Consider the following 52,974-nt stretch of genomic DNA (forward strand, 5'->3'; position numbering starts at 1 on the left):
GAGATCGAGCGCCGCCCGCGCGGCGCTTCGCAGCACAAGGCTGCTCCTACATCTGTTTCGGGCCAATTATTCCTGTGAGGTCTGTGCGCGAACGCTTTGGCGCATGGCTCGATATCGCGTTGTACGAACAAGGCGGTCGCGTGCACTGGCACAGGCGTGACTGGCCCGAAACAGATGTAGGAGCAGCCTTGTGCTGCGAAGCGCCGCGCGGGCGGCGCTCGATTTGCGCACCACCTCAAAAATCAGGACAGGCACTCAAACCTTGAAATGTTCGGCCACGGCGTCGGAAAAGTGCGTGCAATTGATGCGAGCAAGGCGTTGATAGTCACGGCTGACGGCGAAGGCCGAGCCTGGCATCAATAGCACCTTGTGCTGTTCCAGGCGACGCATGAAAGGCTGCAGGTCGGCCAGTTCGGGGTGGTAGACCCACAGGAACATGCCGCCTTGGGGCGTTATGTCGAACTGCCAGCCACGCGCCCGCAACAACTGCTGGGTCTGCGCCTGCTGCCGGATCAGGCGCTGCTGCAGGTCTTGCATGTGCCGGGCATAGGTGCCGTCGGACAAGATGGTGTTGACGAAGCGTTCGCAAAACGCCGGCACCGCCACGCAGGTCAGCAGCTTCAGGCGCGTCAGCGGCTCTATAAGCTCTGCCGAGCAGGCGATGTAGCCCACGCGCAATGAAGCGGACAGGCATTTCGAGAAGCTGCCGATGTAGATGACCCGCTCAAGGTTGTCCAGTTCGGCAAAGGTCTGGCGCACACCCGGGCTGAAGTCGCCGTAGACATCGTCCTCGACCACGAAGAAGTCGTGTTCCACCGCCAGGCGCAGGACGCTGAAGGCATTGTGCGGGCTGATGTTGCCGCCGGTCGGGTTGTGGAAGGTGCTGTTGCAGAAGAACGCCTTCACCTTGTGCCTGGCCAGGTGCTCCTGCATGTCTTCCACGCTTGGTCCGTCCTGGGTTCGGCGCACCCCGACCACGTGGCCGCCGGCCAACTGGATCAGTTTGATCAGGTTGCCGTTGCCGGGCTCGTCGACGAACACGTGATCGCCTGGCTTGATCAACAACCGCGCCACCAGGTCCAGCGCTTGTGTGGCGCCCAGCGTAGTCAGCAACTGGCTTGGCCGGGCATCGACACGGGTCAGGCGTTTCAGGTGCACGCACAGCTGTTTGCGCATGGGCAGGTAGCCCTGGATGTCGCCATATTCCGCCAACGAGCTCTGCTCCAGCCGCGCCGTGCGCCGAATCGCCTTGGCCAGCAGCTCGGTGTCACGCCAGGCGGGTGGCAGCCAGCCGCTGCCCAGTTTGATGTAGTGCTGGCCCCCCTGCAGCAGCTTGAACAGTGGGTCGCCGGCCATGCCTGCGGGCGCATCCACTGCGCCGGTTTGCCGTGTGTGGCTGGCGACGAAGTAGCCGCGGCCAGGAATGGCAGTCAACACACCTTCGCTGACCAGCCGGGCATAGCTGGAGACGACATCGTGGTAGCTGCAGCCAACCGCCGCCGTCAGCTTGCGGATGGACGGCATGCGCTGGCCGGGCAGCCATTCGCCGGCTTCGAGGCGCTGTTTCAACTGGTCATGAAGGCTGTGCGGGCGCATGGCGGGTCCAGCAGCTGTTAGAAAAAACAGCCTAACAGTTAACCGGAAAGCGCGTCGACTGTTCGAATTTCAGGGCACGGCAGATGCGACCATGCACCTGTCGGCAGCTTTCCCAATGCCGAATCGACCCGTCCACCAACCGTGAGCACACGCTATGTCGAGCACACTCCCGCGGCGCACGTACCTGTATTTCACCGCGCAATCGATCAACCTGACGACTGCGGTCATGTCCGTGACCATGGCGGCCATTGTCGGGGCGGCGCTGGCGCCTGCCGCCACGTGGTCCACCGTGCCCTATGGTTTCCAGTTCCTCTGCCTGATGCTGGCCACCTATCCGGTCTCCAGGCTGATGAGCCGTATTGGCCGCAAGCGCGCCTTCATGCTGGGCTCGATCCCTTTGGCGGTGTCTGGCATCAGTGGTTACCTGGCGGTGCAGTACCAGCAGTTCCCGATGCTGGTGATCAGCCATTCGGCATTGGGCATCTACATTGCGTTTGCCAACTTCAACCGCTTCGCGGCCACCGACAATCTGGCCCAGAACCTGAAGCCCAAGGCGCTTTCCCTGGTCGTGGCCGGTGGGGTGATCGCCGCCGTGGTCGGGCCGGCGCTCACCGAGTGGTTGAGGGACGTTGGTGGGTATCCGCTGTTTTCGCTGTGCTACGCCGCTTTTGTCGGCCTGGCGGTGATGTCGTTGCTGACAGCGGCCTGCCTGCCCGGCGATACCGGCACCGCCAGTAACGACCGTGCAGCGAAACCGGCTGGCACGACCGCCGAGCCGCTGAGCCCGGTGGTTGCCGTGGCCATGGCAGTGGCCGCGCTGGGCTACGGGATCATGAATTTGCTGATGATCCAGGCGTCCATGCACATGAAACACATGCATGAGGACTTTTCCGACGTTCGCCTGGCGATTCAATGGCATGTGATTGCCATGTTTGCGCCGTCGTTCTTCACCGGCGCCATCATCCACAAGCTCGGCATCCGGGCCACCATCTGTCTCGGCCTGGGCCTGCTGATCGGTTGCACGGCCATGAACATGTGGTCGCACAGCTACGCGATGATGACCTTGTCACTGATAGCCCTGGGCCTGGGTTGGAACCTGACCTACGTGGGCGGTGGGGCGCTGTTGGCGCAGACGCTGCAAAACAGCCCGGCAGCGATGCAGATGCAGGGGAAGAACGATCTGGCCATCGCGGTGTTCGCGACCATTGGCGCATTCAGCCCGTCGCTGTTGCTGGGCACGGTCGGTTGGGATGGCACCAATGCCATCTGCATGGCCCTGTGCATCGTGCTGCTCATGGCTACCGCAGGGGTGCTGCAGCGCAAGGTTTCAGGGCCTGCCAGGGCCAGCTAGGCCCCGGCTACCCACTGCGCGGCCCACGGCAGGGACGCGCAAGTGCTGTTCAGGTCAGGCGCCGTGGCACTTCTTGAACTTTTTCTGGCTACCGCACGGGCACGGGTCGTTACGGCCAACGTCCTTCAGGGCGTTGCGTACCGGCTCCTGGTGGCCGTGGTTGCAGTGCGGGCCGTGTACATGGCCATGATCGTGGTGGTGATCATGATCGTGGTTGCAGTCAGGGCCATGAACGTGGGGTTGCTGGGACATTGCAGGGTTACTCCGGTTTGTAATCACCGGGGATTATCTCACCACTGCGCGACAAGTGCAGGTCCCGATGGATGAGCAACCCGGTCGCCAGCTCGCCCTGCAGGCTGTAGTGCAGCGGTTGTTCGCTTTTCAGCAGCTTGGCCAGTGGTTTCAGGTGCTGCCACAGGTTGGTCCGCGCGGTGATCTTGAAAGTACGCCGGGCATGCCCGCCGACACTGCGCCACACGCTGGTTTCATCCTGCACCAGCAACAGGTCGTTGAGGCGTATGGCATACGACAGGTTGCGGATGAACAGGCGGCTGTCATTGGGGTTGTCGATTCGCAGATGCAGCACGAACTCCTGCTCCAGCAACCTGGCCTTGACCGTCTCCACCTCGACCAGGTGCACCTCGGGTTCGCGCCAGTCATCACTGCCCCAGCTGGCGCAGCCCGCCAGCAGTGCCAGGCATGCCATCAGGGTGGCGAGCAGCAGCGGGCGGGTGCGGGCGATCATGTTCAGCTACCCACGTAACTGGCGCAGCATTTCTTGAACTTCTGGCCGCTGGCGCAGGGGCAGGGGTCGTTGCGCCCGGCCTTGAGCCCGACCGTGGGGTCGATGAAGTACCAGCGCCCGGCATGCTGGACGAATGCCGAGCGTTCGCGGTGCTGATGGTCACCCTCCTGGTCGTGCCAGCGTGCAGTGAAGGTGACAAAACCGTGCTCCGGCTGGCCGCCCAGCACCTCTGCGCTTTCCACCTCCAGGCCCAGCCAGGTGCTCTGGGCGCTCCAGGCGGCCATGGCGGCACGGTCCAGGCCGGCTTGCTGGGCGGGCAGGGTGGTGGCCACCAGATAGTCGACCAGGCCCAGCACGTAAGCGCTGTAGCGTGAGCGCATCAGCGCCTGGGCATCAGGTGCCGGGGTGCCGGCATGGTAATGCCCGCAGCAGGCGTCGAGCAGGTTGCCACTGCCACAAGGGCAGACCGAGACACTCATCATCACCACCAGTACTTGCCGAAGTTTTCAGGGTTGGCCCAGAACTGAGTGGGGTATGGCGGCAGGCCAAGCGTAGCGGGCTTCATAGAGGACCTCAAGGAATTTGGTGACAAAGCTGGTGACAGTGTTGGTGACAGACAGCGAGACCGCAAGGGCGAATTAACTGGGGTCCTTAACGCGCCCACGGGCACCCATGCGAGGGCCCACGGGGGAGCCTGCGCGGGAAGTCTTGTAATGGTGACCTTTCAGATTTTTCTGTCAGATTCTCAAGGGGGCCTGTGAGACCACAACCAGAACCCCAGTTGAACGACCAGACAGACCCAGTAGAGGGCCTGTAGGTGGTCCATGGGGTTCTCCTATTGGTTGACGGTTAGATGGCCTCAGCGGGCCTTGAGGGCTGCTAAGCGCTGGTGCCTTCTGGCCATCTTCTTGATGTCCCCAAAGGGGCAGCGCTCACGTTCGATCAGGTGGACCACAGAGGCTTGCACCGAGACACGCTCAAAGCCAGACCCTTCCAGTTCGAGCCATCGCTTGACGATCATGTTGGACAGCTTGAAGGAATACCGGGAGAGCAGCGTAAAGGTCAGCTCTTTGTCGAGGATGGTCAGCGGACGGAGCTTCCCTTGAACATCTCGGTACTGGGTGCCTACGTGTTGAGGCGCGCCCAGATTTGGGCTTACGTCCACCCCCAGCTCACTGAGCATCTTGGAGATATCCCGAAGGACGTGACGGTGGTGTTTGCCGGTGATCTCAGCGATCTCCAAGGACGACATACCGGGTAAGCCGTTGAGTGTCGTTGGGGATACCGCTCCAGCCTTGGAGATGTTCTCGAAGATGGTTGCTGTATTGGTGCTCATGTTCATGCTCCCACCACTTGGTCAGCGTCTGTAAGGGCCGCTACGGTGTCATAGACACATTCCTCGAACTGCTCAAGGGTGATTCCCATGGCCTTTGCTTGGGCCAGTAGTCGGGCCTTTACGGAACCCTCAGGGGCCTTAGCCAGCTCAGTGTCGATATTCCGAACGGTGGTCAGTCGGGAAATGCTTTTGATTGATTTCATTGTCTGTTTTCCTTTTGTTTGCTCTCTGAGTTCGCTCCCACGGGCAGCCGAAAGACCCCAGACAAGGGTTCTGCCGGTGGCACAGAGAGCAAACAGAAAGACTTTCGATTAGATGGATGCCCAGCGACGGGCGATGATGCGGATAGGTGAAGCCGTGCCCCTGCCGGTCCCTCTTTAGGTCCGGCCTTACGAGGCTCTTTACGATCAGCTCAGGGCAATGCGAGTGACCAGCGGGAACGGCACTTGGACGGTCTGAAGACCATCGGTAGTGAGCTTCACCTTGACCATGCCATTGGCGATGATGTCCACCACAGCCATGATCTCAAGGTCCCAGCCTTGGGCGTTCGGATTGCGGGTCGCTTCGATGCGCCACACGCTGCCGTCTTGGCGCTCACGGTAGCTCAGCGAGGTGAACAGCTTGGGCAACATAAAGATGCCGTGGTCGGTCCCGGTGTACGGCTGTACGCCTGCGCCAATGAGTTCCTCAATAGAGTCCTGACCGGCACGTTGAGCAGCACGCTCAAGGACAGCCACCAGAGACACTGGGAGCAGGATCACGAAGTCACTCAGCGAGGTCCCTACAGTCTGGTTAACGTGGGTCGTGAGGATGTCGATGAGGTCCTCAGCGATCTCAGCAGGCTTACCCGTTGGCTTGGCCTCAGAGACGCTCTCGGTGCTTGGGGCGGTTGCCAAGATAGCAGCGACCTTACCGGCTGCGCTGTGCTCAATGTCACGGAGCATCTTGTCAGCGGTTTGCTCCATAGACTGGACGGTGAAGCCTGCCATCAGATTGTGGTCGAGGATGGTGGCGCGGTGGCTGATGACCAATGCTGTGTCGGTTGCCTCGGTGAAGATCACAGAACCGGCCAGGACTTCACCCTTGCTGATGGTCTCGTTATCCCAGTTCTTGCGAGGGTCGAAGGCTACAGAGCGGTCGGCCATGGTGATGATTTGTTGCCCAGTGGCTTCAGAGCCAGCCGGACGGAACTCACAAGGGGTTGCCTCCATGGCAGCCTCTCGCCACTCATCGCCGTTCAAGTAGTCCTCAGCGGCTTCCACAAGGGCCTCCACGTAGACGGACACATCGGTGGCCGCTTGGGTCCCTGAGCGGACATCGCTATTGTTGAATCGGATTGACCCGTTGTTTCCATCGACAATAGCGGTGGTGTAGGTGGATGGCTTGGTGTACTGGAATGGCTTAGTCATGATTTTTGTGTCCTGAAGTAATTGAATGAAGTAGGTGTGTCGAGGGCGGTACTGTTACCAGCCACCACTATTGGCCCGAGAGGCAGCCCGGATACGTTCACCGTGCTCACGAATGGCAGCGTTCCGGGCATCTCGATCAGCCTTCGCTTGGGCCATCTCTCGGTCTGTGGGCACACGGCAGCGCTCTTGATGCCAACGGGCCTCAGCCTCTCGCTGTGCCTTCTCTTGGGCCTCTTGATAGAGGTGCTGGCGGTACTCTCGGGCAACTACGGGAATCGCTTGGAGCGACAGACCGGCCTCATCGAACGCCTTAACGATCTCGAATTGCTGGCCCTTAACGGTCCCGCATTGGGCGACCAGCATGGGCAGCATGATGTTCTCGACGTACTCACGGTTCAGGGTCTGGCCCGACACGGTGACTTCGTTCTTCAGGACTTTCGTGATAGTGATTTTCATGGCTTGGGTTCTCCTATTGGGGACCCTTTGATTCGTCCTTGCGCCATAGACGCGCACGACCAGACGGCCAAGGAGAAAGCCTTCGCGGGCATCTTCAAGGACGATCAAAAGGTTCTGGGTTTCAAGTGGTGCCAGTTGGCTGGCGGTGTTGATGACGCTGATTCAGGACATGGCAAGCCTGAAGGGCATCGAAGGGATCAACCGTGGCGACGGCTGTTGTACAGGGTCGAGGAAATTATTTGTTGTTGGTCTTCCTGTCTTACCCATAGTGAGGGTTTTTAACGACAGTCTTGACGGACGCCTTTAAGTTGTGAGTGAAATTCCTTCAGGGCCGCTTAATGGAATCCTCAAGTGAGTCGAGGCGATGGCTTGCAGACACAACCCTTGTTCAAGTAGCTGGTTCAAACGGTCGAGGGTCTTTTGGGGACACTTAGCGAGGACCCGTTGGGCCAGACCATCCATGTCAAAGGTGACCTGTCCATCCTTGTAGGTCCTGAAGTTGAAACGGTGGTCACTGAGAGTTCTGCGTAGCTCAATGAGCTGGGTTCGAGCAGGTCGAGGGAATACAGTGGACAAGATAGACACGTCCTGATCGGTGAGGCGTGAGTTAGCTGGGCAGACAATGATGGTCATGGTGTGAGGTCTCCTTTGAGGTGTTCTTAAAGATGCCTTTTGAGATGAGGGGAGTTGTAATTAACAACCCCTCTCCCTCTGGGTCTGGTCGATGCTTTGACCTGAAGATGGTCGTTGAGATTTTCTTTATATTATCCGGCGTTAAGTCGCTAAGCCCCGGAATAGAGCCTCTGCGCCTACCTCAGCCACAATCTCAGCCTTGATGTCTGGGTGTCTCTCGACATACGAAGCGATCCCATGGGCAGCGTGTCGGGCAGCCTTGGCGATTCGTTGGGCGGTCCTCAAGGAATACTCATTGGTCTTACAGGCGTCCGCTGTGATCTCCGAAAGGAACAACGCACCGATGACCGCTCGGGCCTTGACGTTGATCTTCCCGTTGGTGACTCCGGCACTGGTGATGATCGACCCAGTAACGATGTCGTCTACCCATGGCAGCGGATCGGGAATCGCAAGCAGGTGCATGTAGACTGCGACAGGGTTAGCGAAGGTGGCCTTTGGGCGTCCACGGCCTCGCTTAGGCTCATCGTTTGGGGTCTCTTGGGGTTGCCCTTGGGCCTTGTTGGTCAGGCTCTTGGCGGCTTTCTGTTGGTCCTCAAAGAGGGACTCATCGGCAAGACGCTCAGCGGCCCATGACTGATACTGGGCTTCGAGGTTGGCAGGTCGGACCATATCCTTGCGGCTGATGACCTCGCCTGTGATCGGGTCAATATGAAGGATGGTGCCTGTTTCGTGATCTACGTGGCGGTGAAGTGGTCCGGGTTGAGTGAGCAGGGTCATGATAGTGGTCCTCATATGGCCGCTGCGAACGTGCAGCCATAGTGAGGGTTTTTGCGACACCAATTCCCATGGTGCCTATTAAGGTAGCGTTAACCGCGCTTACGTCGATTGAGCCTATGACGAGCATCCCACATCAGACGCTCGTTCTCTGCGCTTGGCTCTTTCATGTATCGCCGCTGGGCTCTTTTTAGTCCGTACTCTGGGAATACCCGGCTGGCAATCATTTGCAATACAGCCCATCCGAAAATCAAAGCTACTACGATCCCGATAAACTCAAACATGCTGCTTCCCCTGCTCAGAAACTTCGTACAAATACATTATTGAAATCCCATACTGAACGTAGACCGGTTCTCTCCGCATATCCGGACTATGGCCCACCAGATGGAGTCGAGCCTGTTTGACCACTGCCCTATCAGCCATCATCGCCCTGGCAAAATCATAAGGAACACCCCGTGACGCGGCATACTGAACAGAACGGCTAATGGTCGCCCTGAGAGTGCCTTTGAGGACGTTCCATAAGACAAAACAGAGGATCGCTATAAATATGGTCGCTAACATTGAATCACTTCCTTGAGATGCGATGGGCAAAGCCACTATTTTAGTATCAGGGAAAACGCTTTAACCAGAGCCTCATGGAGTGTCCCCACGGGAACCCTCTGAGACCCCGCGTAGAGGTCGTAAGTGATGTTCCCTGAGCTGTGCCCGGTGATGCTCTGAGCGATGACCTCAGGTGTCGCTGCGGCCTTCAGCAGACCCGACAGGGAATGCCTCAGTGAGTGGAACGACTGGTCACTGCCTGCCTTCAACCCCAGCGGCTCACGTAGGGCCTCATTGAGCGGCTTGTTGAAATAGTGAGCCTTCGCCTTGAATAACTTGCCCGGTTCCGATGCGACCCACTCAAGGAAGGTCTTGAGGGAGAACCCATAGGCCCCATCGACCAGAGGCACCTGTCGAACCGAGAAGTCATTCTTCAGGGTCTTCCCTTGCTCATCTTTGTTGATGTCGATAACAGTGATGCCATTCACTTGCTTCACATCGTCTTGAGTCAATTGGTACAGCTCGCCAATTCGGGCACCTGTGAGGACACCCAGAGACAGCGCCCAGCGCTTCCAGTCAGTTGCAGGCAAGGCGTTGGCATGGTCCATGATGGTTGCCACCTCATCACGAGAGAAGGGCCTACGCTCACTGTCAGCCCCTTTCTCGATCTTCAGGCCCTTGTCATAGGAGCGCTCAAGGAAGCCATTGTTTACGGCCCAATCCATGACAGTGGATAGCTGGGTCAATAGCTTGTTGACTGTCAGGACCTTGCGGCCATCCATCACACGCTCTTTGAGCGCCACCATATCAGCCCTTGTGTGGGTCTTGATGTCGAGGTCCCCAAGAAGCCCCGAGAGAGTCCTACAGTTCGATTGAATGGCCTTCAGGGTCGAACCTTCCACGTTGCCTTGGCGTTCCTTGATGAACAGTTCAGAGAGGCCCTCGAAGGTAATCGGGTCTGTCGAGGACGCATTTACAGATAGGGACACGGAAGGGGCTACAGACGTGCTACAAGACAGCTCCCCAATGATCTCCGTGAGTTCCTGAGGACGCCCCTCAAGACGCTCCTGAGCAGCCCTGAGAACCCGCTGGCCTATCCCGATGGCTCGCTGCTGGCTCCCAGTGAACCGACCAAGCGAGGCAGCCTCAGCGAGGTGGTTGCTCATCTGGTCATATATTTCCATGTAGAGGCCCCGTGAGTCCTCGCTATGGCCCTGTAGGGCGTCCTCAGCGATCTCTTTGAGGCGCTCCTTGAGGTCCTCCCACGAAGCCTCAGGGCTGTCGAGGTGGAAGACAGCCAGTGTCTTGAGGATGTCCTTGGAGAACTGCATAGCGGTTGGCCTATCGGTGGAACGGAGAGAGATGGCGAGACTACGGGTTGAGCATCCCCGAGGGCGAACCCTCAGGTAATAGATTCCTGACCGTCTGTAATGCCAGACCGAAAGGGCCTGAGATGGTCGTTGGTGACAAGGCTGGTTACAGGCTGGTGACAGTTGGCCCTGCTCTGGCATAGCTTCGATAGCGTTCATGGTGAGGTAAGCCCTTGATATTCATGGGTTTACCACCAGTACTTGCCAAACATTTCCGGGTTGGCCCAGAACTTGGCATTCAGCCAGTCCGGTACCTGCTTGTAGTCATGTAGATCATAGGTGAACAGGCTCAATACCTGCTGGTCACGGCGGAATTTCTCGCTGGCCGACAGGGCCAGGGCAAAGAAATCGGTGTCTTGCCAGCCACAGGCGGCCAGGTCGGCCAGCACCGCGACCCGGCTGGCATTGAGGTTGCGAATGCCGCCGAGCAATTCCAGGCCGGTGCGTTTGGGCAGGTGCTCCAGGCAGTCCACCAGTACCGCCAGGTCAAAGCGCTGGGCTGCCAGTTCGGCCGGCAGCGGGCCTGGGGCGGCCGTGGCGATGGTTACCTGTGGGTGCGCCTGGGCGAAGGCGTCCAGCGCCGGGAAGCGCGTGCCCACCAGCAGCAGGCGTTGCGGGGTGAAGCGCTCGAGCAGGGCCGCCAGGGCCTGCTGCGGGGTGCGCTGGGAAAAACCGTCGGTCATTGGCAATCCTCGTTGAAGTCGTCCAAGACTAGCGGGCCGCAGCGTGCGGGCAAAGAGGCATGTGACTGTGTCGTGGCTTATTGGTGGCAGGGATCAGATGCTCGGTCTTTACTCCCTGAAATCGGCCTTATGCCGATTCCCCCTAGGAGAAGCAATGAAATGAGCATAGTACGCACAGCGATACCCCTGGTTCTGCTCACCAGTGTGTTGACTGGTTGTGCAGGTTTGCAAAAGACCGACTGGCCGAAATGTGCCGCCGTCGGGGGTGTAAGCGGCGCTGCCCTGGGCGCCATCGAGAGCTCCAGCTGGGCTGGTTGGGGCGCGTTGCTGGGCGGTGGCCTGGCGGCGGGCTATTGCTGGGCCCATGGCGATGGCGACGAGGATGGCGACGGCGTGCCGGACAGCCGTGACAAGTGCCCAGGCACCCCGCGCGGTGTGCAGGTCGATGCCAACGGCTGCCCGCCAGAGCCGGCCGCGGTGGTCGAGGAAGTGGTGGTGCAGAAGGAAGAAGTCATCGTCATCCGCGATGTGCACTTCGAGTTCGACTCTGCGCGCCTGACCGCCAGCGACAAGGAGCGCCTCAACACCATTGCCACGCGCCTGAAACAGGAAGCGCCGTCCGCCCGCCTGAGCGTCAGCGGCCATACCGACAGCGTCGGCTCCGACAGCTACAACCAGAAACTGTCCGAGCGCCGTGCCCACTCGGTGACCGATTACCTGGTCGAGAGCGGTGTGCCGCGCAGCAGTTTCGTGTCGGTGGTCGGTGCCGGCGAAACCCAGCCGGTGGCAGACAACGCCACGGCCGATGGGCGCGCCATGAACCGCCGTACCGAGATCAAGATCCAGCGGTAGAACGGCGTGCGCCCGTGCCTTGAGCAGTGGCACGGGCGCGCCTTCACGGCGGTCAACCGTCCGTGGCCAATGACACAGGAGCATTCAGCATGAGTGTGACGTCGAAGGCGGCGCTGCCGCTGTGGGTGGCTGTCAGCCTGCTCGCGGGCTGCGCCACCCACAGCGATGGCGGCGCGCCGCTCAACCAGAGAACCTGGCCCATCTGCAGCCTGCTCGGCGGCCTGGTCGGTGGTGGCCTGGGCGCCATCGAAAGTTCGAGCTGGGCGGCTGGCGGCGGTGCCCTTGGCGCCATTGCCGGGGGCCTGATCTGTTACGCCCAGGATGGCGACGAAGATGGCGACGGTATTTTCGACCGCCGCGATCTTTGCCCCGATACCCCCGCCAACACTGCGGTCGACCACATGGGTTGCCCGTTGAAGGTGTACCCCGCATCGCCGCCCGCCACTGAACCTGAACCCTCGCCAGAGGTGATCATCCTGGATGACAACGGCGCGGTGATGTTCGCCTTCGATTCCGCCGAGCTGACCCCGGCGGCCCAGCAGCGCCTGCAAGGCCTGGTGGCGAAGCTCGATTCACCGACAGTGGCGAAAGTAAGCGTGATCGGGCATACCGACAACGTGGGCTCCGACAGCTACAACCAGGCACTTTCCGAACGCCGCGCCAGCAGCGTGGCCGTTTACCTGATCAGCCAGGGGCTGGAGGCGGGCAAGGTCACCAGCCAGGGGCGCGGCGAGAGTGAACCGCTCACCGACAACGAAAGCGAGGAGGGCCGCGCCCGCAACCGACGGGTGGAGCTGCACCTCAACTGAGTGGTGCTGGCGCCTGTCCTGACATTGCAGTTAATGTTGGTCGCACGGCCCGCTCGAACGGGCCGTCTCGACATAACAACAATCCATGGGGGCGGGATATGAAGTTCATCCTGGGCTTGGGCAAGGTCCTGACAGTCGCTTTCTGGGGTGTGGTGTTGTTCAATCAGTTGATGCCACAACCCTTGCCGTTCAACCTGCTGATCAACGCCGCCGGCATCACCTTGCTGGGCCTGCACCTGCTCGAAGTGCTGTTCTTCAATGGCAGCCTGCGCGGGCGCAGCCACCGCTGGTTCGATCGTCTGCAGATCCTGTTGACGGGTATCTTCCATGTCATGTCCATCCCCCGTGTGCAGGAGGCGCCGCGAAATGCGTAATCTGATGTTGCTGGCCATGTTGGCCGTTCCCCTGGCCCAGGCCGAAAGCCTGGAGGTCGCCGCCAATTCCATGCTGCGCTTGCCCGACAAGTCGGCAAGCGTGCACCTGGCACAGTTGCGAGTCGCCGATGCCGCAACCCTGCTGCTGCCTGCCACGCTCGCTGAGTTGAAGGTCGACCAGCTGGAGTTGGGGCGCGATGCGCGTATCGCCATTGCGCCGTCCGATAGCCCGTTGCTGATCGAGGCGCGCAGCGCGCGGTTGGGTGAGGGTAGCGAATTCAGTGCGCCGGGAGCGGCGGGTACTTACCAGCGGGGAGCCCGGTCGGGCCGCAGCCTGGACCTGAAACTGGCTGAAGTGGATGCCGAGCGCCTGGCCATCGATGCCCGTGGCGGTGCCGGTGCGCCGGGGTACGTGGGGCTCGATGGCGCCAACGGCCAGGCCGGTGGCTGCACCTGGGGCCAGGCCAGCCGCGGTGCCGATGGCGATGACGGCGGCAACGGGCACGATGGTGCGCCGGGTGGGCGCATCCGCTTGAGCGTGCCGCAGGGCTTCCCGCAAGAACGCATCGTGGTGCGCCTGGACGGCGGCGCACCGGGCAAGGCCGGGGCTGCAGGCAAGGCCGGCAAGGGCGGGGCTAGCAAGGGTTGCCTGGTGTACCGCACAGACGCCGGCGCCAACGGCCGGCCGGGGCAGCCGGGCCAGCCTGGGTTGGCCGGCGCTGCAGGTGAGCTGATTCTGCAGCGCTTGTGAAAACCTGTACTGGCCCTATCGCCGGCAAGCCATGTGCAGTACCTGTGGGAGCTGGCTTGCCGGCGATAGGGCCGGTGCAGGCAATATCAGAACATCAGCCGCGAACTGGCCACGGCTACCACCGCCAGGCCCAGCAGCAGATTGATTCCCACCATCCGCCGAATCCGCCCCAGCACTGCCGCACCTGCCGGCCAGTCTTCGGCCTGCACCGCCGCCCTCAACTCCGGCAGCAGCAACGCCTGGATGCGCATGAACAGGGCAAACATGGCGATGCCCCCACCGATCATCACCTGCACATACTTCGGTGCAGTCTCGAAGCCGCTGAAGCGCATGTGCAACATGCCGATACCACTTATCGCCAAAATCGCCACGGCCAGCCAGACCCAACCGAAGAAGCGTCGGAAAACTTCCACCCACAAGCGCAGCCGGGCAGGCCCTTCAAGGGCTGCAACCGTTGCCGGGCGCAGCACCAGCCAGGCGAAGAACATGCCGCCGACCCATACCAGGGCGGCCAGGACATGCAGTGTGTAGGGCAGGGCAAAGGCAAGCATCCGGATCTCCATGCGGCATAAAGGGCAATAGCGGGGTATGATAGCCGCCCCATGCGAAACACTGAAAATATATCCAGCCCGCCGGGCGCCTGCAGACCATGATCAGCAACGAACTCAAAGCCACCATCCAGGGCGCCTATACGCGTTTTCTCGAAGCCAAGAGCCTCAAGCCGCGCTATGGCCAGCGCCTGATGATCGCCGAAGTGGCCAAGGTGCTTGGCGACATCGCCTGCGACGAAGAAGGCCGCCGTGCCGGCGAGCCTGCCGTGGTGGCAGTGGAGGCGGGCACCGGTACCGGCAAGACGGTGGCCTACAGCCTGGCTGCCATTCCGGCCGCCAAGGCCGCCGGCAAGCGCCTGGTGATCGCCACCGCCACCGTGGCGCTGCAGGAGCAGATCGTCTTCAAGGACCTGCCCGACCTCATGCGCAGCAGCGGGCTGAACTTCAGCTTCGCCCTGGCCAAGGGCCGTGGCCGCTATCTGTGCCTGTCCAAGCTCGACATCCTGCTGCAGGAGGGCCACGCCCAATCGGCCACCGCCCAGCTGTTCGAGGAAGAAGGCTTCCACATCGAAGTCGACGAGCGCAGCCAGAAGCTGTTCAACAGCATGATCGAGAAGCTTGCCGGCAACCGCTGGGACGGTGACCGCGACAGCTGGCCCGAAGCCCTGGAAGACCAGGACTGGGCGCGCCTGACCACCGACCACAGCCAGTGCACCGGCCGTCATTGCCCGAACTTCCAGCAGTGCGTGTTCTACAAGGCCCGCGAAGGCATGGGCAAGGTCGACGTGATCGTCACCAACCACGACATGGTGCTGGCCGACCTGGCCTTGGGCGGCGGCGCGGTATTGCCCGACCCGCGCGACACCATGTACGTGTTCGACGAAGGCCACCACCTGCCGGACAAGGCCATCGGCCATTTCGCCCACTATTCGCGCCTGCGCTCCACTGCCGACTGGCTGGAACAGACCGCCAAGAACCTGACCAAGCTGCTGGCCCAGCACCCGCTGCCCGGTGACCTGGGCAAGTACATCGAACAGGTGCCGGAGCTTGCGCGGGAAGTGCGCACCCAGCAGCAGTTCATGTTCACCCTGTGCGAGCAGGTTGCCGACTTCCGCCCCAGCGAGGACAACGAAGGCCGTGAGCGCCCGCGCTACCGCTTCGAAGGTGGCGTGGTGCCGGAGCAGATTCGCGAAGTGGGCATCGAGCTGAAAAAGGGCTTTGCCCGCCTCAACGACCTGTTCACCCGCCTGGCCGACCTGCTCAAGGAGGGCATGGACGGTGAGGTCAACATCGGCATCGCCAGCCATCAGGCCGAGGAGTGGTACCCGCTGTTCGGTAGCCTGGTCACCCGTGCCCAGGGCAACTGGGAGCTGTGGACGGCCTTTACCGCCGAAGACCCGGAAGACAGCCCGCCCATGGCCCGCTGGCTGACCCTGGCCGAGAGCGGTGCGCTGTTCGATATCGAAGTCAACGCCAGCCCCATCCTGGCCGCCGAAATGCTTCGCCGCAGCCTGTGGAGCGTGGCCCATGGCGCGCTGGTGACCTCGGCGACGCTGACCGCGCTGGGCAAGTTCGACCGCTTCCGCATGCGCTCGGGGTTGCCGCGTGACGCGGTCACCTGCGTGGTGCCCAGCCCGTTCGTGCATGGCGATGCCGGCCTGCTGCGGGTCCCCGACCTCAAGGCCGACCCGCGCGATGCGGCGGCGCATACCGCAGCGATCATCCGCGAACTGCCGAACATCGTCGAAGATGCCCGCGGCGCGCTGGTGCTGTTCTCCTCGCGCAAGCAGATGCAGGACGTGTTCGATGGCCTGGACCGTGACTGGCGCAAGCTGGTGCTGATCCAGGGCAACCTGTCCAAGCAGGAAACCCTGAACAAGCACAAGGCGCGGGTTGACGATGGCCAGCACAGCGTGCTGTTCGGCCTGGCCAGCTTTGCCGAGGGTGTCGACCTGCCGGGTGCCTACTGCGAGCACGTGGTGATCGCCAAGATTCCCTTTGCCGTGCCCGACGACCCGGTCGAAGCGGCGTTGGCTGAGTGGATCGAAGCTCGCGGCGGCAACCCGTTCATGGAAATTGCCGTGCCCGACGCCTCGCTGCGGCTGATCCAGGCCTGCGGCCGCCTGCTGCGAACCGAACAGGACCGCGGTGTCATCACCTTGCTTGACCGGCGCCTGGTCACCCAGCGCTACGGCAAGGCTATTCTCAATGCGCTGCCGCCGTTCCGGCGGGAGATTTCCTGACCGCCGGAGCACACTTGCTCCGGCGCGATGTCCATTACTCAGTCGTGGGCCATGAGGGCCCTGAAGGAGAGCCCCAGCCTTATGGTCCGCCGTACCCTGCCCGCCATTTTTGCCCTGTTGTTCAGCTCGCCCTTGCTGGCTGGGCAGCAGACGCTGTTCAGCTTCGTGCGCCCGGCCTCGGTGGTCAACGTGGCGACCGAGGATGCCGGCATGCCGCAGTACAACGCGGAGCAGACGGCCGAAGGCGAAGTGTTGCGGCGCGTGGTGTTCAACCCGGCCCAGCGGCCGACCCTGCGCCTCAGCCCGCAAAGCGGTGTGTGGGATTGGTCCGGCGGTCAGTTCCTGACCTTGCGCCTGCAAAGCGCGATGGATTGGGCGCTGACCGTGGACGTCATGGTGCAGGGCAGTGATGGCCGCACGTTGACCAGCCGCATCGACCTTCCGGCCGGTCCTGCGCAAACCGTGATGGTACCGCTGACGGCCAGCTCGCCGCTGAGCCAGGGCATGCGCGCCGGCCCGCCCATGCCCTGGAACCATGGCGGCCAGCGCCTGCTGCTGACCAGCAGCGCCGGCGCGGTCGACCTCAAGCAGGTGGCGTCGGTCAGCCTGAGTATCCCCAACCCTAAGGTGGCGCAGAACCTGCTGATCGAGCGGGTCGGCATCCAGGATGACGACCAGGCCTACAAGGCGGCCTACCATGAGCTGATCGATGCCTATGGCCAGTCCACCCGCGGCCATTGGCCTGAAAAGGTTGCCAATGACGAGCAGCTCAAGGCGGCCGATGCACGTGAGCAGCAACAGCTCAAAGGCTGGCTGGCAGAGCGTGGCAAGCAGCAGCTGGATGCGTACGGTGGCCTGCTGGCCGGGCCGGCGTTCGAGGCCAAAGGCTTCTTCCGCACCGAAAAGCGTGACGGCCGCTGGTACCTGGTAACGCCCGAGGGGCATCCGTTCTATTCCCTGGGGGTGAATGCCGTGGCCGCGGATGGCGGGCGTACCTACGTCGCCGGGCGTGAAGGGATGTTCAAGGCGTTGCCGGGCGAGGGTGATGCACTGGCCGCATTCTATGGCGACGGCAACAACGACGACGGCAACCCCTCGTCGCAAGGGCGCAACTTCAAACAGGGGCGCTGGTTCGATTTCTATGCCGCCAACCTGCAGCGCACCTATGGCAAACCCTGCCCGCCCGCGGTAGAAGGGCAGCCGGCCAACTGCCCACCATTGGCGCTGGATACCGCCCGCTGGCAGGCGCATGCGCTCGACCGCCTGCAGGCCTGGGGTTTCAACACGGTCGGCAACTGGAGCGAGCCGGCCCTGGGCCAGTCCAGGCGCATGCCGTACACCTTGCCACTATCGATCGTGGGGGATTACGCCAGCATCAGCACCGGCATGGACTGGTGGGGTCGCATGCCCGACCCGTTCGACCCGCGTTTTGCCATGGCCACCGAGCGCGCCGTGGCCATTGCCGCCCGCGATCACCGTGACGACCCCTGGCTGATCGGCTATTTCGCCGACAACGAACTGGCCTGGGCCGCCCCCGGTAGCGACCCGAAGGCGCGTTATGGCCTGGCCTACGGTACCTTGCGCCTGACCACCGATGTACCGGCCAAGCGCGCCTTCCTCAAGCAGTTGCGTGACAAGTACCGCAACCAGGAAGGGCTGTCCAAGGCCTGGGGCATCGAGCTGACCGCCTGGGAACTGATGGAGGACCCGGGCTTCGAGGCACCGTTGCCCGACCCGGAGCACCCGGAAATCGAGCGTGATTACCAGCACTTCCAGCAGGTGTTCGCCGAAACCTACTTCAGGACCATTGCCGACTCCTTGAAATGGCATGCGCCCAATCACCTGCTGCTGGGTGGCCGCTATGCCGTCAGCACGCCGGAGGCGGTCAAGGCCTGCGCGGAGTTCTGCGATGTGCTCAGCTTCAACTTCTATACCCTCAAGCCGCAGGATGGCTACGACTTCGCCCGCCTGGCCGAGCTGGACAAGCCGGTGTTGGTGTCCGAGTTCCAGTTCGGCTCGCGCGATCGCGGGCCGTTCTGGCCGGGGCCGCTGGAAGTGGCGCGGGAAGAAGACCGTGGCCCGGCCTACGGCAACTTCCTCAAGGCGGCCCTGGCGCAGCCGATGATCGTTGGCGCGCACTGGTTCCAGTACCTCGACCAGCCGGCCAGCGGCCGCCTGCTCGACGGCGAGAACGGCCACCTTGGGTTGGTGGCGATCACCGATATGCCATACCCGGGGTTTGTCGATGCCGTGCGCAAGAGCAACTTGCAGGCAATGAGCCAGCTGCGCGCCCAACTGGAAAAACCGGCGCCCTAGCAACCGGCTGACGCGGTCTGGTGTAGGAGCGGCCTTGTGTCGCGATGGGCTGCGCAGCAGCCCCAGGATCTCCGCCGCAATGCACAAATTGCCGGGGCTGCTGCGCAGCCCATCGCGACACAAGGCCGCTCCCACAGTGACCACCCAGCCCAAGCCAGTTTGCAAAACGCCAAACTACTGAAACAATGCACACCATTTTCGGAATTGGTCGTACGGAGAACAGCGGGTGCAGATCCAGGGTCACTATGAGCTGAAGTTCGAAGCAGTGCGCGAAGCCTTTGCCGCGCTGTTCGATGATCCCCAGGAGCGTGGCGCCGCGCTGTGCATCCAGGTTGGTGGCGAAACCGTGGTCGACCTGTGGGCCGGCAGTGCCGACAAGGACGGCCAGCAGGCCTGGCACAGCGATACCATCGCCAACCTGTTCTCCTGCACCAAGACCTTCACCGCTGTCACCGCCCTGCAACTGGTCGGCGAGGGCAAGCTGGCCCTCGATGCGCCGGTGGCCAACTACTGGCCCGAGTTCGCCCAGGCAGGCAAACAGGCGATCACCCTGCGCCAGCTGCTCAGCCACCGTGCCGGCTTGCCGGCCATCCGTGAGCTGCTGCCGGCCGAAGCGCTGTATGACTGGCAGGCCATGGTCGATGCGCTGGCTGCCGAAACGCCCTGGTGGACACCCGGCACCGAGCACGGCTATGCCGCCATTACCTACGGCTGGCTGATCGGCGAGCTGATCCGCCGTGCCGACGGCCGTGGCCCCGGCGACTCGATCGTGGCCCGTACCGCTCGGCCGTTGGGGCTGGATTTTCATGTCGGCCTGGCTGACGATGAGTTTTATCGCGTGGCGCACATCGCCCGTGGCAAGGGCAACGCCGGGGACGCTGCGGCGCAGCGCCTGCTGCAGGTGACCATGCGCGAGCCCGAGGCCCTGTCGACCCGTGCCTTCACCAACCCACCGGCGATCCTGACCAGTACCAACAAGCCGGAGTGGCGGCGCATGCAGCAGCCAGCGGCCAATGGCCATGGCAATGCGCGCAGCCTGGCGGGCTTCTATGCCGGGTTGCTGGACGGTAGCCTGCTCGAATCCGAACTGCTCGACGAACTGACCCGTGAGCACAGCCTCGGGCAGGATCGCACCCTGCTCACCCAGACCCGTTTTGGCCTGGGCTGCATGCTCGACCAGCCCGACGTGGCCAATGCCACCTTCGGCCTCGGGGCCCGCGCCTTCGGCCACCCAGGCGCCGGCGGCTCGGTCGGTTTCGCTGACCCGGAACACGATGTGGCCTTCGGTTTCGTGGTCAATACCCTCGGCCCTTATGTGCTCATGGACCCGCGAGCCCAGAAACTGGTACGCGTCCTTGCCAGTTGCCTTTGATCGGGTAATGCGGGTGTTGCCCCACCCCTTTGACTATCCTCAATGCCAACGCCTGAAAGGCGTAGGCAAAATTTCTTTCTATTTCATGGTGTATCGCTGATGTCTTCACACAAAACCTTAGCACTCGCCCTGTGCCTGACCGCCGTTACCGGCTGCGCCAGTCACCCCCAGGACGGCTCGAAGGACAGCGCCTCGAGCTGGTGGCCCTTCGGTTCGGACAAGGTTGCCGAGCAGGAAGTGAAGCAAGCCGTCACGGAAAACGTGGCCAAGGCCGACGCCAAGTCCGACAACGCCAGCCGTTGGTGGTGGCCGTTCGGCGGTGAAGAGAAGCAGGCAAAGGGGCCGGTGGTACCGAAGATCGACCAGAAGGCCACCCAGGCCTGGCTGGACGAGTACGAGCCCAAGCTGCGTGAGGCGATCAAGGGCAGCAAGCTGGAACTGGAGCGCCGTGACAACGTGCTGGCCGTAACCATCCCGGTGGACAGCTCGTACAACCCTGATCGTCCGAACATGCTGCTGCCGATGACCCTGGGCCCGATCACTCGTGTGGCCAAGACTGTCGAGGGCGATGCCAAGACCGCCGTGCTGGTGCTCGGCCATGCCGACAGCAGCGGTGTCGCTGCCGCCAACCAGAAGCTCAGCCTGGAGCGCGCCGCTTCGGTGTCGGCCATTTTCCGCCTCAGCGGCCTGCAGCGTGATCGCCTGAACCTCAAGGGCATGGGCTCGGAAATGCCGCGCGCCGCCAACGACAGCGCCGAGGGCCGTGCCCTGAACCGCCGTGTGGAAATGCTGCTGACCCCGCAGAACACCATGGTCGCCCTGCTGGCCAAGTATCAGCAAGCCGCCCCGGCGCGGGCCCCGATGGTGGCGGTGCAGGACGTCAAGGCGCCTGCCGCCAAGCCTGCCGACAGCAAGCCGGCCACCAAGGCTGCGGCGAAGAAGCCTGTAACCAAAGCCAAGGCCAAGGCGCCAGCCAAGACCACGGCCAAGAAAAAAGCCGCGCCGGCCAAGCCCGTCGCCAAGAAAGCTACCACTGACAAGAAAGTAGCTGCCAACAGCCCTGCGAAGACCAACTGATCGTCAAGGAACGCAGCAATGACCCAATCCCTGGCCGATATGCGCCGCGACTACACCCGTGATGGCCTGGCCGAAGCCCAGGCCCCGGGGGAGCCGTTCGCCCTGTTCCATCAGTGGTTCGCCGATGCGGTGAAAACCGAGCAGGTACCGGTGGAAGCCAACGCCATGACCTTGGCCACTGTCGATGGTGAAGGCCGCCCTCACTGCCGTATCTTGCTGCTGAAGGGGCTCGATGAGCGTGGTTTCACCTTCTTCACCAACTACGATAGTGCCAAGGGCCAGCAACTGCTGGTCAACCCTTTCGCCGCCATGACCTTCTTCTGGCCGGCACTGGAGCGCCAGGTGCGCATTGAAGGGCGGGTGGAAAAGGTCACGCCCCAGGAGTCGGACGCCTACTACCAGGTGCGCCCGCTGGGCAGCCGCCTGGGAGCCTGGGCTTCGCCGCAGAGCCAGGTAATTGCCGGCCGTGAGGAGCTGGAGGGGCTGGTCAAGGCCACCGAGGCGCGCTTCTCCGACACCCAGCCGCATTGCCCGGAACATTGGGGTGGGTATCGTTTGCTGCCTGAACGCATCGAGTTCTGGCAGGGGCGGGCCAGCCGCCTGCATGACCGACTGAACTACCGGCTGGTGGATGGGCAGTGGCTGCGGGAGCGGTTGGCGCCCTGAGATTCCGGGGGCTGCTGCGCAGCCCATCGCGACGCAAGGCCGCTCCCACAGGTACAGCGCAGACCCAATCTGTGGGAGCGGCCTTGTGTCGCGAAAGGGCCGCAAAGCGGCCCCAGCAATCTCCAAGGCTACCCCGGATACCCCGCAGCCTCCCGCTCCAACCACCCCGCCAACTGCTTGCGCCCCACCTTCTCCACCCGCGCCTGCTCCAGCCTTTGCAGCATATACGTGCGTTTTGCAGGGTCCGCCCCAGCCAGCGACAACGCCAGGTCACGGTCCATCCAGCGGCGCATGCGCACATACAGCCACCAGTGGAAGTACAACCCCGCAACGGTGGTGACCACGACGATGAAGTAATCCATGGCTATCCTTGGTCTCACTTGAAAGGCCTCGACACAGCCACGCAGGCTGTCCCTTGGCTGAATGAAAACAATTTTATTACGTTTGTACCGTGACAGCCGTCAACGTGCAGCGTCTAATGAGCACCTGACTTATGGAGACTTTACCCATGCGTAAATCCGCTTTGCTGGTGGCGACCTTTACCACCATGTCGCTGTTGCTGGGTGGCTGTGCCTCGAGCCTGACCGGTGACAGCTACTCCCGTGATGAGGCCCGCCGCGTGCAAACCGTGCGCATGGGCACCATCGAGTCCCTGCGCCCGGTCAAGATCGAAGGCACCAAGACCCCGATCGGCGGTGGTGCTGGCGCCATCGTCGGTGGCGTGGCCGGCAGCGCCGTGGGTGGGGGCCGTGGCAGCATCGTCGCCGCCGTGATTGGTGCCGTTGCCGGTGGCCTGGCCGGTTCCGCAGCCGAAGAAGGCCTGACTCGTACCCAGGGTGTCGAAATCACCGTGCGTGAGGATGATGGCAGCATGCGTGCCTATGTGCAGGCCGTGCAGCAGAACGAGATCTTCCGCGTTGGCGACCGCGTGCGCATCATGACTGTCGATGGCACCAGCCGCGTCACGCACTGACCGTAGCCCAACAAGACAAAACCCCGACATGGCGCTCGCCAGTCGGGGTTTTTTCATGCTGCGGCCAGGTCAGCCGACGTTGGGCTTGCGGCTGGCCATGGCGGTTATCGCATAGCCGATCACGGCGGCGAAGAACGAGCCGGTGAGAATACCCATGCGGTCCATTCCGGCGTAATCACTGCTGCCAGGCACAAAGGCGAGCGAGCCAACGAACAGGCTCATGGTGAAGCCGATACCGCAAAGTATTGCCACACCCAGCAATTGCCCCCAACTGGCGCCTACAGGCAGCGCGGCCAGGCGCAGCTTGACCGCGACCCAGGTCAGGCCGAAGACACCCACGGTCTTGCCCAGCAGCAGCCCGACGGCGATGCCCAGTGGCACCGGGTGGGTGAAGCTTTCTACTGTCATGCCTGCCAGCGATACACCGGCATTGGCGAAAGCGAACAGCGGCAGGATGGCGTAGGCGACCCAAGGATGCAGGGCGTGCTCCAGGGCGAGCAGTGGCGAGCGTTCGGCATGGCGCGTGCGCAGCGGGATGCACAGGGCCAGGGCAACCCCGGCCAAGGTGGCATGCACACCGCTCTTGAGCACGCAGACCCACAGGATCAGGCCAACGACCATGTACGGCCCAAGCTTGACCACGCCAAGCCGGTTCATGGCCACCAGCACTACCAGGCAGGCGGCGGCCAGCAGCAGCGACACGCTCGACAGGGTGCCCGAGTAGAACAGGGCAATGACGATGATCGCACCCAGGTCGTCGATGATCGCCAGGGTCATCAGGAACAGTTTCAGCGACACCGGCACGCGCTTGCCCAGCAAGGCCAGTACGCCGAGGGCGAAGGCGATGTCGGTGGCGGTGGGGATCGCCCAGCCGGCCACGGCCGCCGGGTTGTCACGGTTGATGAACCAGTAGATCAGTGCCGGTATCACCATGCCGCCCACGGCGGCGGTGGCTGGCAGGATTACCTGGGAGGGCTTGGACAGGTGGCCGTCGACCACCTCGCGCTTGACCTCCAGGCCGATGAGCAGGAAGAACAGGGCCATCAGGCCGTCGTTGATCCACAGCAGCAGCGGTTTGGCGATGTGCAGCGCGCCGACCTGGACGGCGACGGGGACGTCGAGCAGGCCGCTGTACAGGTAGGACAATGGCGAGTTGTTGATGACCAGGGCCAGGATGGCCGCAGCGATCAGCAGCAGGCCGCTGGCGGCTTCGAGCTGGAAGAAGCGGGTGAACAGGCTACGCACGGGCTATAGGCTCTCCATGAGCAGTTGACGATGGAACGGGCGTACACCCTAGCCTGTGACGATATGCTTTCAAACAAAAACTATATTCGTTTTTGTTATATGTTGTTACTGGCTGGGCTGAGGGAAGCCTAGATGCAGATGGGGAAGGAAGGGGGAGGAAGAATCTGATATTTGGGTTGGATAATTCTGATTCCTGTCAGGGCCTATTCGCGGGCTCGCCCGCTCCCACAGGTATCGCGGGCGCTGCACCTGTGGGAGCGGGCGAGCCCGCGAAAGGGCCTTGGCAGGCGATAAAGGCTCAGAGGCCGAGCATATCCCGCGCCACCGCCTCGGCGATGCGAATGCCATCGACACCCGCCGACAGGATCCCGCCCGCATACCCAGCCCCTTCACCCGCCGGGAACAGCCCCTTCAGGTTCAGGCTCTGGAAGTCCTCACCGCGGGTAATGCGCAGCGGCGACGAGGTGCGGGTCTCGATCCCGGTCAACACTGCATCATGCAGGTTGTAGCCCTTGATCTGCCGGTCGAACGCCGGCAGTGCCTCGCGAATGGCCTCGATGGCGAAGTCCGGCAGGCTTGGCGCCAGGTCGCCCAGGGTCACGCCCGGTTTGTAGGACGGCTCGACACTGCCCAGTGCAGTCGACGGCCGGCCGGCGACGAAGTCACCCACCAGCTGCGCCGGGGCCTGGTAGTTGCTGCCGCCCATCACGTAGGCGTGGGCTTCCAGGCGCTCCTGCAGCTCGATGCCGGCCAGCGGGCCGCCCGGGTAATCGCGCTCGGGGTCGATGCCGACGACTATGCCGGAGTTGGCGTTGCGCTCGTTACGCGAGTACTGGCTCATGCCGTTGGTAACCACCCGGCCTGGCTCGCTGGTGGCGGCGACCACGGTGCCGCCCGGGCACATGCAGAAGCTGTACACCGAACGGCCGTTCTTGGCGTGGTACACCAGCTTGTAGTCGGCGGCACCAAGTTTCGGGTGACCGGCGTACTTGCCCAGGCGCGCCTTGTCGATCAGCGTTTGCGGGTGTTCGATGCGGAAGCCCACCGAGAACGGCTTGGCTTCCATGTACACGCCCTTGGCATGCAGCATGCGGAAGGTGTCGCGGGCACTGTGGCCCAGGGCCAGCACCACATGGCGCGATTGCAGCTGTTCGCCGCTCTCCAGCACCACGCCGGTCAGCTGCCCATCCTCGATCAGCAGGTCGGTGACCTTCTGCTGGAAGCGCACTTCGGCGCCGAGGGCGATCATGTCCTGACGCATCTGCTCGACCATGCCGGTGAGGCGGAAGGTACCGATGTGCGGCTTGTTGATGTACAGGATCTCGTCCGGCGCACCGGCCTTGACGAACTCTTCCAGCACTTTGCGGCCGTGGTGCTGCGGGTCCTTGATCTGGCTGTACAGCTTGCCGTCGGAGAAGGTACCGGCGCCGCCTTCGCCGAACTGCACGTTGGACTCTGGGTTGAGCACGCTCTTGCGCCACAGGCCCCAGGTGTCCTTGGTGCGCTGGCGCACTTCCTTGCCGCGCTCGAGGATGATCGGCTTGAAGCCCATCTGTGCCAGCAACAGGCCGGCGAAGATGCCGCACGGGCCGAAGCCGACCACGATCGGGCGCTCCTGCAGATCGGCAGGGGCCTGGCCGACGAACTTGTAGGTCACGTCTGGCGCCGGGCCGATGTTGCGATCGTCGGCGAACTTGCTGAGCAGTTCGGCTTCGTTGCTGGCTTCCAGGTCGATGGTGTAGATGAACAGCAGTTCGCTGTTCTTCTTGCGCGCATCGTAGCTGCGTTTGAACAGGTTGAAGCTGAGCAGTTGCTCGTCGCGGATGCCCAGGCGCTGGACGATGGCTTCACGCAGGGCTTCGTCGGGATGGTCCAGGGGCAGCTTCAGTTCGGTGATTCGTAGCATGGCAGGGTCCAGTATCCCGGCCATGGGCGGCCGGCGGCTTTACACAAACTGCCAAGTATAAGCTGTTCGCCGCCCCGACTGGCAGGATAAAAGCGCCCGGCGATCAGTTGTCGCGCGCACCGCCGTAGTAACCGCAGCCCTGCAGGGTCTTGCCGTCGATGCGCAGTTCGGCGCGCAGGTGGTGGATGGCACCGGTGGCGGTGTCTACGCAGCGTTGTGGCGCGACCCACAGCTCCACGTGCTGGCCGTTGGCTTCGCTGGTCAGGGTCAGGCCGCCGCCGGGCACTTCTTCTTCCAGGAAGGGCAGGGGCAGGGGTTCCTGGCCGACGCGGTTGAGCACCATGCCTTTGCCGCTGGCCTTGATGTCCCATTCCGGCTCGTGGCCGTTGGCGCGCAGGGTCAGCTGCTTGAAGTTGGGGTCTTCACAAGCGCGGGTGGAAGGTTCCAGGCGGTACAGGCGACGAACCTCCAGTTGGCCGTCGTTGTTGGCCTGCCTGCTGCCGGTGAGGCGGCCACGGACGTCGGCGAACAGCTTGTCATTGGCGTCCTTGGCGAGGTTGGCGGCCTCCTGCAGGATGCCGGTGGCGGCGACGTCGTTGATCACGAAAGTGCGGTTTTCGCTGCACGGCTTGAACAGCAGCTGGCCACCGGCGGCACGCAACTCGCCCTGCATGCGCGTGGTGCCGATGTTCGGGTCGCTGGGGGCGTCAGCCATGAGCTGGCAGCCGGCGAACAGGGGCAGCAGGGCGGTGAGCAGCAGGGTGGGGGTGAGGCGCATGGGGCGGGCTCCGGGGGTCTTTGCCGTGAAAGCAGGCCACGTTACTCAGGCTGGCGCTGGATCACAAGTTAATGGTTGCCTGTGCTGGCCCTATCGCCGGCAAGCCAGCTCCCACAGGTACCCCACAGTTCCTGAAAGTTGTGGGGGCCTGTGGGAGCTGGCTTGCCGGCGATAGGGCCAGCACAGGCAATACATTTCTGGCAGGTAGAAAAAAGGGCCAGTAGATGGCCCTTTTCCCGGTCAACCCCCCAGGTACGCGTCGCGCACCTTCGGGTCGGTCAACAGTGCTTCCCCAGTACCCTGCATCACCACCCGGCCGTTCTCCAGCACATACGCCCGGTCAGCGATCTTCAGCGCCTGGTTGGCGTTCTGCTCCACCAGGAACACCGTCACGCCATCACGGCGCAGCTGTTCGATGATGTCGAAGATCTGCTGGATGATGATCGGCGCCAGGCCCAGCGAGGGCTCGTCGAGCAGCAGCAGCTTGGGTTTGCTCATCAGCGCCCGGCCAATGGCGAGCATCTGCTGCTCGCCACCGGACATGGTGCCGCCACGCTGGATATAACGCTCCTTCAGGCGCGGGAACAGCTGCAGCACCTTGTCCAGCTGCTCCTGGTAATCGCCCTTGTCGGTGAAGAAACCGCCCATCGCCAGGTTTTCCTCGACGGTCAGGCGGGAGAACACACGGCGGCCTTCCGGCACCACCGCGATGCTCTTGCGCATGATGTGCGAGGACGGCTGGCCGACCAGTTCTTCACCCAGGTACTTGATGCTGCCGCTGTGCGCCTGCGGCGAGCCGCACAGGGTCATCAGCAAGGTCGACTTGCCGGCACCGTTGGCGCCGATCAGGGTAACGATCTCGCCCTGGTTGATCTCCACGTTCACGCTGTGCAGCGCCTGGATCTTGCCGTAGAAGGTGGAAACGTTCTCGAACTTCAGCATTTACGCTTCCCCCAGGTAGGCTTTGATCACGTCAGGGTTGTCGCGGATCTCTTCCGGCGTGCCGTGGGCCAGGGGGGTGCCCTGGTTGATCACCACGATATGGTCGGAAATGCTCATCACCAGCTTCATGTCGTGCTCGATCAGCAGCACGGTGACGTTGTGCGACTCACGCAGGTAGGCGATCAGCGCCTTGAGGTCTTCGGTCTCCTTCGGGTTCAGGCCCGCTGCCGGTTCGTCGAGCATGATGATGCGCGGCTGGGTCATCATGCAGCGGGCGATTTCCAGGCGGCGCTGCTGGCCGTAGGCGAGGGTGCCGGCGGTACGGTTGGCGAACTCGGTCAGGTTGACCTTCTCCAGCCAGTACTGCGCGCGCTCCATGGCCTCCTTCTCGCTGCGGCGGAAGTTCGGGGTCTTGAACAGGCCGGCGAAGAAGTTGGTGTTCAGGTGGCGGTGCTGGGCGATCAGCAGGTTTTCCAGCGCGGTCATTTCCTTGAACAGGCGCACGTTCTGGAAGGTCCGCACCACGCCCTTGCGGGCGATCTGGTGCCCGGCCAGGCCCTGGATCGGCTGGCCATCGAGCAGGATGGTGCCGCCGCTGGGCTTGTAGAAGCCGGTCAGGCAGTTGAACACCGTGGTCTTGCCGGCGCCGTTCGGGCCGATCAGTGCCACCACCTGTTTTTCCTTGACGGTCAGGCCCACGCCGTTGACCGCCAACAAGCCGCCGAAGCGCATGCTCAGGCCGCTGACTTGCAGAATTTCGCGGCTCATCGACGCAGCTCCATGTGTGGACGTTGCATAGGCAGCAGGCCTTGCGGACGCCAGATCATCATCAACACCATCAGCGCACCGAACATCAGCATCCGGTATTCGCTGAACTCACGCATCAGCTCGGGCAGCAGGATCATCACGATGGCCGCGAGGATCACGCCCAGTTGTGAGCCCATGCCGCCGAGCACGACGATGGCGAGGATGATCGCCGACTCGATGAAGGTGAACGACTCCGGCGTCACCAGCCCCTGGCGCGCAGCGAAGAAGCTGCCGGCGAAACCGGCGAAGCAGGCGCCCAGGGTGAATGCCGACAGCTTGATCACGGTCGGGTTCAGGCCCAGTGCACGGCAGGCGATCTCGTCTTCGCGCAGGGCTTCCCAGGCGCGGCCGATCGGCATGCGCAGCAGGCGGTTGATCACGAACAGCGCCAGCAGGGCCAGCAGCAGGGCCACCAGGTAGAGGAAGATGACCTTGTTGATCGAGTTGTATTCCAGCCCGAAGAACTCATGGAAGGTCTGCATGCCCTCGGCGGCACGGCGTTCGAAAGTCAGGCCGAAGAGCTCTGGCTTGGGGATGTTGCTGATGCCGTTGGGGCCGCCGGTCCAGTCGGTGAGGTTACGCAGGAACAGGCGGATGATCTCGCCGAAGCCGAGGGTCACGATCGCCAGGTAGTCACCGCGCAGGCGCAGCACCGGGAAGCCGAGCAGGAAGCCGAAGGTAGCGGCCATCAGGCCGGCGATCGGCAGGCATACCCAGAAGCTCCAGCCCAGGTAGTGCGAGAGCATGGCGTAGCTGTAGGCGCCTACGGCGTAGAAGCCGACGTAACCGAGGTCGAGCAGGCCTGCCAAACCGACCACGATGTTCAGGCCCAGGCCCAGCAACACGTAGATCAGGATCAGCGTGGCAATGTCGACCGCACCGCGCGAGCCGAAGAACGGCCACACCAGTGCCGCGACGATCAGGCCCATGATCACGTAGCGCTGGGTCTTCGGCAGGGTCAGGTAGTTGCTGACCGCCGGCGGGATCAGCTTGCGATCCGAACGGCGACCCATTACCGAGTTCCACTGCTTGTCGAACAGCACGCGCAGGAACATCAGCACAGAGCACAGGGCAATGATGCTGAGGTTGAACGAGCCCTGGCTGTGCACGGACAGGCTGATGCCGTCGATGCTCAGTTTCAGGCCCAGTACCGGGAAGGCCACGGCCCATACCAGCAAGGCGCTGAAGAACGCCTGTTTGAGATTTCTGTTCATACTTTTTCAACCTCCGGGCGGCCCAGGATGCCGGTCGGCCGGAATAGCAGGACAAGAACCAACAAGCCGAATGCCACCACGTCCTTGTACTGGTCGCCGAAGATATCGGCACCGAACGCTTCGGCCACGCCCAGCACCAGCCCGCCGAGCATGGCGCCCGGAATGCTGCCGATGCCACCCAGCACCGCCGCGGTGAAGGCCTTCAGGCCCACCAGGAAACCGGCGTTGGGGTTGATCACCCCGTACTGCATGCTCAGCAGCACGGCCGCCACCGCCGCCAGGGCGGCACCGATGACGAAGGTGAGGGCGATGATGTTGTTGGTGTTGATGCCCAGCAGGTTGGCCATCTTGATGTCCTCGGCGCAGGCGCGGCAGGCGCGGCCCAGGCGGGAACGGGAGATGAACAGGGTGAGGCAGGTCATGGCCACCAGGGTGACCACGAACACCAGGATCTGCATGTAGCTGATCAGTACTTCCTCCGCGCCGCCCGGCCCGAACGAGAAGCTTCCGGGGATCAGGTTGGGGATGGACTTGTCCTTGGAGTCTTGCGACAGCAAGACGGTGTTCTGCAGGAAGATCGACATGCCGATGGCGGAAATCAGCGGGATCAGTCGGTTGCTGTTGCGCAGGGGGCGGTAGGCAACCCGTTCGATGCTGTAGCCATAGGCACTGGTGACGAAGATCGTCGCGACGAAGGCGACGGTCATCAGGATCGGCAGCGAATGGATACCCATCATGGCCAGGCCCGCCAGGGCGATGAAGGCCACGTAGGAACCGATCATGTACACCTCGCCGTGGGCGAAGTTGATCATGCCAATGATGCCGTACACCATCGTGTAGCCGATGGCGATCAAGGCATAGGTGCTGCCGATGGTCAATCCATTAACCAGTTGTTGGAAGAAATGGTAGATCTCAGGCATTACAGCGCTCCTAAAAACCTGATTTGCATTTCGCTGGCGGGGGTAGGCCAGGAAACCGCGGGTGACGGTTTTAAGATTTTCAGGTGAACCCGCCCCCGGATCGCGGGGATCAGGCCCATGAACCTCGTAAAACAAAGCCCACTGCTCGCACAGTGGGCTTCTACGGTCAGCTATTAGTCACGCAGTTACTGAGGGGAGACTTCGGTCTTCGGCTTGCCGAAGTGCCATTCGTAGACCACGAACTTGAAGTCTTTCAGGTCGCCCTTCTCGTCGTACGACAGGGTGCCGGTCGGGGTCTTGAAGGAGCCGGCGTGGATGGCCTCGGCCACCTTCTCGGCGTCTTCGGACTTGGCGGCCTTGATGCCCTGGGCGATCAGCTCGACAGCCGAGTAGGCCGGGAACACGAACGGGCCGCTTGGGTCCTTGCCGTCAGCCTTGATGGCGTCGACGATCTTCTTGTTGGCAGGGTCCGCGTCGAACGACTTCGGCAAGGTCACCAGCAAGCCTTCGGAGGCGTTCTGGGCGATCTGCGAGATGGAGTCGTTGCCCACGCCTTCCGGGCCCATGAACTTGGCTTTCAGGCCCTTTTCCTGAGCCTGGCGCAGGATCAGGCCCAGCTCTGGGTGGTAGCCGCCGTAGTAGACGAAGTCGACGTTGTTCTGCTTGAGCTTCTGGATGATCGAGGAGAAGTCCTTGTCACCGGCGTTCAGGCCTTCGAACACGGCAACCTTGGTGCCTTTGCCTTCCAGGGTCTGCTTGACCGCGGTAGCGATGCCTTCACCGTACTGCTGCTTGTCGTGCAGGACGGCTACCACCTTCGGCTTGACGTGGTCGGCGATGTAGTTGCCGGCAGCCGGGCCCTGGGCGCTGTCCAGGCCGATGGTACGGAAGATCAGCTTGTAGCCGCGGGCGGTGATTTCCGGGGAGGTGGCGGCCGGGGTGATCATGATCACGCCTTCGTCTTCGTAGATGTCGGACGCAGGCTGGGTGGAGCTGGAGCACAGGTGGCCAATCACGAACTTGACGCCGTCGTTGACCACTTTGTTGGCGACTGCAACGGCCTGTTTAGGGTCGCAGGCGTCGTCGTATTCCTTGGCTTCGAGCATCTTGCCATCCACGCCGCCCGCGGCGTTGATATCCTTGATGGCTTGCTTTGCGCCGATGAACTGCATGTCGCCGTACTGGGTCACAGGGCCGGTCTTGGGACCTGCAATCCCGATCTTGATGGTATCGGCGGCAAACGAATGGCTGGCTACCCCTGCCAGAACCATTGCGGCGAACAGCTTGGAAATCTTGATCATAGTGCTCCACTCATTCTGTTGTAATTCTTATAGTCCTGGCGGCCAGGGCTACAGACCGGGCGGGATTTGCGGCGTGGCCATGCCAACGCGCAAGCCCACCTTCCCCCGGAACATGTCCCGGAACTGTACCGGTACAGTGTAGAGCGCTGTTCGAGCGCTTGAAAAGCGGTCGAAAAGTGCCTGCTTCCTGGGTTGTCGCATGGTCGACACAAAGATACAGAAAGGCGCCATCAAACTGCCTGCATCTGCGACCCCGCCCCACAAGTTCGGGATCAATCGACCAAATTACATATTTGAAACCGGGTTTTTCTGCAAAAATGCCGACCTTTTTTATTGGCCGATTTTTGCGGAAACCACCCATGACTGATCAAACAAGCACCCTCTATGCCAAATTGCTTGGCGAGACGGCAATCATCGAGTGGAAAGCGCTGGAGCGTTTCTGGGCCAAGGGTGACCTGATTTGGGTCGACCCGAGCCTCGACCTGATCACCGTTGCCGAGGCGATGGCCGAGAATCGCAGCGAGATCTTCGCCAAGTGGCGTAGTGATGGCACTGTTGGGCCGGTGACCGCCGAGCAGGCCCTGGACCTGCAAAGCCGCGATCCAGAGATCTGGGCGGTGGTGGTTTCGCCGTTCATCGTGATCCAGGTGAAGCCCCCGGCAGAGGCGTGATCGCTTTTGGTGCGCGAAAATGCGCAGCAGCCCCGTTTTGGTGCTCGAAGGCGCTCAAAGCGGGTAGAGGGAAGTAACAATTCGGCGTGGCGGTAACAGTTTACGGGATGCGTAATGCCCCACCGTTCTGCCAGGCAACGCGAAACCTGTAGGAGCGGCCTTGTGTCGCGATGGGCTGCGCAGCAGCCCCGGCATTTTTTGCATCGATGCGGAAATCTGGGGCTGCTGTGCAGCCCATCGCGACACAAGGCCGCTCCTACAGGTTCCTGGCCCGCATGGGTAATGTTCGAACCAGTCAGGAGTCATTGATGAGCACTGCACTACCTTCGCTTGGATTCGCCGGCATCGGCCTGATGGGCCTGCCCATGTGCCGCCGCCTGTTGGCAGCGGGCTACCCGCTGACCGTGTGGAACCGCAGCCCGGACAAGTGCGCGGCACTGGTCGCCGCCGGCGCGCGCCTGGCCAGCAGCCCTGCCGAACTGTGCCGCGACAGCGACATGCTGCTGCTGTGCCTGGCCGACACGGCCGTGGTCCGCGAAGTGGTGTTCGGCGAGCAAGGCATCGCTCAGGGCGGGCGCAGCGGCCAGTTGCTGATCGATTTCTCCAGCCTGGAGCCAACCGCCACCCGTGAAATGGCCGCCGAACTGGCAGCGCTGTGCGGCATGGCCTGGTTGGACGCGCCAGTTTCCGGCGGCACGCCGGGGGCCGAAGCCGGCACTCTGGCGATCATGGTCGGTGGCGAGGCGGCCGACCTGGAGCGGGCGCGCCCGGTACTGCAGGTACTCGGCCAGCGGGTGACACACATGGGGGCGGTGGGCGCAGGCCAGGTGACCAAGGCCTGCAACCAGATGATCGTGGCCTGCAATGCCTTGGTGATTGCCGAAGTGGTGGCCTTGGCTGAACAGTCCGGGGTCGATGCGACGCTGATCGCCGAAGCGCTGGCGGGCGGCTTTGCCGATTCCAAACCGTTGCAGATCCTCGCTCCGCAAATGGCCGAAAGCCGCTTCGAGCCGATCAAGTGGCACGTGCGCACGCTGCTCAAGGACCTCGATGGCGCGGTCAAGTTTTCCCGCGAGCAAGGCTCGGCGACGCCGCTCAGTGGCCTTGCCGCACAATTGATGCGCCTGCACGCAAGCCAGGGTTACCTGCAAAAAGATCCGGCGACCCTGGTTGAGCTGTATCGCAGCAAGGGCTGAACACACCGCCCTGGTGCTGCAGCCGCTCCAGCAGCGAGCGCAGTTCGGCAAGCGGCTCCGGGCGGCCCAGCAAGTAGCCCTGCAGGTAATCGCAGCCGTGGGCTTCGAGAAACGCCAGCTGTTCGGCGGTTTCCACGCCCTCGCTGACCACCTGCAGATGCAGGGTATGCGCCATGACGATGATCGCCTGGACGATCTCGCGGTCCTTCTGGCTGCCCGGCACATCCTGCAGGAAGCTGCGGTCGATCTTCAGCACGTCCAGCGGCAGGCGCTTGAGGTAGGCCAGTGACGAGTAGCCGGTGCCGAAGTCATCGATCGACAGCGCCACGCCCAGGGCGCGCACGCGCTTGAGCAGGTTGACCGTGCGCTGGATATCACCCATCAGGGCGTTCTCGGTCACTTCCAGTTCCAGCTGCCGGGGTGCGAGCCCGGCGTGGAACAGCGCCTTTTCCACTTCGTTGGGCAGTTCGTCGTGGCTGAGGGTGACGGCCGAGCAATTGACCGTGACCTTTAGGTTGCCATGGCCGTGTCGCTGCAGGTAGGCCAGGTCGGCGCAAGCGTGGCGCAGCACCCACAGGTCGAGGTCGATGATCAGCCCGTTGGCTTCGGCGATGGCGACAAAACGATCGGGCCCAAGCAGGCCGTGTTGCGGGTGTCGCCAGCGCACCAGGGCCTCCAGTTTGGCCACTTGCCTGCTGCGCAGGTCGAAGATCGGCTGGTAGTGCACGCACAGCCCATGCTCCTCGAGCAGGGCCACCCGCAGTTCCTCTTCCAGTTGCAGGGCAATCGAGGCCTGGGTCTTCAGGCTGTCGTTGAAGAAGTTCAGGCTGTTGCGCCCGTTGCCCTTGGACTGGTAAAGGGCGAGGTCTGCATGCTTGAGCAGCTCTTCGGCGGTGGTGCCGTCGTCGGGGAAGATGCTGATGCCGATACTGGTGGTCATGACCATGCGCCGTCCGCCCAGGTTGATGGGCTCTTTCATCCTCTGCATGATGCGCTGGGCCAGATGGCGGGCTTCGTCGCGGTTGTTGAGGCTGGTGACCACGCAGAACTCGTCGCCGCCAAAGCGTGCGACCAGATCGTGGTTGCGGGTGGCGGCCTTGATGTGGCTGGCGATCACCTTGAGCAGTTCGTCGCCGGCGTCGTGACCGAGGCTGTCGTTGATGCGCTTGAAATGGTCGATGTCGAGGAACATCACTGCCAGGTGGCTTTCCGTGGCCTGGTGTTCGGCCAGGCGTTCGGCGAACACCTGGTTGAAACCGCGGCGGTTTACCAGGCTGGTCAGGGCATCGTAGTGCGCGGCCTGCTGCAACGACGCGCGGGCCTGGTCGAGCTGGCTGAGCAGCACGCTGACCCGGCGCAGGTCGTGCTCCTTGCTTTGCAGCTTCTTGTCGGCCAGCGCAGTACTGACGCTGGCAGCACTGATCAGCAGGGTGATGAAGCCGATGCCCAGCGCCAATTGCAGGCTGTTGTCGCCAGAGGGCAGGCGCAGGGCGGTGTCGGCCGGGATGACCAGGGTCATGGCCGACATCGCGGTGAAGTGGGTGGCGACGATACCGCCGGCCATCAGCAGGCTGGCGCCGTACTTCATGGCCTGGTGCAGGGTACCGCTGCCATGGCGGAAGTAGCGGGCCAGGTACAGCGCGGTCAGGCTGGTGAGCAGGGCAATGGTGGCCGAGGCCAGCAGCAGGCCGGACTGGTAGTACTGGCGGGCGCCGGTTTCCAGGGCGGCCATGCCTACGAAGTGCATCACGATGATACCCAGGCCGATCAGTACCGCACTTTGCAGGTAATGGTGTGTTTGCATCTGGCTGCGGTCGAGGCTGTGCATGGCCAGCCAGGCGACGGCCAGGGCGATGAGCAGCGAAAGGATGGTCAGGGACGCGTCGTAATGCACTTCAACTGGCGCCTGGAAGGCCAGCATGCTGATGAAGTGCATTGCCCAGATGCCACCAGCAAGGCAGCAGGCACCGAGCATGTTCCATTGTCGGTGGGCGGTGGGGTCTTCGCTGTGGGATTGGCGCTCGGCCATGTCCAGGGTGGCGAAGCAGGCCGCACAGGCGACGAAGTAGGCGAGCAGAACCAGGAACGGTTCATGCCTGCAATCAATGACGATGCGCCCGGTTGCCGGCAGGTCGGCGAACAGTTGCAGCCCCAGCCATTCCATGGAATGCCTCATGATCGAGTTTTCACTCGTCTGCGCTACAACCCTGTGCAGACTGTCCAGAGGCAGTATAGGAAGAGGTGTTTAACCCTTCCTGACTAATGGCACATTGATTTCTACGATTTGGTTATGGAACCAATCGCCGCCAAGAATATTGGCTCGCTTTTTTGTAGGAGCGGCCTTGTGTCGCGATGGGCTGCGTAGCAGCCCCAGATTTCTGCACTACCGCAAAAATGCTGGGGCTGCTGCGCAGCCCATCGCGACACAAGGCCGCTCCTACACGGGTGCGGGGAAAGACTAGCCAGCCACCAGCACGCGAATGGCTTCCAGGCGCAGGGCGGCCTTTTCCAGCATCGCCAGGCCCTCTTCGCGCTGCTTGCGCAGCGCTTCGATCTCGCTGTCGCGCACGCTCGGGTTGACCGCTTGCAGCGCGACCAGACGAGCCAGTTCTTCGTCGGCTTCCGCTGTCAGGCGGCGCTGGGCCTCGGCCACGCGCTCGACGTGGGCCGGCATGACCTTGGCCTCGCCGCTGCCGATGCGCTGGGCCAGCACGTCACGCTGGGCCTGGACGAACTTGTTGGCGCTGGCGCGTGGCACGCTTTCCAGCTGGTCGTTGAGGGTTTCGAAGGCCACGCGGGACGCCAGGTCGTTGCCGTTGGCGTCGAGCAGGCAGCGCAATGCCGCCGGTGGCAGGTAACGGCCCAGTTGCAGGCTGCGCGGTGCCACCACCTCGCTGACGAACAGCAGTTCAAGCAGCACGGTGCCGGGTTTGAGCGCTTTGTTCTTGATCAGCGCCACGGCGGTGTTGCCCATCGAGCCGGACAGCACCAGGTCCATGCCGCCTTGCACCATCGGGTGCTCCCAGGTGAGGAACTGCATGTCCTCGCGCGACAGCGCCTGGCCACGGTCGTAGGTGATGGTCACGCCTTCGTCGTCGCCCAGCGGGAAGCTGGCGTCGAGCATCTTCTCGCTCGGCTTGAGGATCAGGGCGTTCTCGGAATGGTCTTCGCTGTCGATGCCGAAGGCGTCGAACAGGGTTTCCATGTAGATCGGCAGGGCGAACTGGTCGTCCTGTTCCAGAATGTCCTCGACCAGCGCCTGGCCTTCGCCGGCACCGCCGGAGTTGAGTTCCAGCAGGCGGTCACGGCCGGTATGCAGTTCGGCTTCCAGGCGTTCGCGCTCGCTGCGGGCATCGGCCACCAGGGCTTCCCAGGCCTTGCTTTCGCCACCTTCGAGCAGCGGCAGCAGGCGCGGGCCGAACTGGTGCTGCAGGGCGTTGCCGGTAGGGCAGGTGTTGAGGAAGGCGTTGAGGCCTTCGTGGTACCACTGGAACAGGCGCTCTTGCGGGCTGTCCTGCAGGTACGGGATATGCAGCTGGATGGTGTGCTTCTGGCCGATACGGTCGAGGCGACCGATGCGCTGTTCGAGCAGGTCGGGGTGCGCCGGCAGGTCGAACATCACCAGATGGTGGGCAAACTGGAAGTTGCGGCCTTCGCTGCCGATCTCGGAGCAGATCAGCACCTGCGCGCCGAACTCTTCGTCGGCGAAGTAGGCGGCGGCGCGGTCGCGTTCGAGGATGCTCATGCCTTCATGGAACACCGAGGCCGGGATGCCGGAGCGCACGCGCAGGGCGTCTTCCAGGTCCATCGCGGTTTCGGCATGGGCGCAGATCACCAGCACCTTGGTGCGCTTGAGCATCTTCAGGGTGTCGATCAGCCAGTCGACGCGCGGGTCGAAACGCCACCACCGCTCGTCATCGGCCACCTCGCCCTGGGCCTGGAAGGCGACTTCCGGGTACAGCTCGGCATGTTCGCCGGCTGGCAGGTCGCGGTACTGCTCAGGCGTGGCCAGTGGGTAAGGGTGCAGCTGGCGCTCAGGGAAGCCCTGGATCGCCGCGCGGGTGTTACGGAACAGCACGCGGCCGGTGCCGTGGCGGTCGAGCAGCTCACGGATCAGGCGCGCGCTGGCCTGGGTATCGCCGTCGCTGACCGCGGCCAGCAGGGCTTCGCCTTCGGCACCCAGGAAGCCCTGGATGGTGGCGTGGGCCTTGGGCGACAGGCGGCCTTCGTCGAGCAGTTCCTGTACGGCTTCAGCCACCGGGCGATAGTGCTCGCTCTCGGCGCGGAAGGCGGCCAGGTCGTGGAAACGGTTGGGGTCGAGCAGGCGCAGGCGGGCGAAGTGGCTGTCCTGGCCGAGCTGCTCGGGGGTGGCCGTGAGCAGCAGCACGCCCGGGATCACCTGGGCCAGCTGTTCGACCAGGCCATATTCGGCGCTGACCTGGTCTTCGTGCCAGACCAGGTGGTGGGCTTCGTCCACCACCATCAGGTCCCAGCCGGCGGCGAACAGCGCGTCCTGGGCCTTTTCGTCGTCGACCAGCCACTCCAGGGCCACCAGCGCCAGCTGGGCATCCTCGAACGGGTTGCTGGCGTCGCTTTCGATGAAACGCTCGGCGTCGAACAGGGCCACCTGCAGGTTGAAGCGGCGGCGCATTTCCACCAGCCACTGGTGCTGGAGGTTTTCCGGTACCAGGATCAGAACGCGGCTGGCGCGGCCCGACAGCAGCTGGCGGTGGATCACCAGGCCGGCTTCGATGGTTTTGCCCAGGCCCACTTCGTCGGCCAGCAAGACGCGCGGCGCGCTGCGGTCGGCGACTTCGCGGGCGATGTGCAACTGGTGGGCGATGGGTTGGGCGCGGCAGCCGCCCAGGCCCCACAGCGCCGACTGCATCTGCTTGCTGGTGTGCTGCAGGGTGTTGTAGCGCAGGCTGAACCACGACAGTGGGTCAATCTGCCCGGCGAACAGGCGGTCGCTGGCCAGGCGGAACTGGATGAAGTTCGACAACTGGGTTTCCGGCAGGGTGCGCGGCTGGTTCTGCCCGTCCAGGCCGTGGTAGACCATCAGCCCGTCGATGTCCTCGACCTCGCGCACGGTCAGCTTCCAGCCTTCGAAGTGGGTGATCTGGTCACCTGGCGAGAAGCGCACGCGGGTCAGCGGCGCATTGCGCAGGGAATACTGGCGGGTGTCGCCAGTGGCCGGGTAGAGCACGGTCAACAGGCGGCCATCCTGCGCCAGGATGGTACCCAGGCCGAGCTCGGCTTCGCTGTCGCTGATCCAGCGTTGCCCCGGTTGATACTGCTGCGCCATACTGCCTGAACTCCCGCGATGAAAAAGCCGGTTATGTTAACGGATCGGCCGGTCAGACCAAAGTGCCGAGCGCATCGAAAGGTGCCGAAGTGCGATAGGTAGCAACAGTCTAGCCGCTTCATCGCCCCCCACCGTGCTGCCGACGAGGGCCCCGGATCAACATGTCTGCCAAGCACCGCTGGATCAGCACTTCGATGGCCGTGGGCAGCCTGTTGCTGCTGGCCGCCTGCGAGCAGAAAAACTTCGAGACCTTGCCCGCCATCCCGATCGAGCAGCTCGAGGTACTGGGCGTGCAGACACCGATCAAGAGCGTGCACTTTCGTGACCGCGACGGTGAAGGCCTGCTGGTATTGAGCCGCAGCGATGGCCAGGCCAGCGACCCGGAAAGCGAGCAGGAAGTGGACAAGGTGGTACTCAAGGCCACGCTGTACGGGCGCACCGCCGAAAACGACGCGTTCAAGGCACGCTGGCAGATCGAACAGGAAACCACCTGCCCCGGCCTGGACCTGGACGTGGACTTCTATAACGACGTAAGCGATGTCGGTGACCTGAACAAGGACGGCGTCGCTGAAGTGACGGTTGCCAGCCACGCCTTCTGCGGCGGTGGCATCGACCCGCACGACATCGCCATCGAGATGCGCGAAGGGCAGGCCAGCTACAGTATCACCGGCCAGTCGCTGATCACCCCGGCGGGTGAAGAGCCGATCGGCGGTGAGCGTGAGGACAGCGCTTCGCTCAAGGCCGCGCCGCAGGTGCTGCGCGAGCACATGGACGCGGTCTGGCAGCAGGTGTACAAGCGGCCCTGGAGCGAGGCCAGCCCGCCAAGCGACGACGACCCTGACGACGAAGCCGAATAAGTGTTGTGCCTGCCATCAAGGTAAGCCCGCGCCTGCCGATACAGGGGGCATAGGAGAACGTCCATGCTGCCACCGATCATTCCGCTCAGTGCCGCGCCGGTGACCTCGCAACAGGACCCGGTCAAGCCGACACCCGACATCAAGCCGGTGGTGCCGACGCAGCCTGCATCCGGTGAAAGTGCCATCGACCTCAAGCACCAGCGTGACCCGCAGGAGCAGGCGCTGCTGCTGCGCGACGAGCAGCGCCGCCAGCAGCAACGCCGGCAGAAGGGCGACGACGAACGCTACAGTGCGATGCCGGGTGACGAGGTCAACGCCGACAACACCGTGCCGGTGGCGCCATTGATGGGCGAGCATGTACGCCAGGGGCTGCTGGTGGACATCGAAGTCTGACATGGGGCTGGTCAGCGCCAGCGCCTGGCTTCATCATGCAAGTCTCAGTTGATCGTCGAGCCCACCCATGAGCCAAGACAACCTCATCGATTTCGATGCCGAACGCGCCAAGCGCGTCCACGACCTCAAGGAAAAGCGCCTGAACGAGATGCGCAATGCGTTCGAGCAGGCCCTGCCGTTGAACACCGCCAAGAAAAAGAAGCCCAAGGGCAAGCCGAAGAAGCGCTGAAACTTGACGCAGGTCAACCCTGCACCCGCCTCGCGTGCCCGGCCCCGGGCACCATTGACACCGATCAATTTTCCCCGCCCCCACATTGGTTAACTTGCACCCATCGGACAACGGCAAACGAATGGGGAGGCCAGCATGTTCTTCGACAACGTGGTTATCGCCGGAGTGGTAACGGTCGGGTTGATGGTCGTCTTCTTTGCCGGTCTGGGCATTTTCATCTGGAAGGACTCGAACAAGCGCAAGCCGCGCTGACCTTCCGGGTACACGAGCACGCAAGGCATTTAGGGCGACTTCGGTCGCCCATTTTTTTGCCTGCAATTTTGGTGTTGCCTGTACCGGCCCTTTCGCAGCACAAGGCTGCTCCTACACAGTATCTGTAGGAGCAGCCTTGTGCTGCGAAAGGGCCGGGACAGGACCATCTGCACCTCCTATAAAGATGATTAGCTAGCTAATTAATCGTTTCCGCTTTATCCTTTCCCCAATTGTCTATCTTTCTACAAGACCATCCCCGCAAGGTCCGTCTCGTGCCCATCACCCTCCAGGCCCTGTTCGCCCCCAGCAGCCTCGCCCTCAAGTTCACCATCAAGACCCTGCTCGGTGGCGGCCTGGCGCTGTGGCTGGCGATGCGCTGGGGGCTGGAGCAACCGTCCTGGGCACTGATGACCGCTTTCATCGTCGCCCAGCCGTTGTCGGGCATGGTGGTGCAGAAGGGCCTGGCGCGGTTGGCCGGTACCTTGGTCGGCACGTTTGCGTCGGAGCTGTTCATCGGCCTGTTTGCCCAGACCCCATGGCTGTTCCTGCTCACCTTGGCCCTGTGGCTGGCCCTGTGCACCGCCGCCTCCACCCAACTGCGCAGCGCCTGGGCCTATGCCTTCGTGCTGGCAGGCTACACCGCGGCGATCATTGCCCTGCCGGCCATCGACCACCCGTTGCAGGTGTTCGACCAGGCCGTGGCGCGCTGCACCGAGATCTGCCTGGGCATCTTCTGTGCCACCGCCAGCAGTGCCTTGCTCTGGCCCATGCGGGTAGAGCAGCAACTGGGCGGGCAAGCCCGCCAGGCCTGGCAAAACGGCCTGCAGGCCGCCAGTGCCATGCTGGGCGGCGAAGACGAGGCGCGCAAAGGCCTGCTGGAAAGCCTGGGGCGCATCGTTGCCATCGACAGCCAACGCGAACACGCCTGGTTCGAAGGCAACCGCGGGCGCCAGCGCGCTCGTGCCATTCGTGGCCTGAGCCAGAAACTGATGGTGCTGTTGCGCATTTCCCGTTCGGTGCGCCGGCAGTGGCGGCAACTTGATGAGCGCGAGGCCGAACGCCTGGCACACTGGCTGGAGGAAGTGCGTGCACTGCTGGGCAAGCCCGACCAGCCGAACCTGTTGTTGCTGCGCCAGCGCATCTGGGATGCTGCCCACGATGAACAGATCAGCCCGGCGGAGCACTTCTGCCTGGCGCGCATCGCGCTGCTGCTGGATTACGCCATGGCTGCCAGCCAGGCGCTGGACGATGTGGAGGCGGGCAGGGCGCCCAAAGATGTGTCCCAAGGCCTGGCCGCGCACCGCGACTGGTCGCTGGCTTTGCTGTTCGGCTCACGCAGTGCGCTGGCCTTTCTGGTAATGAGTGGCTTCTGGCTGGCCACCGCATGGCCTTCGGCACCAGGTGGCCTGGTGCTGACCTGCGTGGTCTGCAGCCTGTTCGCCAGCCGCGAGAACGGCGCGCAGATCGGCCTGAGCTTCCTGCGTGGGATTTTCCTGGCGATACCTGCGGCGTTTCTGGTCGGGCAGATTCTGCTGCCGCAATGGAGCAGCTTCGCCATGCTCTGCCTGGGCATGGGCGTGCCGCTGTTTCTTGGTGCGCTGGGCATGGCTCACCCGCGGACCGGGGCCACGGCCACCTCCTATTGCCTGCATTTCATCGTGCTGGTGTCGCCGCTCAACGCCATGCAGTTCGGCGTGGCCACCATGCTCAACAGTGCCTTGGCCATGCTCGTGGGTGTGTCGGCAGCGGTGATGGCCTTCCGTTTGTTGGTGTTTCGCCACCCGGCCTGGTTGGGCCGGCGCCTGCGTGCGGCGACTCAGAACGACCTGGTGCGCCTGACCCGGCGCGACCTGCGCGGGGCCGACAGCTGGTTTGGCGGGCGCATGGCCGACCGCCTGATGCAACTGGCGCGGCATGCCGGCGAACTGCCCGAGAGCGAACGCAAGCGCTGGGACGACGGCCTGCACGGCCTGGATATCGGCGACGAACTGGTGCACCTGCGCATGTGCCTGGCGGTTGCCCAAGCCCCGTTGGGGCGGGCCGAGCGCGAATACCTGCAGCAGGTAGAAGCCGTGCTGGCCAAGGGGCCGGCGCCCGGGCGAGGTCAGCGCCTGGATGCTGCCAGCGAACAGTTCATTGGCGCCTTGCGCCGTCTACCCTCAAGCGATCCGCTGCGGTTGGCCGAAGGGGCGGTGCTGCAACTGCAGAAGAGCTGGGGCAAGTGGTGCCACTGGCAGGAGGAAGCCCATGGGGTTGCGTGAGTGGGAAGTGGGCGGCGTGCTGTTCAGCCCTTTCCTTGTTTATGTGTTGCTGGCGCTGGTGCTTACCGGGTTGTTGCGTCTGCTGGTGCAGGCCACGCCGTTGGGGCGCTGGATCTGGCATGAAGCGCTGTTCGACGCGGCGTTGTTCGTTTGTGTGTTGTTCCTGGTGGTGCGACTGCTGGGAGCTTTATAAAGGAGTGTTTCGATGCGTGCGGCCGTACGTACCCTGGTCACCTTGTGTGTGGTGGCCCTTGCCGTGTTCGCCGGCTATCAGCTGTGGCAGTACTACATGCTCACCCCCTGGACCCGCGATGCCCGTGTGCGCGCCGATGTGGTGGTGATCGCCCCTGATGTGTCCGGCTGGGTGCGCGAGCTGAAGGCCCGTGACAACCAGCAGGTCAAGGCCGGCGACCTGCTGATGAGCATCGACCGCGAACGCTTCCAGGCGGCCTTCGACCAGGCCAGCGCGGTAACCGAGACCCGCACCCAGCAACTGCGCCTGCGCGAGCGTGAAGCGGCCCGGCGTACCGCCCTGGGGCCGGAGGCGATCAGTGCCGAATTGCGGGAAAACGCCCAGATCAATGCGGCCATCGCCCGTGGTGAGCTGCATGAGGCCGAGGCACAGTTGCAGGTTGCCAGAATCAACCTGGCGCGCAGTGAAGTGCGGGCACCGCGCAGCGGGCATATCACCAACCTGCGCCTGGCCGAGGGTAACTATGTGAACACCGGGGAATCGGTGATGGCCCTGGTGGACGATTCAACCTTCTATATCCAGGCCTACTTCGAGGAAACCAAGCTGCCGCGCATTCGTGTGGGGGATGCGGTGAAGGTCTGGCTGATGGGCGCAGGCGAGCCGATGCAAGGGCATGTGGAAAGCATCAGCCGTGGTATCACCGACCGCAACAGCAACCCCGACAGCCAGTTGCTGCCGGAGGTTGAACCGACCTTCAACTGGGTGCGCCTGGCGCAGCGGATACCGGTGAGGATCCGCCTCGACCAGGTGCCGGAGGGCGTGACCCTGAGTGCGGGGATGACGGCCAGTGTGCAGGTGCATGAGGAGCAGAATCGGCCGTGAGGGCCAAGGGGGCTGCTGAGCAGCCCATCGCGACACAAGGCCGCTCCTACAGGCGATCGCGTATTCCCCGTGCGATTGCGTATTCTTGTAGGAGCGGCCTTGCGTCGCGATGGGCCGCAAAGCGGCCCCAAATTCTCGATTTCAGAGGAACATCCCGCCTGAAACCTCCAGCCGTTGCCCGTTGATCCAGCCATTGCCATCTTCCAGCAACAGCGCAATCGCTGCTCCGATATCATCCGGCAGGCCCACGCGCCCCAGCGCCGTGTTGCCGGCAATGTATTCATTCACCTGGCGGTTGTCCCGCACCACGCCGCCGCCAAAGTCCGTCTCGATCGCCCCCGGCGCCAGAATGTTCACGCGAATACCACGCGCGCCCAGTTCCTTGGCCTGGTAGCGGGTCAGCACCTCCATCGCCCCCTTCATCGCGGCATAGGCGGCATACCCCGGCAGCGCAAAGCGCGCCAGGCCAGTGGAAATGTTGACGATGCGACCATTGTCGACCAGCAGCGGCAGCAGGCGCTGGGTGAGGAAGAACGGTCCTTTCAGCTGGATGTTCAGCAACTGGTCGAACTGCGCCTCGCTGGTTTCGGTGTATGGCACGTTCAAGCCGATCCCGGCATTGTTCACCAGAAAATCGAAACGCTCGCGACCGAAGTGTTGCTGCAAGGTTGCCCCCAGGCGTTCGGCGAAGCCGGCAAAGCTGGCGCTGTCGCTGACGTCCAGTTGCAACATGGCGGCCTTGACCCCGGCCTGCTCCAGCCGCACGGCCACGGCCTGGGCTTCCTCGGCCTTGCTGTGGTAAGTGCCGATGACATCGATGCCGCGTGCGGCCAGGTGTTCGGCGGTGTTGCGGCCCAGGCCGCGGCTGGCGCCAGTGATCAGGGCAATCTTGCGGGTCATGGTGAAAACCTCATGGTGGGCTGATGTGCACAGGTTATTGGTCGGTGTTGTGCTGTTAAATCCGGCAAATATGGAAATACTGTTCGGTAAAACCGGATAGACGAGGTTCAAGTGAACAAGCTGGAGTTGTTGCGCACCTTTGTACGGGTGAGCGAGGTCAGCAGTTTCACCCTGGCTGCCGAGAGCCTGGGGCTGCCCCGTTCGACCGTGTCGGAGCAGGTCAGGGCGCTGGAGCGTTTGCTGGGTACGCAGCTGTTCAACCGCACCACCCGCCGGGTGCAGGCAACCCAGGATGGCGCCTTGCTGTACGAGCGCAGCAAGGACCTGCTGTCGGGCATGGACGAGATCGAGAGCCTGTTCTGCGCCGACAATGCCGAGCTGGCCGGGCGCCTGCGGGTCGACCTGCCGACCATGATGGCCCGTCGGGTCATCATCCCGGCGCTGCCGCAGTTTCTACAGCGCTTCCCGCGCCTGGAGGTGGAGCTCAGTTGCACCGACCGCCAGGTCGACCTGCTGCGTGAAGGCTTCGATTGTGTGATGCGCATTGGTGCCCTGCATGACCTGGATGTGGTGGCGCGCCCGGTCGGGCAACTGAGCATGCGCAACTGTGCCAGCCCTGCCTACCTGGCCCGCCATGGCGTGCCGCGCACGCTGCAGGACCTGGCCGAGCACCACCTGGTGCACTACGTGCGCACCCTTGGGGGGCGCAGTGCCGGTTTCGAATACCTGCAGGACGGTGAACTGCACTTCCAGGCCATGGCCGGAGTGGTCACGGTCAACAATGCCGAGGCCTACTCGGCGGCCTGCCTGGCCGGGCTGGGGCTGATCCAGGTGCCGGCGGTGGGCGTGGCCGAGCACCTGCAGCGCGGTGAGCTGGTTACGGTACTGGAAGGCTGGCAGGCCCCGGCCATGCCTGTGTCACTGCTGTATGCCCGGCAACGGCACGTGCCACGCCGGGTGCAGGCCTTCATGCAGTGGCTGGGCGAGGTACTGCATTCGCAGGTTGACGGTGGCCGCTGATTGATGAAAAGCGTGGCGCCTGTGCGACGGCCTGCGTTAGGCTGCCAGTCACGAGTTGCCCGGCAGAGGCAACCACCCCCGCCTGGCGTGCGTATCTTCCGATTTCATTGCGAGGTTACGTCATGGCCATCACTTCCCAGGACATCTGCAACGCTGCCGACCAGCTCAAGGGCTTCGTCGGTTTTCATGGCAAGCGCGGTGTGCACATCGTGCGTTTTTCCGAAGATTCGTTCGGCATGGACGTGGCCGACGCCAGCATCACGCCCTGCAGCGAGTTTGTCTGGCGGCCCGAGCAAGGGCAGCGCATGGCCCTGTGCCGCGAACGGCTGGCGCTGTTGCTGGAGCAGCATGTGGATGACCGTTTGAACATCGGTGAACCGCTGCGCACCTACCTGCGCCGGCGTGACCTGCCGGAAATCGTGGCTGAGCGCAGCTTGCAGCGGGATTCCGCTCTGTAATAGCGGAGTAACTGCCTAGCTCGAATACCGAAAACCTGCACCATCACTGTGGGAGCGGGTTCACCCGCGAACACCGGCGAAGCCGGTGCCATATACCGAGTTGCATTTTTCGCGGGTGAACCCGCTCCCACAGGGGATGTGCAAGTATCAAACCTGCACAAGACAGTTACGTCCGCGCGCTACAGGTAGGGCGCCGACCGCTGGGATGCCTGCTGCAACAACGCCTCGAGCCCCGCACTGTCCAGCGGCTTGCTCAGGTAATAGCCCTGCACTTCATGACAGCGGTCATTCTGTAGTGCCCTGAGCTGCTGCTCGCTCTCCACCCCTTCGGCCGTCACTGTCAGCCCCATCGCTTCGCCCAGGTTGATGATGGCCTGGACCACGGCGCGGTCGCTGCCAGCGGTGTTGTTCAGCCCGCCGATGAAGCGTTTGTCGATCTTGATGCTGTCGAACGGGTAGGTGCGCAGGTAGCCCAACGACGAGTAGCCGGTGCCGAAGTCGTCCATGTTCAGGCGCACGCCCAGCTCCTTGAGCGACAGCATGGTGCCCAGCGCGCCTTCGATGTCATTGAGCATCACGTTCTCGGTAATTTCCAGCTCCAGGCGCTGGGCAGGGAAGGCGGTTTCCAACAGGATCTCGCGTACATCGGCCACCACATCGCTGCGCAGGAACTGCGCCGGTGACAGGTTCACGGAAACCAGTACATCGGCGGGCCAGTCATGGGCGGTGCGGCAGGCTTCGCGCAGCACCCAGCGGCCCAGCGCAACAATGATGTCACTCTGTTCGGCCAACGGAATGAAGGTGTCCGGCCCCAGCAACCCTTCCTGCGGGTGCTGCCAGCGCAGCAAAGCCTCGACCGCGACGATGCGCAGGTCGCTGAGGCGATAGCGCGGCTGGTAGTGCAGCTCGAATTCCTGGTTGCGCAGGGCCCGCCGCATGTCGTTCTCCAGTTGGCGGCGGTACTGGATCTGCTGGTTCATTTCGGCAGCGAAATAGCGCCAGGTGCACTTGCCGTCGGCCTTGGCCTGGTACAGGGCGATATCGGCGCAGCGGATCAGCTCGCCGGCATCGAAGCCTTGGGTACGGGTCTGGGCGACACCGATACTGGCGCCAACGTGCAGGGGCTGGTTATCGAAGATGATCGGTTGTTGCAGCAGGCTGATCAGGCGCGCACAGAAGCGGTCGATCTCGCTGCGGTTGTCCATGCCGCCGAGCACCAGGAGGAACTCGTCGCCGCCCAGGCGCGCGACCAGGTCGCCATCGCGGGTGCTGTCGCGCAGGCGTGTTGCAACCTCCTGCAGCACGGCGTCACCGGCGGCATGGCCGAGGGAGTCGTTGATCGGCTTGAAGTTGTCCAGGTCAAGCAGCAGCAAGGTCAGTGGCGGCGAATCACTGCCGCGCAACAAGGCCTGCTCGAGGTGCCGGGCGAGCTTGTTGCGGTTGGCCAGCCCGGTCAGCGGGTCGTGCAGCGACAGGTGCTGGATGCGCGCATGAGCGTCGACTTCGTCGGTGATGTCGCTGGCGGTGCCGCGAAAACCGACGGGCTTGCCGTCGTACCAGATGGCGCGGGCCGATATCCGGCAGTAGCGGTTCTGGCCATTCTGGTCGCGGTAGGTGCAGCGCAGGTTGGCCAGTTGTTGAGGGTCGACCGCGGCCAGGGCATCCAGCCACGGCGAGAGCGGCGTGGTATCGCAGGCCAGCAACTGATTGAGCGGGTGGCCGAGCCAGTCGTCCACCGGGTAGCCGGTGACATTGACGAAGCGTTGCGAAAGGTAGGTCAGGCGTTGTTGCCGATCGGTTTCCCAGATCCAGTCGGAGGCCGACTCGGCCACCGCGCGAAAACGCTGCTCGCTGGCCTCCAGGGCCTGGTTGCTCTGCTGCAGATCGGCGAGCGTGAGGTCGATCGCCCGCGAACTGCGCAAGGCATGGCGGAACAGGTACAGCATGACCAGGCCGAGTATCAGCAGGGCACCCGCCAGCGGCGGCAACACCGCGCGCAGTAACTGCTGCCCTGGCAGCGGGCTGCTCCAGGACAGGTGGTAGCCGGTATCGCCGAGGTCGATGCGCAGGTGCCCGTGCTCCCCCACATCATCGTTTTCCACGTGCATGCCGATCAGGCCGGCACCGCTGCTCAGCTGTGCCAGCTTTTCCTCGGTGAGCTGGTCGACGAACAGCATCACCGGCGCCTGGCGCACCTCGCTATCGGTGACATCCCGGTCCGGGCGCACCGCCGCGGCACTGAGCACTGCCGGCCAGCCGTTGAACAGGACGAAACGGGTGATCTGTTCACGTGGGATGGCCGCCGCCCGAGCCTGGTCGATGATTGGCTGCAGCGCTGCATCAATATAGGTATTGGCCGCTGCCTGGGTAGGCTGGCCTTTGAACAAACCGTAGGTGGTGCGAGCGTCCTCCACCACGAACACCCCTTCATAGCCGCTGGCGCTGTACAGCGACTCGCCCACGTTCTTTTCTTCGTAGGCCCATTTCCAGTCGGCCTGGCCCGCCAGGTGTTCGAAGGCAGCATCCCACACGGCATAGCTGGACAGGAACTGGCGCGAGGCGAGCAGCCGTTGCTCCAGCGCCTTGGTTGCCTGCGAGGCACTGCGCTGGCGCTCCTGATGGTCAAGAGTACCCGCGATATTGAACAGGGCGCCGAGGATGATCAGGCAGGCCAGGCCGAAAACTGCGCTGAAGCCGGCAATCAGGCGACGCACCTGGAAGCGTGGTGTGGGGCTGGCGGGTGGAAGGTTGGCGGTCCTGGCCATGCGCGAGCGGCTCCTTCAGGCAGCCTCCCGCCAGTTAGTCAGGAAGGAGGTTCAATCAGGATAGGCCAGCCTGAGCGCCGCAGCGTCTCTGTGGGCAAAATTGACCTGGTCGCGCCCGGCATGCTTGGCGGTGTACAGCGCCTTGTCCGCCTGTTCGAGCCAGTGTTCGGGTGACTCCAGGTCGGCCTCGAATGCCGAAAGGCCGATGCTCAGGCTGATGCGCAGGTGCGGCAACTGCGGGTTGCGGTAGCTGGCGACCTGCTCGCGCAGGCGCTCCATGGCCTGGCAGGCTTGGGCCTCGCTGGTGTCCGGCAGGATCACGCAGAATTCGTCACCACCGTAACGCCCGGCCTGGTCGCCTTCGCGCAGATTGCGCCGCAGCTCGGCGCCGAGCTGGCGCAGCACACAGTCGCCGACCACGTGGCCGAAGGTGTCGTTGATGGTCTTGAAGTGGTCGATGTCGATCAGGGCAATCACCGCGTGCCCCTGTTGCTGCTGGCAAGCCTGGAACTTCAGCAGCAGCAGGTCTTTCCAGGCGCCGTGGTTGAGCAGACCGGTCAGGCTGTCGGTAAGGCTCAGGGTGCTCAGCCGGCGCTTGTGGTCGGCCAGCTTGATCGCCAATTGGTAGCAGACCCAGCCCAGCGCCAGCGGGTAGAGGGTCAACATCGGCAGGCAGGCATAGACCTGCAGGGGCGTCGCGTTCAGTTGCAGGCCGGGGCCCAGCAGCAGGATGGCGACGAGCATGCCCGTCAGCTGGGCCAGCACCCCGCGAACGACCATGCGTTTGCCGCCGGCGGCGACGTTGTTCATGGTCATCATCGACAGCACGGTCACGCTGGGCAATGGATTGAAATGCATGGCGGCGGTCCAGAACCCACCCATCAGGGAGTCCAGCACCAGGTTGCGCTGTTCTGCCTGGTAGGGCATGGCCGAACGGGCGGCCCACAGGTAGGCCACATGCGGCCACACCAGGCCGTTGAACAGTACCAGCAGCCATGCCCAGGTGGGCGGTGACAGCGGCGCCATGGCGGCCATGACGCTGAACAGGCCAATCCCCAGGCCGATGACCCGCGGCAGGTAGATGCGTTTGGCGAATGAAAGTCCTTTGCCGCTGCGTTTATCCATATTGGTCATCGTTCTTCTGCTGAAGCACCGTTTATCGCATAACTCGCATGAATATTGTTGAACAGTGTTTCATCGACGAAAAATGACCTTACAAGCCAATTCACGGTTGATCCGATCACTGTGGGGTAACATGAAGGCTTTCCTGTTGCTCGGAGTGTTGCTGATGGTCCCTTTGGCCAACCCTGCCGGCGAGCCGGCGCCTCAGCGGGAAGGGCGCTTTCACAATCAGGCGTCGTTGCCACAGGATGGCGTATTGAAGAAACTGCGCATCGGGCTCAAGTACCTGTTCCTGCGCAAACCGCCGGAAACCCGGCCGGCCACACCGGTCAGCCTCCAGCCCATGACCCGCCAACAGGTGCTCGATGCGCCCGACCGCAGCCTTTGGCGCCTGGGCCATTCCACGGTATTGCTCAAGCTGCGCGGGCGCTTCTTTATTACCGACCCGGTATTCGCCGAGCGCGCCTCGCCGGTGCAGTGGGCCGGCCCACTGCGCTTCCATGCGCCGCCCCTGGCGCTGGACCAGTTGCCGCCGTTGGCTGCGGTGGTACTGTCCCACGATCACTTCGATCATCTTGACGAACAGGCGATTCGCCAACTGGCATCGCGCACCAGTGTGTTCCTGGCGCCGCTGGGCGTAGGCAACCTGCTGATGACCTGGGGCGTAGCACCGGCAAAGGTGCGGCAGCTGGACTGGTGGCAGGAAAGCGAGGTCGAGGGCGTGCGCTTTGTCGCCACCCCGGCTCAGCACTTTTCCGGGCGTGGGCTGCTGGACAGCAACCGGACCTTGTGGGCGTCGTGGGTGATCGTCGACGAGGATGTGCGGGTATTCTTCAGTGGCGATACCGGCTACTTCGATGGGTTCAAGCAGATTGGCGAGCGCTTCGGGCCGTTCGACCTGACCCTGATCGAGACCGGGGCCTACAACGTCGCCTGGCCCGATGTGCACATGCAGCCGGAGCAGAGCCTGCAGGCCCATCTGGATCTACGCGGGCGCTGGCTGTTGCCGATTCACAACGGCACCTTCGACCTGTCCATGCATGGCTGGCAGGAGCCGTTCGAGCGCATCCTGGCGTTGGCCAACCAGGCGCAGGTGCGTCTGAGCACGCCGCAGATGGGGGAGCGGGTCAGCCTTGACTCTCCGCACGCCGGGCAGAACTGGTGGCAGCCGCGGCCCGTGCGTCAGCGCGGCCAGGCGAACGAGCGCGTGGTGGCGGCACGCTGAAGTTCATTTGTTGCCGTTGTTGCGGCGCGGGGAGGGTGGCTGGTCCTCTTTCAGTAGTCGTGAGGGCGGTTTGCCGCTGTCGCTGCGCACCTGTGCATGGCTGATCAAGCCGAAGATGAAGCTGCCGCCGATGATGTTGCCCGCCAGAGTTGGCAGGGCGAACTCCAGCCAGAAGCTGCGCCAGGTTTCATCGCCGGCCCAGACCAGATAGGACACCTCGACCGAGCCGACCACGATATGGGTGAAGTCGCCCAGGGCCATCAGGTAGGTGATCATCAGGATGATCCAGATCTTGGCATGTTCCATCGATGGGATCATCCAGACCATTGTGGCGATCATCCACCCCGATACGATGCCTTTGGCGAACATCTGGCTGATATCGTTCTTCATGACCTTGCGGCCCACCTCCAGGAAGGCCACATCGGTCTTGCTGTCGAAGATCGGCAGTTCCAGCATTACCCAGGCCACCAGCAAGGTGCCGGCGAGGTTGCCAAGCAGTACAACGCCCCAAAGGCGCAGCAGGCGCCCGAAGTTGGCCAGGGTGGGGGCGGTCATTACCGGCAACACGGCGGTCAGGGTGTTTTCGGTGAACAACTGCTGACGCGCCAGTATCACTGCAAGGAAGCCTGCGCTGTAGCCGATGCTGGCGATTACCTGAGCGCTGTCCCCCTCTGGCAGGCGAGCATAGAAAAGGCCCATGGCCATGAGCGACAGCCCCATGGACAAGCCTGCGGCCAGTGCCGACCACCACAGTGCGGCGAGTGTACGTTCCAGTTCCTGGTCGCCCTGGTAACGAATGATCTCGTGCAGTACTGCCGCGCGGGGCGGCTGGCTAAGGCTGACTTCCTGCTCCTCGTCCGCCGACAGGCCCGGGGTTTTCTCGCTTTGCGCATCGCTCATGGCCGCTACGCTCCGTGGGGGTGTTTCTCTACAGATTCGCGGCGCTTTCATTAGTTGCCGGCGAGGAGACAAACGCCGGCAGAAAGTTTTTTCAGATCAAGGTGTTGACTCTGATTTCAAAGCGCGTATTATTCGCCTCCTCGCAGCGATGAACGCTTCGAGGCGAGCGGTAAGTTGTTGAGGTTGAAGGGTTTCGAAAGAAACCAGCTGTAAAAAACTTCAAAATAAACGCTTGACAGCAAATGAGGAAAGCGTAGAATGCGCGCCTCGGTTGAGATGAAAGGCTCTTAACCAAACGCTCTTTAACAAATCGAATCAAGCAATTCGTGTGGGTGCTTGTGAGTACGGACTGATA

52 protein-coding genes are annotated in these 52,974 nt (G+C 63.1%); 24 read left to right on the forward strand and 28 right to left on the reverse strand.

From position 1 onward, the window contains the following. Nucleotides 1-266, forward strand: a 266-nt coding sequence (locus ACGLHT_RS24545) for a hypothetical protein (protein ID WP_394520517.1), incomplete at its 5' end; no start/stop codon positions are given. On the opposite strand, the gene ACGLHT_RS24550 is transcribed toward ACGLHT_RS24545, so the two are convergent. Beyond that, nucleotides 256-1,596, reverse strand: a complete 1,341-nt coding sequence (locus tag ACGLHT_RS24550; protein WP_274079432.1) for a PLP-dependent aminotransferase family protein — start codon at nucleotides 1,594-1,596, stop codon at nucleotides 256-258. The genes ACGLHT_RS24545 and ACGLHT_RS24550 overlap by 11 nt on opposite strands. Nucleotides 1,597-1,750: 154 nt before the next feature. Here ACGLHT_RS24550 and ACGLHT_RS24555 point away from each other — a divergent pair, with 154 nt between their 5' ends. Continuing rightward, on the forward strand, nucleotides 1,751-2,947 hold the full coding sequence (locus ACGLHT_RS24555) for an MFS transporter (protein WP_025340374.1): 1,197 nt from the start codon (nucleotides 1,751-1,753) through the stop codon (nucleotides 2,945-2,947). A gap of 54 nt (nucleotides 2,948-3,001) precedes the next feature. Here ACGLHT_RS24555 and ACGLHT_RS24560 read toward each other — a convergent pair whose 3' ends face one another. From ACGLHT_RS24560 to ACGLHT_RS24610, 11 genes are all read right to left on the reverse strand, one after another. Then, nucleotides 3,002-3,199, reverse strand: a complete 198-nt coding sequence (locus tag ACGLHT_RS24560) for an SEC-C metal-binding domain-containing protein (RefSeq protein ID WP_003258907.1) — start codon at nucleotides 3,197-3,199, stop codon at nucleotides 3,002-3,004. A 7-nt stretch (nucleotides 3,200-3,206) separates the two neighbouring features. Then, nucleotides 3,207-3,692, reverse strand: coding sequence for an LEA type 2 family protein (locus tag ACGLHT_RS24565; RefSeq protein WP_075046129.1), 486 nt, complete (start codon nucleotides 3,690-3,692; stop codon nucleotides 3,207-3,209). A gap of 2 nt (nucleotides 3,693-3,694) precedes the next feature. Next, a complete protein-coding gene (locus ACGLHT_RS24570) occupies nucleotides 3,695-4,171 on the reverse strand; it encodes a YchJ family protein (RefSeq protein ID WP_015271542.1) in 477 nt (158 codons plus the stop codon). Nucleotides 4,172-4,551: 380 nt separating this feature from the next. After that, nucleotides 4,552-5,028 (reverse strand): Rha family transcriptional regulator, encoded by a 477-nt coding sequence (locus tag ACGLHT_RS24575; protein ID WP_274120311.1) that lies wholly within the window; start codon nucleotides 5,026-5,028, stop codon nucleotides 4,552-4,554. A gap of 2 nt (nucleotides 5,029-5,030) precedes the next feature. Further along, the gene (locus ACGLHT_RS24580) at nucleotides 5,031-5,231 is read right to left on the reverse strand and encodes a hypothetical protein (RefSeq protein ID WP_274120310.1); all 201 of its coding nucleotides are present in this window, start codon (nucleotides 5,229-5,231) and stop codon (nucleotides 5,031-5,033) included. 204 nt (nucleotides 5,232-5,435) lie between these two features. Further along, nucleotides 5,436-6,437, reverse strand: a complete 1,002-nt coding sequence (locus tag ACGLHT_RS24585) for a hypothetical protein (protein ID WP_274120309.1) — start codon at nucleotides 6,435-6,437, stop codon at nucleotides 5,436-5,438. A 54-nt stretch (nucleotides 6,438-6,491) separates the two neighbouring features. Further along, nucleotides 6,492-6,893, reverse strand: coding sequence for a hypothetical protein (locus ACGLHT_RS24590; RefSeq protein WP_137137686.1), 402 nt, complete (start codon nucleotides 6,891-6,893; stop codon nucleotides 6,492-6,494). A gap of 303 nt (nucleotides 6,894-7,196) precedes the next feature. Next, on the reverse strand, nucleotides 7,197-7,526 hold the full coding sequence (locus ACGLHT_RS24595; RefSeq protein WP_274120308.1) for a hypothetical protein: 330 nt from the start codon (nucleotides 7,524-7,526) through the stop codon (nucleotides 7,197-7,199). 141 nt (nucleotides 7,527-7,667) lie between these two features. Next, nucleotides 7,668-8,303, reverse strand: a complete 636-nt coding sequence (locus ACGLHT_RS24600) for a hypothetical protein (RefSeq protein WP_274120307.1) — start codon at nucleotides 8,301-8,303, stop codon at nucleotides 7,668-7,670. A 593-nt stretch (nucleotides 8,304-8,896) separates the two neighbouring features. Then, nucleotides 8,897-10,171, reverse strand: coding sequence for a site-specific integrase (locus tag ACGLHT_RS24605; RefSeq protein WP_274120306.1), 1,275 nt, complete (start codon nucleotides 10,169-10,171; stop codon nucleotides 8,897-8,899). Nucleotides 10,172-10,398: 227 nt separating this feature from the next. Beyond that, the gene (locus ACGLHT_RS24610; RefSeq protein WP_087500243.1) at nucleotides 10,399-10,893 is read right to left on the reverse strand and encodes a DUF6231 family protein; all 495 of its coding nucleotides are present in this window, start codon (nucleotides 10,891-10,893) and stop codon (nucleotides 10,399-10,401) included. A 159-nt stretch (nucleotides 10,894-11,052) separates the two neighbouring features. On the opposite strand from ACGLHT_RS24610, the gene ACGLHT_RS24615 reads away from it, so the two are divergent. The 4 genes from ACGLHT_RS24615 (at nucleotide 11,053) to ACGLHT_RS24630 (ending at nucleotide 13,679) form a co-directional block, all read left to right on the forward strand. After that, nucleotides 11,053-11,745, forward strand: coding sequence for an OmpA family protein (locus ACGLHT_RS24615; protein WP_025340371.1), 693 nt, complete (start codon nucleotides 11,053-11,055; stop codon nucleotides 11,743-11,745). Nucleotides 11,746-11,834: 89 nt separating this feature from the next. Continuing rightward, the gene (locus tag ACGLHT_RS24620; RefSeq protein WP_137164705.1) at nucleotides 11,835-12,554 is read left to right on the forward strand and encodes an OmpA family protein; all 720 of its coding nucleotides are present in this window, start codon (nucleotides 11,835-11,837) and stop codon (nucleotides 12,552-12,554) included. Nucleotides 12,555-12,652: 98 nt separating this feature from the next. After that, complete coding sequence (locus ACGLHT_RS24625; protein WP_025340369.1) at nucleotides 12,653-12,928, forward strand: DUF1145 domain-containing protein; 276 nt, start codon at nucleotides 12,653-12,655, stop codon at nucleotides 12,926-12,928. Further along, nucleotides 12,921-13,679, forward strand: a complete 759-nt coding sequence (locus ACGLHT_RS24630; RefSeq protein ID WP_274120305.1) for a collagen-like protein — start codon at nucleotides 12,921-12,923, stop codon at nucleotides 13,677-13,679. Before ACGLHT_RS24625 ends, ACGLHT_RS24630 begins: the two co-directional genes overlap by 8 nt. An 86-nt stretch (nucleotides 13,680-13,765) precedes the next feature. On the opposite strand, the gene ACGLHT_RS24635 is transcribed toward ACGLHT_RS24630, so the two are convergent. Beyond that, complete coding sequence (locus tag ACGLHT_RS24635) at nucleotides 13,766-14,230, reverse strand: CopD family protein (protein ID WP_075046126.1); 465 nt, start codon at nucleotides 14,228-14,230, stop codon at nucleotides 13,766-13,768. A gap of 98 nt (nucleotides 14,231-14,328) precedes the next feature. On the opposite strand from ACGLHT_RS24635, the gene dinG reads away from it, so the two are divergent. The 5 genes from dinG to pdxH all read left to right on the forward strand — a co-directional run bounded on the left by dinG (nucleotide 14,329) and on the right by pdxH (nucleotide 21,904). Beyond that, nucleotides 14,329-16,473, forward strand: coding sequence for an ATP-dependent DNA helicase DinG (dinG, locus tag ACGLHT_RS24640; RefSeq protein ID WP_013973931.1), 2,145 nt, complete (start codon nucleotides 14,329-14,331; stop codon nucleotides 16,471-16,473). Between the two features lie 81 nt (nucleotides 16,474-16,554). Continuing rightward, nucleotides 16,555-18,789 (forward strand): beta-galactosidase, encoded by a 2,235-nt coding sequence (locus tag ACGLHT_RS24645; RefSeq protein ID WP_274120304.1) that lies wholly within the window; start codon nucleotides 16,555-16,557, stop codon nucleotides 18,787-18,789. Between the two features lie 226 nt (nucleotides 18,790-19,015). Continuing rightward, entirely contained in the window at nucleotides 19,016-20,161 is a 1,146-nt protein-coding gene (locus tag ACGLHT_RS24650) for an EstA family serine hydrolase (RefSeq protein WP_025340366.1), read from the forward strand. Nucleotides 20,162-20,260: 99 nt separating this feature from the next. After that, entirely contained in the window at nucleotides 20,261-21,238 is a 978-nt protein-coding gene (locus tag ACGLHT_RS24655) for an OmpA family protein (protein WP_085614187.1), read from the forward strand. 18 nt (nucleotides 21,239-21,256) lie between these two features. After that, nucleotides 21,257-21,904 carry a pyridoxamine 5'-phosphate oxidase gene (pdxH, locus tag ACGLHT_RS24660; protein WP_025340364.1) on the forward strand — a complete coding sequence of 216 codons (648 nt, stop codon included), beginning with the start codon at nucleotides 21,257-21,259 and terminating at the stop codon, nucleotides 21,902-21,904. Nucleotides 21,905-22,032: 128 nt separating this feature from the next. Here pdxH and ACGLHT_RS24665 read toward each other — a convergent pair whose 3' ends face one another. Continuing rightward, on the reverse strand, nucleotides 22,033-22,266 hold the full coding sequence (locus ACGLHT_RS24665) for a hypothetical protein (protein WP_025340363.1): 234 nt from the start codon (nucleotides 22,264-22,266) through the stop codon (nucleotides 22,033-22,035). Between the two features lie 146 nt (nucleotides 22,267-22,412). Between ACGLHT_RS24665 and ACGLHT_RS24670 the strand changes: the two genes are divergently transcribed. Then, complete coding sequence (locus tag ACGLHT_RS24670) at nucleotides 22,413-22,877, forward strand: glycine zipper 2TM domain-containing protein (protein WP_013973925.1); 465 nt, start codon at nucleotides 22,413-22,415, stop codon at nucleotides 22,875-22,877. Nucleotides 22,878-22,946: 69 nt separating this feature from the next. Here ACGLHT_RS24670 and nhaA read toward each other — a convergent pair whose 3' ends face one another. The 8 genes from nhaA to ACGLHT_RS24710 all read right to left on the reverse strand — a co-directional run bounded on the left by nhaA (nucleotide 22,947) and on the right by ACGLHT_RS24710 (nucleotide 31,990). Then, nucleotides 22,947-24,122: a Na+/H+ antiporter NhaA gene (gene nhaA / locus ACGLHT_RS24675; RefSeq protein ID WP_137164703.1), complete on the reverse strand. Its 1,176-nt coding sequence runs from the start codon at nucleotides 24,120-24,122 to the stop codon at nucleotides 22,947-22,949. Between the two features lie 298 nt (nucleotides 24,123-24,420). Beyond that, nucleotides 24,421-26,028, reverse strand: a complete 1,608-nt coding sequence (locus ACGLHT_RS24680) for an NAD(P)/FAD-dependent oxidoreductase (protein ID WP_274120303.1) — start codon at nucleotides 26,026-26,028, stop codon at nucleotides 24,421-24,423. A gap of 103 nt (nucleotides 26,029-26,131) precedes the next feature. Beyond that, nucleotides 26,132-26,806 carry a COG3650 family protein gene (locus ACGLHT_RS24685; RefSeq protein WP_025340360.1) on the reverse strand — a complete coding sequence of 225 codons (675 nt, stop codon included), beginning with the start codon at nucleotides 26,804-26,806 and terminating at the stop codon, nucleotides 26,132-26,134. 240 nt (nucleotides 26,807-27,046) lie between these two features. Further along, complete coding sequence (locus ACGLHT_RS24690) at nucleotides 27,047-27,748, reverse strand: ABC transporter ATP-binding protein (protein ID WP_013973921.1); 702 nt, start codon at nucleotides 27,746-27,748, stop codon at nucleotides 27,047-27,049. Continuing rightward, entirely contained in the window at nucleotides 27,749-28,516 is a 768-nt protein-coding gene (gene livG, locus ACGLHT_RS24695) for a high-affinity branched-chain amino acid ABC transporter ATP-binding protein LivG (protein ID WP_025340358.1), read from the reverse strand. Beyond that, nucleotides 28,513-29,769: a high-affinity branched-chain amino acid ABC transporter permease LivM gene (locus ACGLHT_RS24700; RefSeq protein ID WP_025340357.1), complete on the reverse strand. Its 1,257-nt coding sequence runs from the start codon at nucleotides 29,767-29,769 to the stop codon at nucleotides 28,513-28,515. Before ACGLHT_RS24700 ends, livG begins: the two co-directional genes overlap by 4 nt. Beyond that, entirely contained in the window at nucleotides 29,766-30,689 is a 924-nt protein-coding gene (livH, locus tag ACGLHT_RS24705) for a high-affinity branched-chain amino acid ABC transporter permease LivH (protein ID WP_025340356.1), read from the reverse strand. The genes ACGLHT_RS24700 and livH overlap by 4 nt, the downstream gene beginning before the upstream one ends. Before the next feature lie 185 nt (nucleotides 30,690-30,874). Then, nucleotides 30,875-31,990: a branched-chain amino acid ABC transporter substrate-binding protein gene (locus tag ACGLHT_RS24710; protein ID WP_025340355.1), complete on the reverse strand. Its 1,116-nt coding sequence runs from the start codon at nucleotides 31,988-31,990 to the stop codon at nucleotides 30,875-30,877. Nucleotides 31,991-32,349: 359 nt separating this feature from the next. Here ACGLHT_RS24710 and ACGLHT_RS24715 point away from each other — a divergent pair, with 359 nt between their 5' ends. Together ACGLHT_RS24715 and ACGLHT_RS24720 are read left to right on the forward strand one after the other, a co-directional pair. Further along, nucleotides 32,350-32,661 (forward strand): DUF2288 domain-containing protein, encoded by a 312-nt coding sequence (locus ACGLHT_RS24715; RefSeq protein ID WP_274079438.1) that lies wholly within the window; start codon nucleotides 32,350-32,352, stop codon nucleotides 32,659-32,661. Between the two features lie 308 nt (nucleotides 32,662-32,969). After that, entirely contained in the window at nucleotides 32,970-33,857 is an 888-nt protein-coding gene (locus tag ACGLHT_RS24720) for an NAD(P)-dependent oxidoreductase (protein ID WP_085590179.1), read from the forward strand. Here ACGLHT_RS24720 and ACGLHT_RS24725 read toward each other — a convergent pair. Continuing rightward, nucleotides 33,757-36,021, reverse strand: a complete 2,265-nt coding sequence (locus tag ACGLHT_RS24725) for a bifunctional diguanylate cyclase/phosphodiesterase (protein ID WP_274121148.1) — start codon at nucleotides 36,019-36,021, stop codon at nucleotides 33,757-33,759. The two genes, ACGLHT_RS24720 and ACGLHT_RS24725, sit on opposite strands and share 101 nt — an antisense overlap. 294 nt (nucleotides 36,022-36,315) lie before the next feature. Beyond that, nucleotides 36,316-39,162: an RNA polymerase-associated protein RapA gene (gene rapA / locus ACGLHT_RS24730; RefSeq protein WP_274121147.1), complete on the reverse strand. Its 2,847-nt coding sequence runs from the start codon at nucleotides 39,160-39,162 to the stop codon at nucleotides 36,316-36,318. Nucleotides 39,163-39,323: 161 nt separating this feature from the next. Between rapA and ACGLHT_RS24735 the strand changes: the two genes are divergently transcribed. The 7 genes from ACGLHT_RS24735 (at nucleotide 39,324) to ACGLHT_RS24765 (ending at nucleotide 44,229) form a co-directional block, all read left to right on the forward strand. Next, entirely contained in the window at nucleotides 39,324-40,019 is a 696-nt protein-coding gene (locus ACGLHT_RS24735; protein WP_025340349.1) for a M949_RS01915 family surface polysaccharide biosynthesis protein, read from the forward strand. Nucleotides 40,020-40,082: 63 nt separating this feature from the next. Then, nucleotides 40,083-40,412 (forward strand): aspartate-semialdehyde dehydrogenase, encoded by a 330-nt coding sequence (locus ACGLHT_RS24740; protein ID WP_085590175.1) that lies wholly within the window; start codon nucleotides 40,083-40,085, stop codon nucleotides 40,410-40,412. 67 nt (nucleotides 40,413-40,479) lie between these two features. After that, the gene (locus ACGLHT_RS24745; RefSeq protein ID WP_075046112.1) at nucleotides 40,480-40,641 is read left to right on the forward strand and encodes a hypothetical protein; all 162 of its coding nucleotides are present in this window, start codon (nucleotides 40,480-40,482) and stop codon (nucleotides 40,639-40,641) included. A gap of 135 nt (nucleotides 40,642-40,776) precedes the next feature. Further along, on the forward strand, nucleotides 40,777-40,893 hold the full coding sequence (gene ccoM / locus ACGLHT_RS24750; protein ID WP_025340347.1) for a cytochrome c oxidase subunit CcoM: 117 nt from the start codon (nucleotides 40,777-40,779) through the stop codon (nucleotides 40,891-40,893). A gap of 272 nt (nucleotides 40,894-41,165) precedes the next feature. Then, entirely contained in the window at nucleotides 41,166-43,154 is a 1,989-nt protein-coding gene (locus ACGLHT_RS24755) for an FUSC family protein (RefSeq protein ID WP_274121146.1), read from the forward strand. Further along, nucleotides 43,141-43,347, forward strand: coding sequence for a DUF1656 domain-containing protein (locus ACGLHT_RS24760; RefSeq protein WP_046614712.1), 207 nt, complete (start codon nucleotides 43,141-43,143; stop codon nucleotides 43,345-43,347). The genes ACGLHT_RS24755 and ACGLHT_RS24760 overlap by 14 nt, the downstream gene beginning before the upstream one ends. Before the next feature lie 12 nt (nucleotides 43,348-43,359). Next, nucleotides 43,360-44,229, forward strand: coding sequence for an HlyD family secretion protein (locus ACGLHT_RS24765; RefSeq protein ID WP_137164699.1), 870 nt, complete (start codon nucleotides 43,360-43,362; stop codon nucleotides 44,227-44,229). A 141-nt stretch (nucleotides 44,230-44,370) separates the two neighbouring features. On the opposite strand, the gene ACGLHT_RS24770 is transcribed toward ACGLHT_RS24765, so the two are convergent. Continuing rightward, nucleotides 44,371-45,129: an SDR family NAD(P)-dependent oxidoreductase gene (locus ACGLHT_RS24770; protein WP_025340343.1), complete on the reverse strand. Its 759-nt coding sequence runs from the start codon at nucleotides 45,127-45,129 to the stop codon at nucleotides 44,371-44,373. A 111-nt stretch (nucleotides 45,130-45,240) separates the two neighbouring features. On the opposite strand from ACGLHT_RS24770, the gene ACGLHT_RS24775 reads away from it, so the two are divergent. Both ACGLHT_RS24775 and ACGLHT_RS24780 read left to right on the forward strand, forming a co-directional pair. Beyond that, complete coding sequence (locus ACGLHT_RS24775) at nucleotides 45,241-46,149, forward strand: LysR family transcriptional regulator (protein WP_274121144.1); 909 nt, start codon at nucleotides 45,241-45,243, stop codon at nucleotides 46,147-46,149. A gap of 122 nt (nucleotides 46,150-46,271) precedes the next feature. Continuing rightward, nucleotides 46,272-46,607 carry a DUF2025 family protein gene (locus ACGLHT_RS24780; RefSeq protein ID WP_013973906.1) on the forward strand — a complete coding sequence of 112 codons (336 nt, stop codon included), beginning with the start codon at nucleotides 46,272-46,274 and terminating at the stop codon, nucleotides 46,605-46,607. 179 nt (nucleotides 46,608-46,786) lie between these two features. Here the strand turns inward: ACGLHT_RS24780 and ACGLHT_RS24785 are convergent, their stop codons facing one another. Then, complete coding sequence (locus tag ACGLHT_RS24785) at nucleotides 46,787-49,372, reverse strand: EAL domain-containing protein (protein ID WP_137164696.1); 2,586 nt, start codon at nucleotides 49,370-49,372, stop codon at nucleotides 46,787-46,789. Between the two features lie 51 nt (nucleotides 49,373-49,423). Further along, nucleotides 49,424-50,497, reverse strand: a complete 1,074-nt coding sequence (locus ACGLHT_RS24790; RefSeq protein WP_137164847.1) for a diguanylate cyclase — start codon at nucleotides 50,495-50,497, stop codon at nucleotides 49,424-49,426. A 130-nt stretch (nucleotides 50,498-50,627) separates the two neighbouring features. Between ACGLHT_RS24790 and ACGLHT_RS24795 the strand changes: the two genes are divergently transcribed. Continuing rightward, the gene (locus ACGLHT_RS24795) at nucleotides 50,628-51,719 is read left to right on the forward strand and encodes an MBL fold metallo-hydrolase (protein WP_025340338.1); all 1,092 of its coding nucleotides are present in this window, start codon (nucleotides 50,628-50,630) and stop codon (nucleotides 51,717-51,719) included. Nucleotides 51,720-51,722: 3 nt separating this feature from the next. On the opposite strand, the gene ACGLHT_RS24800 is transcribed toward ACGLHT_RS24795, so the two are convergent. Continuing rightward, nucleotides 51,723-52,619 carry a formate/nitrite transporter family protein gene (locus tag ACGLHT_RS24800; RefSeq protein WP_137164695.1) on the reverse strand — a complete coding sequence of 299 codons (897 nt, stop codon included), beginning with the start codon at nucleotides 52,617-52,619 and terminating at the stop codon, nucleotides 51,723-51,725. Nucleotides 52,620-52,974: the final 355 nt, after the last annotated feature.

The organism is Pseudomonas sp. PsB, from assembly GCF_043658375.1.
Lineage (GTDB): Bacteria > Pseudomonadota > Gammaproteobacteria > Pseudomonadales > Pseudomonadaceae > Aquipseudomonas > Aquipseudomonas putida_Z.

Bases quoted from the DNA above. Each gene is read 5' to 3' on its own strand.
- rapA (WP_274121147.1), bottom strand. From the start codon at position 39,162: ATGGCGCAGCAGTATCAACCGGGGCAACGCTGGATCAGCGACAGCGAA.
- ACGLHT_RS24580 (WP_274120310.1), bottom strand. From the start codon at position 5,231: ATGAAATCAATCAAAAGCATTTCCCGACTGACCACCGTTCGGAATATC.
- ACGLHT_RS24720 (WP_085590179.1), top strand. From the start codon at position 32,970: ATGAGCACTGCACTACCTTCGCTTGGATTCGCCGGCATCGGCCTGATG.
- ACGLHT_RS24690 (WP_013973921.1), bottom strand. From the start codon at position 27,748: ATGCTGAAGTTCGAGAACGTTTCCACCTTCTACGGCAAGATCCAGGCG.
- ACGLHT_RS24560 (WP_003258907.1), bottom strand. From the start codon at position 3,199: ATGTCCCAGCAACCCCACGTTCATGGCCCTGACTGCAACCACGATCAT.
- ACGLHT_RS24600 (WP_274120307.1), bottom strand. From the start codon at position 8,303: ATGACCCTGCTCACTCAACCCGGACCACTTCACCGCCACGTAGATCAC.
- livG (WP_025340358.1), bottom strand. From the start codon at position 28,516: ATGAGCCGCGAAATTCTGCAAGTCAGCGGCCTGAGCATGCGCTTCGGC.
- ACGLHT_RS24645 (WP_274120304.1), top strand. From the start codon at position 16,555: ATGGTCCGCCGTACCCTGCCCGCCATTTTTGCCCTGTTGTTCAGCTCG.
- ACGLHT_RS24785 (WP_137164696.1), bottom strand. From the start codon at position 49,372: ATGGCCAGGACCGCCAACCTTCCACCCGCCAGCCCCACACCACGCTTC.
- ACGLHT_RS24635 (WP_075046126.1), bottom strand. From the start codon at position 14,230: ATGCTTGCCTTTGCCCTGCCCTACACACTGCATGTCCTGGCCGCCCTG.
- ACGLHT_RS24555 (WP_025340374.1), top strand. From the start codon at position 1,751: ATGTCGAGCACACTCCCGCGGCGCACGTACCTGTATTTCACCGCGCAA.
- ACGLHT_RS24565 (WP_075046129.1), bottom strand. From the start codon at position 3,692: ATGATCGCCCGCACCCGCCCGCTGCTGCTCGCCACCCTGATGGCATGC.
- ACGLHT_RS24630 (WP_274120305.1), top strand. From the start codon at position 12,921: ATGCGTAATCTGATGTTGCTGGCCATGTTGGCCGTTCCCCTGGCCCAG.
- ACGLHT_RS24610 (WP_087500243.1), bottom strand. From the start codon at position 10,893: ATGACCGACGGTTTTTCCCAGCGCACCCCGCAGCAGGCCCTGGCGGCC.
- ACGLHT_RS24605 (WP_274120306.1), bottom strand. From the start codon at position 10,171: ATGCAGTTCTCCAAGGACATCCTCAAGACACTGGCTGTCTTCCACCTC.
- ACGLHT_RS24780 (WP_013973906.1), top strand. From the start codon at position 46,272: ATGGCCATCACTTCCCAGGACATCTGCAACGCTGCCGACCAGCTCAAG.
- ACGLHT_RS24745 (WP_075046112.1), top strand. From the start codon at position 40,480: ATGAGCCAAGACAACCTCATCGATTTCGATGCCGAACGCGCCAAGCGC.
- ACGLHT_RS24735 (WP_025340349.1), top strand. From the start codon at position 39,324: ATGTCTGCCAAGCACCGCTGGATCAGCACTTCGATGGCCGTGGGCAGC.
- ACGLHT_RS24590 (WP_137137686.1), bottom strand. From the start codon at position 6,893: ATGAAAATCACTATCACGAAAGTCCTGAAGAACGAAGTCACCGTGTCG.
- ACGLHT_RS24740 (WP_085590175.1), top strand. From the start codon at position 40,083: ATGCTGCCACCGATCATTCCGCTCAGTGCCGCGCCGGTGACCTCGCAA.
- ACGLHT_RS24700 (WP_025340357.1), bottom strand. From the start codon at position 29,769: ATGAACAGAAATCTCAAACAGGCGTTCTTCAGCGCCTTGCTGGTATGG.
- ACGLHT_RS24620 (WP_137164705.1), top strand. From the start codon at position 11,835: ATGAGTGTGACGTCGAAGGCGGCGCTGCCGCTGTGGGTGGCTGTCAGC.
- ACGLHT_RS24685 (WP_025340360.1), bottom strand. From the start codon at position 26,806: ATGCGCCTCACCCCCACCCTGCTGCTCACCGCCCTGCTGCCCCTGTTC.
- ACGLHT_RS24790 (WP_137164847.1), bottom strand. From the start codon at position 50,497: ATGGATAAACGCAGCGGCAAAGGACTTTCATTCGCCAAACGCATCTAC.
- ACGLHT_RS24595 (WP_274120308.1), bottom strand. From the start codon at position 7,526: ATGACCATCATTGTCTGCCCAGCTAACTCACGCCTCACCGATCAGGAC.
- ccoM (WP_025340347.1), top strand. From the start codon at position 40,777: ATGTTCTTCGACAACGTGGTTATCGCCGGAGTGGTAACGGTCGGGTTG.
- ACGLHT_RS24680 (WP_274120303.1), bottom strand. From the start codon at position 26,028: ATGCTACGAATCACCGAACTGAAGCTGCCCCTGGACCATCCCGACGAA.
- ACGLHT_RS24795 (WP_025340338.1), top strand. From the start codon at position 50,628: ATGAAGGCTTTCCTGTTGCTCGGAGTGTTGCTGATGGTCCCTTTGGCC.
- ACGLHT_RS24800 (WP_137164695.1), bottom strand. From the start codon at position 52,619: ATGAGCGATGCGCAAAGCGAGAAAACCCCGGGCCTGTCGGCGGACGAG.
- dinG (WP_013973931.1), top strand. From the start codon at position 14,329: ATGATCAGCAACGAACTCAAAGCCACCATCCAGGGCGCCTATACGCGT.
- ACGLHT_RS24575 (WP_274120311.1), bottom strand. From the start codon at position 5,028: ATGAGCACCAATACAGCAACCATCTTCGAGAACATCTCCAAGGCTGGA.
- ACGLHT_RS24770 (WP_025340343.1), bottom strand. From the start codon at position 45,129: ATGACCCGCAAGATTGCCCTGATCACTGGCGCCAGCCGCGGCCTGGGC.
- ACGLHT_RS24585 (WP_274120309.1), bottom strand. From the start codon at position 6,437: ATGACTAAGCCATTCCAGTACACCAAGCCATCCACCTACACCACCGCT.
- ACGLHT_RS24615 (WP_025340371.1), top strand. From the start codon at position 11,053: ATGAGCATAGTACGCACAGCGATACCCCTGGTTCTGCTCACCAGTGTG.
- ACGLHT_RS24725 (WP_274121148.1), bottom strand. From the start codon at position 36,021: ATGGAATGGCTGGGGCTGCAACTGTTCGCCGACCTGCCGGCAACCGGG.
- ACGLHT_RS24570 (WP_015271542.1), bottom strand. From the start codon at position 4,171: ATGAGTGTCTCGGTCTGCCCTTGTGGCAGTGGCAACCTGCTCGACGCC.
- ACGLHT_RS24765 (WP_137164699.1), top strand. From the start codon at position 43,360: ATGCGTGCGGCCGTACGTACCCTGGTCACCTTGTGTGTGGTGGCCCTT.
- ACGLHT_RS24665 (WP_025340363.1), bottom strand. From the start codon at position 22,266: ATGGATTACTTCATCGTCGTGGTCACCACCGTTGCGGGGTTGTACTTC.
- ACGLHT_RS24655 (WP_085614187.1), top strand. From the start codon at position 20,261: ATGTCTTCACACAAAACCTTAGCACTCGCCCTGTGCCTGACCGCCGTT.
- ACGLHT_RS24710 (WP_025340355.1), bottom strand. From the start codon at position 31,990: ATGATCAAGATTTCCAAGCTGTTCGCCGCAATGGTTCTGGCAGGGGTA.
- pdxH (WP_025340364.1), top strand. From the start codon at position 21,257: ATGACCCAATCCCTGGCCGATATGCGCCGCGACTACACCCGTGATGGC.
- ACGLHT_RS24715 (WP_274079438.1), top strand. From the start codon at position 32,350: ATGACTGATCAAACAAGCACCCTCTATGCCAAATTGCTTGGCGAGACG.
- ACGLHT_RS24760 (WP_046614712.1), top strand. From the start codon at position 43,141: ATGGGGTTGCGTGAGTGGGAAGTGGGCGGCGTGCTGTTCAGCCCTTTC.
- ACGLHT_RS24670 (WP_013973925.1), top strand. From the start codon at position 22,413: ATGCGTAAATCCGCTTTGCTGGTGGCGACCTTTACCACCATGTCGCTG.
- livH (WP_025340356.1), bottom strand. From the start codon at position 30,689: ATGCCTGAGATCTACCATTTCTTCCAACAACTGGTTAATGGATTGACC.
- ACGLHT_RS24625 (WP_025340369.1), top strand. From the start codon at position 12,653: ATGAAGTTCATCCTGGGCTTGGGCAAGGTCCTGACAGTCGCTTTCTGG.
- ACGLHT_RS24550 (WP_274079432.1), bottom strand. From the start codon at position 1,596: ATGCGCCCGCACAGCCTTCATGACCAGTTGAAACAGCGCCTCGAAGCC.